Annotated in this window: 47 protein-coding genes; 21 read left to right on the plus strand and 26 right to left on the minus strand. The window is 58.9% G+C overall.

Features of this window, described 5'->3' with window-relative positions:
- Nucleotides 1-787: class II aldolase/adducin family protein (locus P7F28_RS00150; RefSeq protein WP_277182252.1), on the minus strand; the 787-nt coding region annotated here is incomplete at its 3' end.
- A gap of 231 nt (nt 788-1,018) precedes the next feature.
- Between P7F28_RS00150 and P7F28_RS00155 the strand changes: the two genes are divergently transcribed.
- Nucleotides 1,019-2,191, plus strand: a complete 1,173-nt coding sequence (locus tag P7F28_RS00155; RefSeq protein ID WP_277182316.1) for a porin — start codon at nt 1,019-1,021, stop codon at nt 2,189-2,191.
- Here the strand turns inward: P7F28_RS00155 and P7F28_RS00160 are convergent.
- Nucleotides 2,188-2,862 carry an HAD family hydrolase gene (locus P7F28_RS00160; protein ID WP_277182254.1) on the minus strand — a complete coding sequence of 225 codons (675 nt, stop codon included), beginning with the start codon at nt 2,860-2,862 and terminating at the stop codon, nt 2,188-2,190. The genes P7F28_RS00155 and P7F28_RS00160 overlap by 4 nt on opposite strands.
- A gap of 164 nt (nt 2,863-3,026) precedes the next feature.
- Between P7F28_RS00160 and P7F28_RS00165 the strand changes: the two genes are divergently transcribed.
- Together P7F28_RS00165 and P7F28_RS00170 are read left to right on the plus strand one after the other, a co-directional pair.
- A complete protein-coding gene (locus P7F28_RS00165) occupies nt 3,027-4,145 on the plus strand; it encodes a 3-deoxy-7-phosphoheptulonate synthase (protein WP_277182255.1) in 1,119 nt (372 codons plus the stop codon).
- 131 nt (nt 4,146-4,276) lie between these two features.
- Nucleotides 4,277-6,073, plus strand: coding sequence for a phosphodiesterase (locus P7F28_RS00170; RefSeq protein WP_277182256.1), 1,797 nt, complete (start codon nt 4,277-4,279; stop codon nt 6,071-6,073).
- 7 nt (nt 6,074-6,080) lie between these two features.
- Here P7F28_RS00170 and P7F28_RS00175 read toward each other — a convergent pair whose 3' ends face one another.
- The 5 genes from P7F28_RS00175 to P7F28_RS00195 form a co-directional block, all read right to left on the minus strand.
- Nucleotides 6,081-6,671, minus strand: a complete 591-nt coding sequence (locus tag P7F28_RS00175; RefSeq protein ID WP_277182257.1) for a peroxidase-related enzyme — start codon at nt 6,669-6,671, stop codon at nt 6,081-6,083.
- A 29-nt stretch (nt 6,672-6,700) separates the two neighbouring features.
- Nucleotides 6,701-9,313, minus strand: coding sequence for a PAS domain-containing protein (locus tag P7F28_RS00180; RefSeq protein WP_277182258.1), 2,613 nt, complete (start codon nt 9,311-9,313; stop codon nt 6,701-6,703).
- A 193-nt stretch (nt 9,314-9,506) separates the two neighbouring features.
- A complete protein-coding gene (locus P7F28_RS00185; RefSeq protein ID WP_277182259.1) occupies nt 9,507-9,680 on the minus strand; it encodes a hypothetical protein in 174 nt (57 codons plus the stop codon).
- 89 nt (nt 9,681-9,769) lie between these two features.
- Nucleotides 9,770-11,143 carry a gluconate:H+ symporter gene (locus P7F28_RS00190; RefSeq protein WP_370467196.1) on the minus strand — a complete coding sequence of 458 codons (1,374 nt, stop codon included), beginning with the start codon at nt 11,141-11,143 and terminating at the stop codon, nt 9,770-9,772.
- Between the two features lie 233 nt (nt 11,144-11,376).
- The gene (locus P7F28_RS00195; RefSeq protein ID WP_277182261.1) at nt 11,377-11,673 is read right to left on the minus strand and encodes a hypothetical protein; all 297 of its coding nucleotides are present in this window, start codon (nt 11,671-11,673) and stop codon (nt 11,377-11,379) included.
- A gap of 676 nt (nt 11,674-12,349) precedes the next feature.
- On the opposite strand from P7F28_RS00195, the gene treA reads away from it, so the two are divergent.
- Nucleotides 12,350-13,957 carry an alpha,alpha-trehalase TreA gene (gene treA / locus P7F28_RS00200; RefSeq protein WP_277182262.1) on the plus strand — a complete coding sequence of 536 codons (1,608 nt, stop codon included), beginning with the start codon at nt 12,350-12,352 and terminating at the stop codon, nt 13,955-13,957.
- 40 nt (nt 13,958-13,997) lie between these two features.
- Here the strand turns inward: treA and P7F28_RS00205 are convergent, their stop codons facing one another.
- A complete protein-coding gene (locus P7F28_RS00205; RefSeq protein ID WP_277182263.1) occupies nt 13,998-14,234 on the minus strand; it encodes a 4-oxalocrotonate tautomerase family protein in 237 nt (78 codons plus the stop codon).
- Between the two features lie 15 nt (nt 14,235-14,249).
- Nucleotides 14,250-14,960, minus strand: coding sequence for an SDR family NAD(P)-dependent oxidoreductase (locus P7F28_RS00210; protein WP_277182264.1), 711 nt, complete (start codon nt 14,958-14,960; stop codon nt 14,250-14,252).
- 163 nt (nt 14,961-15,123) lie between these two features.
- Between P7F28_RS00210 and P7F28_RS00215 the strand changes: the two genes are divergently transcribed.
- Complete coding sequence (locus P7F28_RS00215; RefSeq protein ID WP_277182265.1) at nt 15,124-15,846, plus strand: haloacid dehalogenase type II; 723 nt, start codon at nt 15,124-15,126, stop codon at nt 15,844-15,846.
- A gap of 41 nt (nt 15,847-15,887) precedes the next feature.
- Here P7F28_RS00215 and P7F28_RS00220 read toward each other — a convergent pair whose 3' ends face one another.
- The gene (locus P7F28_RS00220; RefSeq protein ID WP_277182266.1) at nt 15,888-16,181 is read right to left on the minus strand and encodes a DUF1330 domain-containing protein; all 294 of its coding nucleotides are present in this window, start codon (nt 16,179-16,181) and stop codon (nt 15,888-15,890) included.
- Between the two features lie 209 nt (nt 16,182-16,390).
- Here P7F28_RS00220 and P7F28_RS00225 point away from each other — a divergent pair, with 209 nt between their 5' ends.
- Entirely contained in the window at nt 16,391-17,557 is a 1,167-nt protein-coding gene (locus P7F28_RS00225; RefSeq protein WP_277182267.1) for an alpha/beta fold hydrolase, read from the plus strand.
- On the opposite strand, the gene P7F28_RS00230 is transcribed toward P7F28_RS00225, so the two are convergent.
- The 3 genes from P7F28_RS00230 to P7F28_RS00240 form a co-directional block, all read right to left on the minus strand.
- Nucleotides 17,558-18,445 carry a phytanoyl-CoA dioxygenase family protein gene (locus P7F28_RS00230; protein WP_277182268.1) on the minus strand — a complete coding sequence of 296 codons (888 nt, stop codon included), beginning with the start codon at nt 18,443-18,445 and terminating at the stop codon, nt 17,558-17,560. It lies immediately after the preceding gene.
- Nucleotides 18,446-18,787: 342 nt separating this feature from the next.
- Nucleotides 18,788-20,143: an MATE family efflux transporter gene (locus P7F28_RS00235; RefSeq protein ID WP_277182269.1), complete on the minus strand. Its 1,356-nt coding sequence runs from the start codon at nt 20,141-20,143 to the stop codon at nt 18,788-18,790.
- Nucleotides 20,144-20,476: 333 nt separating this feature from the next.
- The gene (locus tag P7F28_RS00240) at nt 20,477-21,850 is read right to left on the minus strand and encodes a sigma 54-interacting transcriptional regulator (RefSeq protein ID WP_277182270.1); all 1,374 of its coding nucleotides are present in this window, start codon (nt 21,848-21,850) and stop codon (nt 20,477-20,479) included.
- A gap of 339 nt (nt 21,851-22,189) precedes the next feature.
- Here P7F28_RS00240 and P7F28_RS00245 point away from each other — a divergent pair, with 339 nt between their 5' ends.
- Entirely contained in the window at nt 22,190-23,056 is an 867-nt protein-coding gene (locus P7F28_RS00245; protein WP_277182271.1) for a response regulator, read from the plus strand.
- Between the two features lie 28 nt (nt 23,057-23,084).
- Here the strand turns inward: P7F28_RS00245 and P7F28_RS00250 are convergent, their stop codons facing one another.
- Nucleotides 23,085-24,032: a diguanylate cyclase domain-containing protein gene (locus P7F28_RS00250; protein ID WP_277182272.1), complete on the minus strand. Its 948-nt coding sequence runs from the start codon at nt 24,030-24,032 to the stop codon at nt 23,085-23,087.
- Entirely contained in the window at nt 24,029-28,006 is a 3,978-nt protein-coding gene (locus tag P7F28_RS00255) for a response regulator (RefSeq protein ID WP_277182273.1), read from the minus strand. Before P7F28_RS00255 ends, P7F28_RS00250 begins: the two co-directional genes overlap by 4 nt.
- Before the next feature lie 464 nt (nt 28,007-28,470).
- On the opposite strand from P7F28_RS00255, the gene P7F28_RS33780 reads away from it, so the two are divergent.
- Nucleotides 28,471-28,608: a DUF3563 family protein gene (locus P7F28_RS33780; protein WP_368860312.1), complete on the plus strand. Its 138-nt coding sequence runs from the start codon at nt 28,471-28,473 to the stop codon at nt 28,606-28,608.
- 28 nt (nt 28,609-28,636) lie between these two features.
- Entirely contained in the window at nt 28,637-29,428 is a 792-nt protein-coding gene (locus P7F28_RS00260) for an alpha/beta fold hydrolase (RefSeq protein ID WP_277182274.1), read from the plus strand.
- Nucleotides 29,429-29,431: 3 nt separating this feature from the next.
- Here the strand turns inward: P7F28_RS00260 and P7F28_RS00265 are convergent, their stop codons facing one another.
- Both P7F28_RS00265 and P7F28_RS00270 read right to left on the minus strand, forming a co-directional pair.
- Nucleotides 29,432-30,079 (minus strand): VC0807 family protein, encoded by a 648-nt coding sequence (locus P7F28_RS00265; protein WP_277182275.1) that lies wholly within the window; start codon nt 30,077-30,079, stop codon nt 29,432-29,434.
- A 75-nt stretch (nt 30,080-30,154) separates the two neighbouring features.
- Nucleotides 30,155-30,466: a hypothetical protein gene (locus tag P7F28_RS00270; protein ID WP_277182276.1), complete on the minus strand. Its 312-nt coding sequence runs from the start codon at nt 30,464-30,466 to the stop codon at nt 30,155-30,157.
- Between the two features lie 216 nt (nt 30,467-30,682).
- On the opposite strand from P7F28_RS00270, the gene ppk2 reads away from it, so the two are divergent.
- Nucleotides 30,683-31,765: a polyphosphate kinase 2 gene (gene ppk2 / locus P7F28_RS00275; RefSeq protein ID WP_277182277.1), complete on the plus strand. Its 1,083-nt coding sequence runs from the start codon at nt 30,683-30,685 to the stop codon at nt 31,763-31,765.
- A 26-nt stretch (nt 31,766-31,791) separates the two neighbouring features.
- Here the strand turns inward: ppk2 and P7F28_RS00280 are convergent, their stop codons facing one another.
- Nucleotides 31,792-32,676: a LysR substrate-binding domain-containing protein gene (locus P7F28_RS00280; protein ID WP_277182278.1), complete on the minus strand. Its 885-nt coding sequence runs from the start codon at nt 32,674-32,676 to the stop codon at nt 31,792-31,794.
- Between the two features lie 82 nt (nt 32,677-32,758).
- Here P7F28_RS00280 and P7F28_RS00285 point away from each other — a divergent pair, with 82 nt between their 5' ends.
- Nucleotides 32,759-33,526 (plus strand): sulfite exporter TauE/SafE family protein, encoded by a 768-nt coding sequence (locus P7F28_RS00285; RefSeq protein ID WP_277182279.1) that lies wholly within the window; start codon nt 32,759-32,761, stop codon nt 33,524-33,526.
- Nucleotides 33,527-33,634: 108 nt separating this feature from the next.
- On the opposite strand, the gene P7F28_RS00290 is transcribed toward P7F28_RS00285, so the two are convergent.
- Complete coding sequence (locus P7F28_RS00290; protein ID WP_277182280.1) at nt 33,635-34,105, minus strand: hypothetical protein; 471 nt, start codon at nt 34,103-34,105, stop codon at nt 33,635-33,637.
- A gap of 239 nt (nt 34,106-34,344) precedes the next feature.
- Nucleotides 34,345-34,548 (minus strand): cold-shock protein, encoded by a 204-nt coding sequence (locus P7F28_RS00295; RefSeq protein WP_008347993.1) that lies wholly within the window; start codon nt 34,546-34,548, stop codon nt 34,345-34,347.
- Between the two features lie 285 nt (nt 34,549-34,833).
- On the opposite strand from P7F28_RS00295, the gene P7F28_RS00300 reads away from it, so the two are divergent.
- Entirely contained in the window at nt 34,834-35,622 is a 789-nt protein-coding gene (locus tag P7F28_RS00300; protein WP_277182288.1) for an aldolase, read from the plus strand.
- 45 nt (nt 35,623-35,667) lie between these two features.
- Nucleotides 35,668-37,062, plus strand: a complete 1,395-nt coding sequence (locus tag P7F28_RS00305) for an HdeD family acid-resistance protein (protein WP_277182289.1) — start codon at nt 35,668-35,670, stop codon at nt 37,060-37,062.
- On the opposite strand, the gene P7F28_RS00310 is transcribed toward P7F28_RS00305, so the two are convergent.
- Both P7F28_RS00310 and P7F28_RS00315 read right to left on the minus strand, forming a co-directional pair.
- Entirely contained in the window at nt 37,059-37,316 is a 258-nt protein-coding gene (locus P7F28_RS00310; protein WP_277182290.1) for a hypothetical protein, read from the minus strand. The two genes, P7F28_RS00305 and P7F28_RS00310, sit on opposite strands and share 4 nt — an antisense overlap.
- 33 nt (nt 37,317-37,349) lie before the next feature.
- The gene (locus P7F28_RS00315; RefSeq protein WP_277182291.1) at nt 37,350-38,189 is read right to left on the minus strand and encodes an NAD(P)H-binding protein; all 840 of its coding nucleotides are present in this window, start codon (nt 38,187-38,189) and stop codon (nt 37,350-37,352) included.
- Between the two features lie 95 nt (nt 38,190-38,284).
- Between P7F28_RS00315 and P7F28_RS00320 the strand changes: the two genes are divergently transcribed.
- Nucleotides 38,285-38,890, plus strand: a complete 606-nt coding sequence (locus tag P7F28_RS00320) for a TetR/AcrR family transcriptional regulator (RefSeq protein WP_277182292.1) — start codon at nt 38,285-38,287, stop codon at nt 38,888-38,890.
- 9 nt (nt 38,891-38,899) lie between these two features.
- Here the strand turns inward: P7F28_RS00320 and P7F28_RS00325 are convergent, their stop codons facing one another.
- Complete coding sequence (locus P7F28_RS00325; protein ID WP_277182293.1) at nt 38,900-40,009, minus strand: glycosyltransferase family 2 protein; 1,110 nt, start codon at nt 40,007-40,009, stop codon at nt 38,900-38,902.
- A gap of 271 nt (nt 40,010-40,280) precedes the next feature.
- Nucleotides 40,281-41,333 (minus strand): LacI family DNA-binding transcriptional regulator, encoded by a 1,053-nt coding sequence (locus tag P7F28_RS00330; RefSeq protein WP_277182294.1) that lies wholly within the window; start codon nt 41,331-41,333, stop codon nt 40,281-40,283.
- Nucleotides 41,334-41,479: 146 nt separating this feature from the next.
- Here P7F28_RS00330 and P7F28_RS00335 point away from each other — a divergent pair, with 146 nt between their 5' ends.
- The 4 genes from P7F28_RS00335 to P7F28_RS00350 are packed head-to-tail and all read left to right on the plus strand — an operon-like array spanning nt 41,480 to nt 44,942.
- On the plus strand, nt 41,480-42,556 hold the full coding sequence (locus tag P7F28_RS00335) for a fatty acid desaturase family protein (RefSeq protein ID WP_277182295.1): 1,077 nt from the start codon (nt 41,480-41,482) through the stop codon (nt 42,554-42,556).
- Nucleotides 42,557-42,580: 24 nt separating this feature from the next.
- Complete coding sequence (locus P7F28_RS00340) at nt 42,581-42,889, plus strand: non-heme iron oxygenase ferredoxin subunit (RefSeq protein ID WP_277182296.1); 309 nt, start codon at nt 42,581-42,583, stop codon at nt 42,887-42,889.
- Between the two features lie 4 nt (nt 42,890-42,893).
- On the plus strand, nt 42,894-44,120 hold the full coding sequence (locus tag P7F28_RS00345) for an NAD(P)/FAD-dependent oxidoreductase (protein WP_277182297.1): 1,227 nt from the start codon (nt 42,894-42,896) through the stop codon (nt 44,118-44,120).
- Nucleotides 44,121-44,132: 12 nt separating this feature from the next.
- Nucleotides 44,133-44,942, plus strand: a complete 810-nt coding sequence (locus P7F28_RS00350; protein ID WP_277182298.1) for an SDR family oxidoreductase — start codon at nt 44,133-44,135, stop codon at nt 44,940-44,942.
- A gap of 7 nt (nt 44,943-44,949) precedes the next feature.
- Here P7F28_RS00350 and P7F28_RS00355 read toward each other — a convergent pair whose 3' ends face one another.
- On the minus strand, nt 44,950-46,905 hold the full coding sequence (locus tag P7F28_RS00355) for a methyl-accepting chemotaxis protein (protein ID WP_277182300.1): 1,956 nt from the start codon (nt 46,903-46,905) through the stop codon (nt 44,950-44,952).
- A gap of 420 nt (nt 46,906-47,325) precedes the next feature.
- On the opposite strand from P7F28_RS00355, the gene P7F28_RS00360 reads away from it, so the two are divergent.
- Nucleotides 47,326-48,618, plus strand: coding sequence for an MFS transporter (locus P7F28_RS00360; RefSeq protein WP_277182301.1), 1,293 nt, complete (start codon nt 47,326-47,328; stop codon nt 48,616-48,618).
- A 59-nt stretch (nt 48,619-48,677) separates the two neighbouring features.
- Here P7F28_RS00360 and P7F28_RS00365 read toward each other — a convergent pair whose 3' ends face one another.
- Nucleotides 48,678-49,682: a LacI family DNA-binding transcriptional regulator gene (locus P7F28_RS00365; RefSeq protein ID WP_277182304.1), complete on the minus strand. Its 1,005-nt coding sequence runs from the start codon at nt 49,680-49,682 to the stop codon at nt 48,678-48,680.
- A 262-nt stretch (nt 49,683-49,944) separates the two neighbouring features.
- Here P7F28_RS00365 and P7F28_RS00370 point away from each other — a divergent pair, with 262 nt between their 5' ends.
- Together P7F28_RS00370 and P7F28_RS00375 are read left to right on the plus strand one after the other, a co-directional pair.
- On the plus strand, nt 49,945-50,775 hold the full coding sequence (locus tag P7F28_RS00370) for an NAD(P)-dependent oxidoreductase (protein WP_277182305.1): 831 nt from the start codon (nt 49,945-49,947) through the stop codon (nt 50,773-50,775).
- Nucleotides 50,776-51,013: 238 nt separating this feature from the next.
- Nucleotides 51,014-51,897 (plus strand): MFS transporter (locus P7F28_RS00375; protein ID WP_277182306.1); only part of this gene is annotated, 884 nt, incomplete at its 3' end.

The following is a 51,897-nucleotide window of genomic DNA, read 5'->3' on the forward strand; positions in this document are numbered from 1 at the left end:
CCTCGGCAATCTCAACCAACATGGTCTGAAAATGCAGCCATGAGATAAACGAATTGCCCAGATGCTTGTGCGAATACTCGCAGAATTCAGGGTCGATCGGCACGGGGCGCGATTCGGTCGCGTCCATCATCAACTGCATGCGGCAGCAGTGATCGAGCGCGATAAAGGTCCACACCGCATCGTCGATACTGTGGCGGCTCGCGGTCAGCAACCCGTGGTTCTGGTGAATGATGGCCTTGTGCTCGTTGAACGCGTGCGCAATCGGATTACCCGATGCACTCGCCACCGGCACCTTGCCCGCGCCGTCGCGCACCACGGTATGACTGCCGTAGAACATGCAGGCGTCCTGCGTCACGTAGTCGAGCGGCTTGCCCATCGCGGCCCAGGCATCGCCATGAACGGTATGCGCATGACACGAACCGATGATGTCGGGATTCTCCGTGTGAATGGCCGAATGCAGCACATAGCCCGCGCGATTCACCGCATATTTCCCTTCGATCACCGTGCCCGAATGATCGACCAGCACGAGTTGCGACGTCCTGGTGCGCGACCACGGCACACACATCGGATTGGTCCAGAACAGTTCCGGATGCTCGGGATCGCGCACCGTCAGATGGCCGCCGAAACCGAAGCTGAAACCGTGGCGGGCGAAAATCCGGCACGCCGCTGCAAGATGTTCCTTCCGATAGCGCCGCTCTTCGGCGGAACTGGAAAACGTGGGTTCCTGCGGGAAAATCAGACCTTCCTGCGTCGGGCTATAGACCGATTCCTTGGCGTCCATCAACATCGGTTTGTCTCCTCGTGTGGGGTGGAAGGCCCAGTATAGGAGCGGCTTTCAGCAAGATTCAGGGGTGCGTGGGAATAGGATTTATGCAGCGCTGTGGCGATTGCGCCACCCGCTAATGCCCGAATTATTTTTTCGTCGTAGGATCGAACCGCATCCGATGCAAGGAACCTCTGCCATCCTTGCACCAAGCTTGCACCAAAGCGAATCATGGAGCTTGCGACAATGAAAACAATGAAAAGAACCTTGCTGGCTGCATCCGCGATTGCGTCCTTTTTTGCAGCGGCTTCCGCGCAAGCTCAAAGCAGCGTCACGCTCTACGGCCTGATCGATGCAGGCATCACCTACACCAACAACGAAGCCGGCCACCGCAACTGGCAAATGCTCTCCAGTCCGACACAGAACACGGTATTCGGCCTGAAAGGCACGGAAGATTTGGGCGGCGGCCTCAAGGCGACCTTCAAGCTGGAACAAGGCTTCAACCTGAACAACGGCACGCAAGCCTTTTCCGGCGATGGCTTCGGTTCGCAAGCGTGGGTCGGCCTTCAGCACGATAGCTGGGGCACACTGACCTTCGGCCGTCAATACGATGCCTTCAACGACACGCTCGGGCCGCTATCTGCCGAGTTCAACACATGGGGCGGAAGCCTCGCCGCGCATCCGTTCGAAAACGACAATCTCGCGGCGGATTCCGTCGTCGTGAACAATTCGGTCAAGTACGTCACGCCGAATTTCCACGGCCTGACGGGCGAGGCGATGTACTCATTCAGCAACCGCGCAGGCGGTTTCAACGATAACCGCTCGTACAGTTTCGGTGCATCGTATGCGCAGGGACCGTTCACGTTCGCGGGCGGCTATCTGCAATTCAACAACGCGGGCGGCGGGGTGTCGGGGACGAATCCGTCGGGCGCTGTGTCATTGAACGATGGCAGCGCCAACTTCGCGGCACAGCGTCAGCGCATCTGGGGCGCGGGGGCGAGCGCCGCGTTCGGTCCGGCGACGGTCGGTCTCGTATGGAGTCACACACAGCTCGACAATATGGCGAGCGTGCTGTCGCTCGGACTCGGCAGCTATCTTCCGCTCGATGGCACACTGCGCCTCGATAACTACGAAGCCAACGTGAAATACGCGCTGACGCCTGCATGGAGCGTGTCGGCGGCGTACACCTTCACGGATGGCGCGTACGGCAACAACACGTCGATCGCGTATCCGTCGTGGAATACGGTGATGCTGCAAACCGACTACGGTTTATCGAAGCGCACGGACGTGTATGTCGAAGGCATCTACCAGCATGTACGCGGCGCGCCGCCCGGCAGCGCGCTCGGTCAGGCGATGATCAATACGCAATCGCCTTCGTCGAATGGATCGCAGACTTCGGTGACCGTGGGCTTACGGCACGCGTTTTAAGGACGCGCGGCGACTTCGTCGAGATGCAGCAGCAAATCGGCCGGGTCTTCGTAGACGCGCAACGCGCCCGAGCGCTCCAGTTCGTCGCTGCCGTATCCGCCCGATAACAGACCGACGCCGAGCGAGCGGCATCGGCGCGCGGCCAGCATGTCCCAGATGCTGTCGCCGACCACCACGGTATGTTCGATCGGCACGTTCAGCTTGGCCGCCGCCGCGAGGAACAGATCGGGATCGGGCTTGGCGTACTTCACCATGTCGCGCGTAATCACCACTTGCTTCGACGGATCGACGCCCAGCGCTTCGAGATTCACCGCCGCCGTTTCCATCCGTCCGCTGGTCGCAATGGCCCAGCGCACGCCCGAATCCGTGAGCGCGGCGAGCAATTCACGCGCGCCCGGCAGCGGACACACTTGTGCCCGCAAGCGCGTATAAGCTTCCGCATGCAGCTTACGCAAGCGCTCAACGCGATCCGGACTGATTTCGCCATGCGTTTCGCGCAAAAGCTGATTGGTGAACAGCCCGCCACTCATTCCGATCTTGCGATGAATCCGCCATACGGACAGCGCGATACCTTCTGCATCGAGCGCTTCCTTCCAGGCCAGCACATGCTGATAAACGCTATCGACGAGCGTGCCGTCGAGATCAAACAGAAACGATGTTTCGATACGCATGATTCGCTCCTTTGAATTGCATTTTGCATTCATGATACCGGCGCTTCACGATTTCCGACCGCAACAGATGCGATAATCGATGTCTGCGCCGCAGTGCGCCTGCCGTGCGAAATCCCCGCATATACATTTTGAATTTTGCATTAAAAATGCATGATGGAGTTTCAATGAGCCGCATCGACAATCCTTCCCGCGATCAGGAAGCGGGCGTAGTGGACGCCACGCAAGACACCACGCGTATCGACGACACGCGCATTGGCGCGGTGCGTCCGCTGATTTCGCCTGCGCTGCTGCTCGACGAACTGCCGGTCACGCCCGGTGTGCAAACGCTCGTGGAAGACAGCCGCGCGGCAATCGCCAATGTGCTGCATGGGCGTGACGATCGACTGGTGATCGTGGTCGGTCCGTGTTCCATTCACGACCACGATCAGGCGATGGACTACGCGCGCCGCCTGAAGACCGTGGCCGATCGCCTGCATGACGATTTGCTGATCGTCATGCGCGTGTACTTCGAAAAGCCGCGTACGACGGTGGGCTGGAAAGGCTATATCAACGATCCGCGTCTGGACGGCAGCTTCCGTATCAACGAAGGCCTGCGCCGCGCGCGCGGGCTTCTGCTCGACATCAGCGAACTCGGCCTGCCGACCGGCACGGAGTTTCTCGACTTGCTCAGTCCGCAATACATCGCTGACCTGATCGCGTGGGGCGCGATCGGCGCGCGTACCACGGAGAGCCAGAGTCATCGGCAACTTGCATCGGGTCTGAGCTGCCCGATCGGTTTCAAAAATGGCACGGACGGCGGCGTGCAAGTCGCGACGGATGCCATCGTCGCGGCGGGCGCGAGCCATGCGTTCATGGGCATGACGAAGATGGGCATGGCCGCGATCTTCGAAACGCGCGGCAACGCCGACTGCCATGTGATTCTGCGCGGCGGCAAAAAAGGCCCGAATTACAATGCGGAAAGCGTCGCGGCAAGCTGCGCGGCATTGGCTGCGCTCGGTCAGCGCGAACAGGTGATGATCGATTGCTCGCATGCGAACTCGAACAAATCACATCAGCGTCAGATCGATGTCGCGCAGGATATCGCGCGGCAATTGCAGGCGCGCGAGCAGCGCATCACGGGCGTGATGATCGAAAGCCATCTCGAAGAAGGACGTCAGGACCTGAAGCCGGGCGTGCCGCTGAAGCACGGTGTATCGATTACGGATGCTTGTCTTGGCTGGACGCAGACCGAACCGGTACTGGAACTGCTGGCTGAAGCGGTCCGTCAACGCCGCAGGGGCTGAAGTCACCGACGCGCACTTTAAAGGTGCGCGCGTTCACGAAAGCTTCACTCAAGAGGTGAGCGAGCGGGCCGTTAATTCAGACGACAACCAGTAACAGTCCGCTCTACCGATCGATCGCCACGATGGGCCTCATGCAAGTCAGCCTCGTCTCCGAAACACAGCATCGCAGCATTGAACAGCTCATCGCGGCCGACGCGCTGACGGCTGTGTTTCAGCCTATCGTGCGCTTTGCCGATGGCGAGATCATCGGTTATGAAGGGCTGATTCGCGGGCCGGTGGGCAGCGCGCAGGAATCGCCGGCGATGCTGTTTGCGCAGGCTGCCAGCGAACGATGCGGCATAGTGCTCGAGCAGGCGGCGGCGCGCGTGTGTATCGCCGAGTTTGCGAAGCTGGCTTGCACGGGGCTGTTGTTCGTCAACTTCAGCGCGGCGGCGATCGAAGTTGGTTTGAGCGCGCGGCAATCGCCGGGCGATCTGGCTCGCGAGCATGGTTTCGATGCGAAGCGCCTGGTCGTCGAACTGACCGAACAAAGCGTCATTACCGATGCCGAACGCTTCGCCGCGAGCGTGCGCGCCATGCGTGCATCCGGTTCGCAATTCGCACTCGACGATTACGGCAGCGCAAATGCTTCGATGAACTTATGGGTTCGCCTTGCGCCGCATTACGTGAAGATCGACCGTTTCTTCGTCTCCGATATCGCGCGCGATCCGCTCAAGTTCGAAGCCGTCAAAGCGATGGTTTCGTTCGCCAATGCAAGCGGCGCGCTGCTGATTGCCGAGGGTATCGAAAGCGAAGCGGACCTGGAAATCGTGCGTGATCTTGGCATTGCGTGCGCACAGGGTTTCTTGCTGGGACGACCGGCCAAATCACCCGCGGCGCGTTTGCCGGATGCAGTGGGACGCGCGCTGCGCTCGGGCCAGATCGCGGTTTATCCCGCGCACACGCGCACGGGCGCGACCGAGGACATGAATGCGGTGATGCTCGACCGCATGCTCGTCGAAGCGCCGACGCTCACCATCAAATCGCGTAACGACGACGTCGTGCGCCTCTTCAATCAGAATCCCTCGCTGCACGCCGTCGCCATACTCGACGAAGGCAAGCCCGTCGCGCTGATCAATCGTCGCTCGTTTATGGATCAGTACGCGTTGCCATATCACCGTGAAGTGTTCGGCAAGCGGCCCTGCATGCAGTTCGCCAATCTGACGCCGCTGATCGTCGAACGCGGCTCGACGCTGGAGCAAATCGCCAGGCTTTTCACGCATGACGATCATCACTTGTCGGATGGTTTTATCGTGACGGAAGAAGGGCGTTATGCGGGACTCGCGACCGGCGCGAGCATGGTGCGCGCGGTTACCGAAGTGCGCGTGGAAGCGGCGCGTTATGCGAATCCGCTGACGTTCTTGCCGGGTAACGTGCCCTTGAATTCGCATATCGATCGATTGATCGCGAATGGCTCGGCTTTCGTTGCGTGTTACTTCGACCTCGATCACTTCAAGCCCTTCAACGATCGATACGGTTATTGGCAAGGCGATGAGGTGCTGAAGACCGCAGCGAACACGCTGGCTTCCGTATGCGAGCCGACGCGCGATTTTCTGGGGCATATCGGCGGCGATGATTTCTTGCTGCTGTTCCAGAGCGAGGACTGGCGTTCACGCGCGAGCCTTGCAATCGAGGCGTTCAACGAGTTGGTGAAGCGGTTTTACTCAGCGGAAGAACGGCTTGCCGGCGGGATTCCGGGTGAGGACCGGCTCGGGCGTCCGACGTTTTTCGGCTTCGTGCGTTTGTCGGTGGGCGCGGTGTGCGTCGGACCGAACGAAGCGCGCGGCAGTGCGCATGTGAGCGCGGCCGCCGCGGTGGCGAAGCGGATGGCGAAGGAGGAGCAGGGCGGGGTGGCGGTAATGTCGATCGGGCAATTCCACTCGGTTTGATAGCGGATTAACGCGGTTCCCTCGGCACTCTCCCCATCAAATAAAACTCGTCGTTCGGCCGCATGGAAATCACATTCGCCATGCGGTTCGATAATCCAAAAAACGCGGTAATCGCCGCGATATCCCAGATATCTTCATCGCTGAAACCGTGGGCGAGAAGTGCTTCGAAATCCGAACTATCGACACGTCCCGCTTCGACGCAAACCTTCAGCGCAAAATCGAGCATCGCTTTCTGGCGCGGCGTGATATCCGCCTTGCGATGATTCACCGCGACCTGATCCGCCACCAAGGCGTTCTTCTCGTAGATGCGCAGAATAGCGCCGTGCGCGACTACGCAGTACAGACAGCCGTTCACCGCGCTCGTCGCCACCACGATCATCTCGCGCTCGCCCTTGCTCAGACCGCCTTCCTTCAGCATCAACGCATCGTGATACGCGAAAAAAGCACGGAATTCGTCGGGCCGATGCGCAAGCGTCAGAAACACGTTCGGCACGAAGCCCGCTTTTTCCTGCACGTCGAGAATGCGCGCGCGGATATCGGCGGGCCAGTCTTGCGGATCGGGTACGGGATAGCGGCTGATCGGCGGCGTCGTCGTCATAAAGTCTCCTGATTTGAAGACTCAGAATATCATCGAGTCAAGGTCAGCGACGACAGCAGCTTGAGCAAACTCTCCACGTTGACCGGCTTCACGAAGTGATAATCGAAGCCCGCGGATTGCGCACGCAAGCGGTCTTCGGCCTGACCATAGCCGGTGATCGCAATCAGCAAAGGCGTGCGATCGCCTTTGCGTCGCAGGCGGCGCGCAAGCTCGTATCCGTCGATATCCGGCAGACCGATATCGAGCAGCGCCACATCGGGTAAAAAGGGCGGCGCGGCATCCAGCGCTTCCGCCGATGAATACGCCACGCGCGCCACATGTCCCTCGGATTCGCACAGCATGGCAAGCGAATCGGCGGCATCGCGATTGTCATCGACCACGAGAATGCGCAATGCCTGGCGCGTCTCGGGCGAGGGGGTATCGGACAAGGCGCGCGCGGAATGCCGCTCATGATGATGCAAACGCGGCAGCCGCACCGTCACCGTGGTGCCGAGTCCCGGCCCCGGACTCTGCACCGCGATGCTTCCCTTGTGCATCTCAACCAGTTTCTTGACCAGTGACAAGCCGATTCCCAACCCTCCGTTCGATCGGTCCAGCGTGCGTTCGCCCTGCGAAAACAGCTCGAAAACCTTCGGCAGCAGATCGGCTGAAATGCCGGTGCCCGTGTCGGCGATGATGACGGCGACCCAGCTATCGTCCGAGTTCACGCTCACGGTAATGCGTCCCTGCTCGGGCGTGTACTTGCTTGCGTTATTGAGCACGTTGACGAGAATCTGCGAGAGGCGCGTGACATCGCCACAGACGTAGGCGGTGGCATCGGTCACATCGACGGCGATATGCTGCGCGCGCGATTCGACCATGCCCGCAATGGCTTCCACCGCGTGATACACGGCAGTGCCAACTAAAATGGGTTCCAGTTGCAGCGCGATACGTCCCTGCGTAATGCGCGACACTTCGAGCAAATCATCGACGATACGCGTCATATGTTCCACCTGCCGGCTCATCAGGCTGATGAGTTCGCGGGTATGCGTGTGCATCTCGTCGTCTTTCTGCAAGAGCGCAATGGCCGTGCGCAGCGGTGCGAGCGGATTGCGCAACTCATGCGCGAGCATTGCAAGAAACTCGTCCTTGCGGCGGCCTGCTTCGCGCAGCATCAACTCCATTGATTTGCGGTCCGTAATATCGATCAGGCATCCGATGATACGCAAGGGCTGGCCGTCCTTGCTGCGTTGAAGCAGCGCGCTGCCTTGCATCCACTGTTCGCCGTGCAGATTCTGCACGCGGAATTCGAACGGGCCGCCGGGTCCCTCGCCTGCCGCGAGACTGCGCATATAGCGGTCGAGCGTCGGACTGTCGTCGGGATGCACGCGAGCGAGCGCGGCATCGTAAGTGATGGTTTCGGTGATCTGCGGCTCGCCGCCCGTTTCGAACAACAGCGTCCAACTCGGCAATTCGAGCGAGAGAATGTGGATTTTCGCGGCCTGCATCGCGACAGTCAAACGCAGACTGCGTGCTTCGATCGCGGCCTGCGCTTCGTATTGCAGCGTGACGTCGGTAGTCGTGCCGAACCATTCCTGAAGGTTGCCGTGTTCATCGTAGAGCGGCGCAGCATGCGCCTGCACAATGCGATAGTCCTCGTCGCGCCGCTGCATGCGAAAGTTCAGCGTGATCGGCACGCCTTGCTCGATGGCGTCCAGCCATGCGCGATGAATGCGCTCGCGGTCATCGGGATGAATGAAGTCGAGCCAGCCCCAGCCCGACAGACGTTCGCGCGGCGTGCCCGTAAAGCGCTCCCATTCGCCACCCGAGGGACGAATCTCGCCGGTGGCATCCGCCGCCCACACGAGCGCTTCCGTCGATTCCACCAACGCGCGATAACGCCTTTCAGAAAGGCTCAAACGCTCTTCGTCGGCGCGCTGCGTGCTGATGTCGAAGCTCACGCCATAGACGCGCGTGAGCACGCCATGACGATCGAACTCGGGATGGCCGCGCATGCGCAGCCAGCGCCGCGGCCCCTGATCGCCGTCGAGCAGCATGAAGTCGAATTCGAACGGACCGCCTTCGCGCAGCGCTTCGGTCAGCTTGCGCTGAAACGGCTCGCGATATTCGGGTGCAACGCGATCCCATAGTTCGGACAACATCACAGCTTCCGTGCCGGGCGGAAACGAATAAAGCGCCGCGAGTTGCGCGGTCATGCGCACCACGCGCGTCTTCATATCCCATTCCCACGCGCCCATACGCGCGCCCGCGAACGCAGCTTTCAGACGGCGCTCGCCGGCTTCGTACATCGCCCAGGCATGGCGGCATTCGTGTATGTCGATGGCGACGCCGACTGTATCGCTGATCTGGCCTTCTTCGTCGCGGCGGGCCTGCAAATGCAGCGTATGCCAGCGAAACGCGCCATCGGCACGCAGGAGGCGCACATCGACATTGCGCAGCAGCGTGCCGTCGCGCATCTGCCGCAAGGCTTCGAGCACGGGCTGAGTATCGTCGGGATAGATGAAGTCTTTCCAGTGCCGCCCGACGAGTTCCGGAAAGGGAATGCCGAGGTAACGGCAGGCCCACGGATTGCCGTACTGGATAACGCCGTCGCGCGCGGCGCGCCATACGAACGACGGCAGAAAATGAGCGGGATCGTGCATGAGCGATTGTTGATGCGCTTGCCGCGTGTTGACCAGGATCACGAATAGCTTAGGGATACCGTACAACAAAAGTTATCAGGCGAAACTATGTTCTACGACATTTCCGCCGTGGCAGCGGAAAGACTTGCCGATGATTGTGGATCATCGGCATAAAAACGAACGCGCGGTCGAAATATCTTTTCACGTGTCGCACTTAGCCTGCTTCACCTACATCCTTTGGGTTTGGAAGCTTTTCGCCCTTGTTTTCAGGGGTTTTCGGCTCGTTCGTCAGCGATTGTTTCTGTTCTTCAGTCAGCCGGCGATCCGCCATATTCAGGTCATCGGGCGTTTGCTTCGGCGGCGTGGGACGATCGTTTTGCTCGGCCATGTCGGCGCTCCTCGGTGTTGTCGATTTCGATAAAGACGCACGACATGTGCCACTGCTTAGCGGGGCGCGATCACATCAACTCAGCATGTTCAACTCAGTACGTTCCATAGCACGAGCGTGAGCACCAGTCCCACCACCGACACGATGGTCTGCAATACCGACCACACCGCGACCGTTTGCTTGAGCTTGAGGCCGAAGTATTCGCGCACCATCCAGAAACCCGCGTCGTTGACGTGGCAGAAGAACACCGAACCTGCGCCGATAGCCAGCGCCATCAGCGAGTTATGCGACGCCGACAAGCCGCCTACCACCGGCGCGACGATGCCCGCCGTGGTGGTCGTCGCGACCGTGGCCGAGCCGGTCGCCTGACGCAATGCGACCGCTATCAGCCATGCAAGCAGGATCAGCGGCATATGCGACCCGACCGCGATTTTGCCGATCGTCGCGCTGATGCCTGCATTCACGAGCATCTGCTTGAGTCCGCCGCCCGCGCCGATGGTCAGCAGCAGCGCCGCGATCGGCGGCAGGCTCTTGCGCAAAATGCCGCCCACGCGATCACGCGCCATACCGCGCGACCAGCCGAGCATGACGATGGCGAACAGCACCGTCAGCGCCAGTGCAATCAGCGGTTCGCCGACGAAATCGAGCACGTCGTACGCGAGCGATTCTTTGTTCAGCGCGAGCTTGGCGACCGTGCGGCCAAGCATCATCACGACGGGCAAGAGAATAGTGATGAGCGAGATCGCGAAACCCGGCTGCGAAGTGCTGTCCCCATGCTCGCTGAAGAGCTTGCCCATTTCCTCCGGCTCTTCCACATGCAGGCGCTTCGAAATGAACGCGCCGTAGATCGGGCCGGCCAGCACGACGGCCGGCAATGCGACGATCAGGCCGAGGCCGAGCGTGAGACCTAGATCGGCATGCAGCGCGCTGACGGCAATCAGCGGTCCCGGATGCGGCGGCAGCAGCGCATGCAGCGTCGTCATCCCAGCCAGCGCAGGGATTGCTATACGCAGAATCGGCTGCTTCGAGCGGCGCGCCATCACGAAGATGATCGGCACCATCATGACGAGGCCGACTTCGAAGAACAGCGGCAGGCCGACGATGATCGCGACCAGCGCCATCATCCACGGCAGACGTTTGGGCGTGGAGTGGTCGAGTAGGGTGGTGACGAGCCGGTCGGCCGCGCCGGATTCGGCCATCAGCGCACCGAGCATCGCCCCCAGCGCAATGATGATGCCGACATCGCCGAGTAATGCGCCCGCGCCCTTGCTGAAGGCCTGCGCGATCGCGTCCAACGGCTGATGCGCGGCGAAACCCGCCGCAAAGGTGCCGACGAGGATGGAGAGAAACGGCGCAAGCTTGAGCACGCCAATCGCAATGATGATGACGGCGAGACCGAGTGCGCAGGCGATCAAAAGCTGAGTGTCGTGGCCGGACCACGGGACGAGCGTTGCTGAATTCACGTTGGGATTCACGTTGACCTTGTGCTGATGCGATTACGGATTACTTTCGTTTTGCATGCGTGCTTTGCGTGTCGCTGCGACAGGCGTGGCGAGGCATGCCGGGCGTGAAGCCCCGTCGTAATAGCAGATTTTCAGGATACGCGCAAAGAACGCGAGGACTGACGCGTACGCAAGGCATGGCATTTTGCTTGTCGCATGCCGCGTGCAGACGCGAATGGAGCGAAAGGAGGGGATCAGGCGGCGGCTTGAGTCGAAGCGGTTGGTTTGCTCGCGTCGCTTCGGTCCAGCAGATCGAGCAGGCGCAGCACGCGCGCGCGTTGCGTGGCGACGAGATCGCTTTCATCGGCGAGTGCGCCCAAACGCCTGCGCCAGTACGACTGATCGAGACAGCCGAGCGGCGCGGGATCATTCGATTTGGCGAATGCCGTGATCATGTGCTCGAGATGGTCGAGTTGTGCGTCGGCGGCGCGCGCAGGCTTGAGCGATGCCCGTGCTGCCGCCGAGGCTTGTAAGGATTTCGGCTTTCTCATGTCTGCTTGCCCCGATGCATCGAACTGTCTGGTCTGGTGTTTTTCCTTGTCCGGCCGCGTGCTTTCTTGCGCGGGGAAGGCAAGGAGTCGGCCTGACCGGGGCGCGTTGGCAGGAATCGCCGACCTGACAACGCGCCCCGGAACATGCCGCTCCTTACCCTAAACAATAACGTCGCCGATTCGCGCGACTTGACCGTGCGTCTCAGATTTTTAAGCTTCAGGCTTTGGTGGCGCAGGACGAGTCGAGCGCACGAAAGCGTTTGGTGCGCGTCACGCTATACCGTTGTTTACGGTCTGCTGGCGGAGAACTTGACGCGGTTTTAATTTCAAATTGCTTACGCATTATTCGATTCGGACGCCCGCGGCCAGGAAAATCAGCACGGCCAGCCACACGCGGACTCGGGCAGCAAGGCGATCAGCAAAACGGTCAATACGATCGGATCGAGACCGCCGGTGACTAAAACACTTTGCTATCCGAAATGAGGAATAAATCACGCCGCGCAAAGCTCGCCAATCGACAAGCGCATAAAGCGCTGGCCATCGAGTGATTTTCCTTTAGCGTTTTCAAGGGTTGCCATTTCGCTAAACCTCGTGCCATGCTTCGCCCAGCTTAAAAAATAAAACAATGAAGCTCGAGCGAGACCAGTCCGGTTCTTCACCCTTGGAAGGAGTGAGCATGATCGAACTGTCAGGGCATCGTGCAGCGCGGCACGTTCTAAGCGCGTGGCTGTTGATCGCCACCAGCAGCGTGGCTTTAGCCGATTCGCAAACCACAAATAAACTGCTTGCGCCGCCTAGCATTTTATATGGAGACTTATTCGTCGCAGTTCAGACCGCGCAGATCTATCCCGATCAAAAGACCTTTGTCGATGCAACGCCTAAGATGGACCCCGCGCAGATCGTGGCGCTTTACGATCAGGCCAAGCTGAATCCCGGCTTCTCGCTGTCCAACTTTGTCGCGACTTACTTTACGCCGCCGACCGATCAGGTCATCACGCCGCCGCCGAATCAAAGCCTGCGCGATCATATCGACTGGTTATGGCCCGAACTGACTCGTAACAGCACACCGGGCACGGTGCCGCAATACAGCTCGCTTATTGCCATGCCCAAGCCGTATGTCGTACCGGGCGGGCGCTTTCGCGAAGGCTACTACTGGGATACGTATTTCACCATGCTCGGTCTGCAAGAGGCCGGCCGCGAAGATCTCGTTGACGATATGCTCGATAACTTCGCTTACCTGATCGATACCATCGGTCATATTCCGAACGGCAATCGAACTTACTATGTCAGCCGTTCGCAGCCGCCGTTCTTTTCTTATATGGTGGAACTGGCCGCCCAGAAAGAGGGTGGGCGCGTGTATCAAAAGTATCTGCCGCAATTGCGCCGCGAATATCGCTATTGGATGAAAGGCGCGGACAGGCTGCAAGCAGGCGATGCCGCGCGCAATGTCGTGAAATTGCCCGATGGCACGGTGCTTAATCGCTATTGGGACGAGCGTGATGCGCCGCGCGACGAGTCGTATCTGGAAGATGTGCAAACGGCCGCGTCGGTCAAGGATCGGCCTGCTAACGAGGTGTATCGCGATCTTCGTGCTGCGGCTGAAAGCGGCTGGGATTTCAGTTCGCGCTGGTTCGGTGACAATCAAACGCTTGCGACCATTCGCACGACCGCGATCGTTCCCGTTGATCTGAACAGTCTGATGTTCCATCTGGAAACCACCATTGCAATCGGCTGCGGACAAGCACGTGATTTCGGCTGCGTGACGGACTTTATTCAAAAGGCGGCTAAGCGCGCAATCGGTATCAACAAATATCTTTGGAATAAAAACGGCTATTACGGCGACTACGACTGGAAGCTCGCGCAGCCGCGAAATAATCCTTCTGCAGCGATGCTTTATCCATTGTTCGCCGGAGCCGCGTGGCCCGATCGCGCTCTGACGACGGCGCGAACGGTAGAGTCGTTATTGCTCAAGCCCGGCGGTCTGACGACTACCACGGTCAACACGACTCAGCAGTGGGATGCGCCCAACGGCTGGGCACCGCTGCACTGGATCGCTGTGCAAAGTCTGCGGCGCTATGGCCGCGCCGATCTCGCGCAAAAGATCGGTACGCGGTTTCTTAGCGACGTGAATCACGTTTATGCGACCGAGCAAAAGCTCGTGGAGAAATACGTGGTGGAAGGGTCGGGCACGGGCGGCGGAGGCGGTGGGGAATATCCGTTGCAGGACGGCTTTGGATGGACAAATGGCGTGACGCTTCGCTTGCTGGATTTATACGGGCAATAAGATGGAGCGGGCCGCGGTTTACCGCGGCCCGTCATTTTTCTTAGGCTTTATTCGCTAAACGTTGCTTGCGATACTCCTTAACCGGTAAGCCACCCCAGCCCCAGTTTTCCAAGTCAACTTCTTCGATCACGACGAAAGTAGCGTCAAGCGGTTTGTTGAGCACGTCGAGCAGAACACGACTCACACCTTCGATGAGTCGCGCCTTTTCATCGGGCGTGATGGCGCTCGTTCCCGGTTGGGTTCCTTCGCGCGTCACTTGAATCGTTACGATAGGCATGGTGATCTCCGTGGCTTAGTGTCCCGCAATCTGACCACCATCGACATGTAGAATCTCGCCCGTCACAAAAGGCGCGGAATCGAGATACAGCACCGCATTAACGATATCGCTCATGTCGCCCATATGACCGACAGGATGCAGTGTGCCAAGCGCTTCGTGCGTTTCTGGTGCGTGCATCGGCGACTTGATGATGCCCGGCGATACTGCGTTCGCGCGAATACCCGCTTTGGCGTATTCGATTGCAAGCGAACGCGTTGCGGCATTCAAGCCGCCCTTGCTAAGCGAGGCAAGCACGGAAGGCACACCGCTGACGGCACGATCGGCCAGTGTCGTCGTGATGCTGACGATATGGCCGCTCTTGTTCTTCTCCATCTCCGCAATGGCAAGCTGCGTGATATGAAAGAAGCCGTTCACATTGACATTCAGGATGGCTTGATAATCTTCCTGTGAATACTGCGTAAAAGGCTTGGCGATAAAAATGCCCGCATTATTGACCAACGTATCGATACGGCCGAAGCGCGAGATAGCTTGTTCGACTACGCGTTGTGCCGTGGCGCGATCACCGATATCGCCAGCGATCGCGAGCACGTTGGGATCATCGGCTTGCGTAATCGAGCGTGCCGTTGCGACGACACGATAGTCCTTTGCGCGAAACCCTTTGACGATTTCCGCGCCAATGCCTTGCGAAGCGCCGGTGACGATGACGACTTTTTGTGCGTTGCTCATGATGAACCTCGATAAATGGGTGTTGACTGGCGCTCAATGTAGGCGCATCGAGGCTGCTTGCGTACACCCGCCGTGGACTATCAGTTTTGCGTCGCAGGAACAAATGAAAGCGTTAGTCGCTAAACTGCGGCATGGCTTAGGCTTAACGAACGGGAGACGCGTCATGGCATTGCCGCAGGTCAAAGCATTCGTATTCGATGTATTCGGCACAGTAGTGGATTGGCGCGGCGGCGTGACGCGCGAGGCCAAGCCGTTTTTAGCGCGATATGGAAAAGCGGACGCCACACCGGAAGCGTTAGCGGATACATGGCGCAGCGGCTACGTGCCCGCGATGCTGAAAGTACGCAATGGCGAGCGCGCATTTGCGAAGCTTGACGTCTTGCATCGCGAGAATCTTGATGCGTTATTGCCGCAATTCGTGGCCGATCCTCAAGCGGTTCCGCTTGACGTTCTGGATGAGTTGAATCTCGCCTGGCATAAGCTCGATCCGTGGCCTGATTCCGTTTCTGGGCTAACGCGTCTCAAAGCGCGCCATATCATCGCACCGCTATCGAACGGCAATATTCGCTTGATGGTCGATATGGCCAAGCGCGGCGGCTTGCCTTGGGACGCTATTCTTGGTGCGGAGATCGCGCAGACGTATAAGCCCACGCCCGACGTGTATTTGCGCGCCGTGGATGCCTTGATGCTCAGGCCCGAGGAAGTGTGTATGGTCGCCGCACATAACGACGACTTAGCGAGCGCCAGACGATGCGGCTTAAAGACCGCGTTCGTCGCACGTCCCTATGAACGCGGTCCGAAACAGACCATCGATCTCAAGGCCGAAAGCGATTGGGACGTGATCGTCAATGACATGAACGAACTGGCGGATGCGGTCGGCGCTTGAATTTCAACCGTTCAAGCGCCGTCAAGCCCGATGAAAATTCCTTAAGCCACGCCTTCGACAATACGGAAATCACGCTCGCACGCATCGCCCAAAATTTCGAGTGCTTTCTTGTACGTTTCGCTGTTAAACGCAGCGGTGGCCTGTTCGAGTGAATCGAACTCGACCACCACTGTGCGTTCCTTGCGGCCGTCACCTTGCGTCAAGGCAGCAACGCCGCGCACCAGCGGACGGCCGCCGCCTTCCTGAATAGCGGCGGTTGCCAGCTTCGAATATTCGACAACCTGATCGGGCTTGTTGATTTGTCGATACACGCTGACCCAATAACCCTTTGCCATCTTCATCTCCAATGTTTGATCGACCGGCGTATGCCGTCGAGGGCGAGCATAGCAAATAAATCGTTTGAGCTTTAGCTTGGGTCTTTAGTCCGCAGTGAAGATTCGCCTTGCAGTGCAGCATTGGCATCAAGAACGAGACTAATGCCTTACTATGCAGCCAAGCCGCGCTCGGGTGGACAATAGCAACATTATCAAACGGAGAACGCCGCATGAACGAACCGTTGAACGATTTGCCCTTGCCCGATGGCATTCGCTCGCGCATCGTCGAGAACGGTAATGGCTTGGCCATGCATGTGCTCGAAGCCGGTTTCGAAACACCTGGCCGGCGTTGCATCGTACTGTTGCACGGCTTTCCCGAACTTGCCTATAGCTGGCGCAAGATCATGCTGCCGCTTGCAAACGCGGGCTATCACGTCATTGCGCCGGATCAGCGCGGCTATGGGCGCACCACGGGCGCAGATATCACGTATGAAGCGGATTTGGATGCCTACAGCATGCCCAATCTCGTGCGCGATGTGCTGGGCTTGCTCTATGCGCTTGGCTATCGTCAGGCGGCGGCGGTTATCGGACACGACTTCGGTTCGCCAGTCGCCGCATGGTGCGCGTTGATGCGACCTGACGTATTTGGATCTGTCGTGTTGATGAGTGCGCCCTTTGGCGGACCGCCTTCTTTTGCGTTTGGCACAGCGACGGACCACGCACCACTGGAACCGGCTGATACATCGTCATCGGCAATGGCGAAAGCGGTAGCTGAGCTTGCCTTGCTCGATCCACCGCGCAAGCATTATCAATGGTATTACTCGGGCGATCAGGCTAACCAAGACATGTGGCACGCGCCCCAAGGTCTTAGTGATTTCTTGCGCGCTTACTTTCACATGAAGAGCGCGGATTGGGCCGGCAATCAGCCGCATCCGCTTAAGGAAATATCCGCGGAATCTTTAGCGAGCTTGCCGGATTATTACGTCATGCAGGCGGATCAAACCATGCCGCAAACCGTCGCCGATCATATGCCTATGTCAAACGTATGGCTAAGCGATGAAGACATGAATGTCTACGCGAGCGAATATGCGCGCACGGGCTTTCAGGGCGGTCTGAACTGGTATCGATGTGCGACGAACGTACGCTATGGCGAGTCCATGCGCTTGTGGGCCGGACGCACGATCGACGTGCCTGCATGCTTTATTTCAGGCGCTAGCGATTGGGGCTGCTTCCAGCGTCCGGGCGACTACGAAGCCATGCGCATGCTCGTCTGCACGAATTTCCGTGCAGCGCATTTGATCGAAGGCGCGGGACATTGGGTGCAACAGGAGCAAGCGCAGACGGTCGCGAGCCGCATCCTGCGCTTTCTGCGGCAGGATGCGCCCGGCATCATTTGATCAGCGCTGTTTGATAAGACGCGCGACGCGCTTAGCGCCCAGACGCCATTCGTACGGATTGGCGTAGTCGAATTCGCGCACCTTGCGGTAAAGATATGGCCAAAAACTGCCGCTGGCGCGCGATTCCTGTACGCGATCTTCACGCGAAAGACGACGATTATCGTTCCATGGGAAGGTGCGTACTTCGCGTGATGCGCGACGCGGCAAGCCGAATACGAGCGAATACGCATATCGCGAGGCGTCCGAATGATTTGGACCCGCGAAATGCAGGGTTCGGCCGTAGTGAATCGTGCAGTCGCCGAGTTCGAGCGGGCAGACTACGGCCTCTTCCGCTTCGAAGCCCGAAGCGCATTCAAGACCATGCGTCGTGGGATCGCCGCCAATGGGACCATGCGGCAGCACCGGCCCAAGATGCGAGCCTGCGATGAACTGCATGCATCCGTTTTCGAGCGACACCGGTTGCAAAGGAAACCAGAAATTGACTTCGCGATGCTCGATGCGCGGGTCGGTGAACGCTTCATCCTGATGCCAGGGCGTCACGGCCTCGGTATGCGCGGGCTTGTGAAAGAAGCTGTCACTGACAAAGCGCGCCTTGGGACCGAGCAATTGCATCGCGATGCGCTGCGCGCGTCGTGCAAGCGCCGACTCCATCAGGCTACGTTCGAAATGTGAAGGCTGATGCAACTGTGCGAGCTTGGGCTTCTCTGCGTCGGCGCTTTCAGGATAAAAGTCGAATAGCAGGCCCTGCGCATAGCCCGCCTTGTTGCGCAGCAATCGATCACCGATCGTACGCAGATCTTTCGTTTCCGAAACCGTCGCCACCTTTTCCAGACGGATAAAACCATCTTTCCAGAAGCGTTCACATTGCTGCTGGGATAACGTCGTCATCTCCCTTTTCGCTCGCTTAAAAGGTCATGCAATTACACTGACAAAACAGACCCGACAGTGAAACAGCCCACTAATGATCGCTCTGTGCGATTGCGCACAAAGCGCGTCCTTTGGCCTTGAACTAAAGGCTTAGCCCACAGGATTGTTGTATTTGAATCTGAGGTGCGAAGATGTCCGCGAAAGCCTGTTTATAAGGCTTTTGATGTGACACGACTTGGACGATTACGCTTGCTACCTGCATGAGGCTTTCATCATAACGGTTCCTTTAATGTGCCGCCGAGCGCTTGAGCGATATCGATCATCGTTATGGCGGAATCGATCGGCACATTTGTCGGATGACAGCTAGAGCGAGCGCGCGTTCATGTGTGTCAGAGGAAGACTCAAGCGCCGCCCGCGCAAGCGATAGAGCGTGATACTGACTGCAAGCGTCAGGATCTCAGTGACCGCTACAGTCATCCAAAGACCGCGCGGGCCAAGCCATTCGCTCAAGAGCCAAAGCGTGATCAGAAGCAACAGCCAGCTTCTCAACAACGCCACAATCATCGATGCAAGCGGCGCTTCAATAGCAGTGAGATAGCCCGCGATCGAAAGATTCAAGGCCGCTGGCACGAACGCCAGCGCAATCCATGGCATGGCGTCGCGCAAGAGCGCTTGTGCAGAGGCGCTATCGGGCACGAACAAGGTGCCCAGCGGTTGCGCAAAGCTCAATAGGGCGATTGCCGCTAACAGCGCAAACGCAGCGGTGGTCACAATGCCGATGACGAACGCTTGCGACACCGCGCGCACATTGCCCGCACCACGCTCATAACTCACGATAGGCTGCATGCTTTGCACCAGCGCAACCATGGTCACGGCGGCGATCATCGTCGTGTATTCGATGACGGCGAAGGCAACGAGACCGTCGTCGCCAAGCCAGCGCAGCACGGCATGATTGAAGGCAAACAAGGTGACGCTTGGCGCGATTTCGCCAAGAAATTCCGATGCGCCGTTATAAGCCATGCGCCATGCATGATTACCGCGTGCAAAGGCACGTGCAACGACGCGCACATGCCGCGTCCTAAAGACAAAATAAAGGAACATCGGCACGCAGGAAAGCATTTGGCTGATGCCCATTGAAAGCGCTGCGCCGCGCATGCCCCAATCGAGATGGCCCACCATCCACGCTGTCAAGGCGACATCGACGATACCGCCTGCAATCAGGCAGACCAGGCCGAACTTGGCCGCGCCCTCGATGCGCAAGAATAATTCGAGCGCATAGCAAGCGGTCGGGAACAGCACGAAGGGCGCGTAAGCGTGCAGGAAGTCCTTGGCGAAAACGGCAAGCGGGCCGGTCGCGCCGGTCAGACGCACGAACGTGTCCGCGCCAAAATAAATGGCGAGCGCGAACGCGCCGCCGCTCAGCACGAGAAGCCATAGCGATTGCGTAAAGGCTGCGGCGGCATCGTGTTCGCGGCGTTCGCCAAGCAGGCGTGACACCAGCGTCGAGCCGCCCACGCCGATCATGACGCTGAACGCATAGGGCAGATAGAGCAGGGGCACGAGCAGATTCAACGCGGCAAGCGCGTCCGCGCCGATATATCGACCGATAAAGATGCCGCTGATAACCGAGTGCAGGCAATAAACCCAGGCCGCTAAAACAGTGGGCACAGCAAGGCCTGAAAACTGGCGCACGAGCGCCGAAGTGTGAAGGTAACGCATGACTGACAACCAAGAATGACTCGCTAAGTGCAAAGCAAATGCTTAGCCCTGCAGTCGAACCGACAAAGCGAGGGCACGCGTGAATACACGGCCTGACGCTAAGAATTGGCATAGCACGCGTATCTGGCGGCGCGAGACAACGCCAGCGGGCTATGAGAGAAATGCTTGCCGGGCTTTAAGACCCGATAAGAAAATGCGCGGCTTGAATAAGCCCAAAGCTAAAACAACTAAAGCTAAAGCGCGCGTCGATTCGATTGAGGTGGTTGGAGCCGTCTAAAGCGCTAAGAGTTCCCTTAGCGCGTTAGAGCGGCCCGTCTAGGCGATGTTTAACGATCAGCCGCCCGATACTTCCAAAGGCCGGTCGGCCTTGGTCCGCAAGCCGTAAGCCGTCAACATGCGATAGAGCGTGACGCGCGAAATGCCGAGTTCATCCGCCGCTTCACCCAGGCGGCCGCGATGACGCAGCAGCGCGACTTCGATCGCCTGACGCTCGGCCTGTTCGCGCGCCTGAGCCAGCGTCATCGGCGCGGCTTCCGCGTATTCGCCGAGTTCGAGATCGCTGGCGAGAATCTGCCGTCCTTCCGACATGACGATGGCGCGCCGCACGCGGTTGATCAACTCACGCACATTGCCGGGCCAGCCATAGTTATGCAGCGCTGCAATCGCGCACGGAGAAAAGCCGCGCAAGCGCCGGCTCGCGTCCTTGCGAAAGCGTTCGAGCATGTGATTGGCCAGCAACTCGATATCCTTGCCACGTACGCGCAAAGGCGGTTCGTCGATCTGAAGCACGCAAAGGCGGTGGTACAAGTCCGCGCGAAAACGTCCTTCGATCATCGCCGTTTGCATATCGACGTGCGTTGCCGAAATAATGCGTACATCCACTTCGGTCGATGTCTGTCCGCCTAAGCGCTCGATCTTGCGTTCCTGCAAAAAGCGCAGCAGGCTCGCTTGACTTTCCAAAGGCAAATCACCGATTTCGTCTAAGAAAAGCGTGCCGCCGTTAGCCGCTTCAACGCGTCCGATCTTGCGCTGATTAGCGCCCGTAAATGCGCCGCGCTCATAGCCGAACAACTCGGATTGCAAGAGATGGGGCGGAATCGCGCCACAATTGATCGCCACAAACGGTTGTTCGCGACGCACCGAGCGCTCGTGAATGGCGACTGCCGTCAATTCCTTGCCCGTGCCCGATTCGCCGGAAATAAACACGGGTGCGTCGGTCATGGCGACTTTGCGAATGGAGCGATACAAGGCCTGCATGGCGTCGCATGAGCCGACCATTGCGCCTTCGCGGCAATCGGCTTTTTGCGGGTCGTTGCTCGCCGTGTCGTGCAACGCGATCATGCCGTAAGCGTGGCCGACTGCATCGACAATGCGGTCCGCGCCTGAAGGCAGCGTCACGTAGTCGAAGCAGAAATCGCGGATCAGCCGGCAAATGTCCGGGTTATCGACATGCTCGGCATCGACGGTGGCGACCCAGCCGATTTGATAAGCGGCCAGCAATTCGAGCAACGCGCCGGGTTCTTTAGCAAAGCCACGGCTAGTCAGATCGACAATGCCCGCAGCGGCGCGCTTGCCGCCCTTGCCGGCTTTAGGCGGCTTGGCCGGATCGACATGTTCGATGCTCCACCCACGGGCATGCAGACGCTCGGAGAGATCTTCCGATGCCACTCGCCCCGCGAAATAAAGCGTTCTCGGTTCCCCGTACATGGCTTTTCTCAGCTTTTTTGATGTAACCCAAAGTATGCGCTTCGACCACTCAAGTCATGAAGCCGCGCAAACGATTGGCGTTGTTTAAATGTTTGAATGGCTCGCTAAGAACCGATTAAAAAACATACAGCACTTTTTTCGATACGCTCGTTCGTTATTCGCATTTGCCTGCTGTTTACAAGGGTTTTGCCAAGCAAAACAGTGTCGCTCCTCATTTGCCCGTATAGGCGTAAGAGGAATTCTCGGTAAAGTAATACCTTCTTACCGAATAAATTTGCTGCCGCACTTATGACGGCGTAAAGTTCATTCATTCTTCCATCTGACGATAACAATCGAAACATGGACACGACTTACCAGCCACGATTGCTGCTAGTGGACGATGACCCCGGCATGATTCGCATCATCGGAGAGATGCTGGCGGAGTTTCCGGATCAGCGTTTTGCGACATCGGGTGAAGCCGCTTTGTCGCTCGCTCGCGAATCCACGCCCGACCTTATTCTGCTCGACGCCAATCTGCCCAATATGACCGGCTTCGACGTATGCGAGCTGCTCAAGAAAGACGCGAGGCTCGCGCGTGTGCCCGTGATCTTCGTGACCAGTCACGATGCTCCGGCGCTCGAAGTCGATGCCTTTCGCATGGGCGCGGCCGATTACGTCATCAAGCCCCTCGTTGCCGCGCGCCTGCAAGCACGTGTGCGCGCGCAATTGCGTCCGCGCAAGCGTTTGATGGAAGCGGCGCGATCCAATTCGCAAGCCTTGCCTCAGCCATCCAGTACGCGCGTGCTCGCCATTCTTTCTTCCGACACTGCCGACGCGCAGCGCGACGCGCTCGAAGCCATCGGCGCGCTTGAAATCGTGCGCGATTGCGAGAGTGCATTGCAAGCCGCGAAGCGTAACGCGCCAGGTGCGATCGTACTAGACGCGAGTCAAGCCAATTCCACCGATCAAGCGCTTAAAGCCTTGCTCGAAGCGTATCCGCATGTCCCGGTCATCGTGCTTGCAGATAGCGCCGATGTGCAAACCGAACAGCGCACGCTGGACGACGGCGCGGCCGATGTCATCGCCAAGCCGGCGCGGCCCGCAATTTTGCAGGCGCGCGTGCGTGCTGCGCTGGCTACGGCGCTCAAAGCGGAAGAGGACGCGCGCGCCATGCTCGAAGCATCGAACCGCGCAAGCGTGCATCCTTTTCCGGGTAATACGCACTAAGCGCACTAAGCCTACTAAAGCCACTAAGCTAAGCCGAAGGCGCGCAAGCCACGCGCGCGCGTCCTGCGCGCTTGGCTTCGTAAAGCGCGTCATCGGCTGCTTTCAAAAGCGTTGCCGTCGATGCACCTTCTCGCGACGCAAGCATCGACGCCACACCGACCGATATCGTCACGTTTGCATCGATGCACGACGGCAGATGCTCGATGCCAAGCGCACGCACTTGTTCGAGCATGCGCTGCGCAATAAGATGCGCGCCCGCCAAATCTGTCTTAGGCAATAAACAAGCGAATTCTTCTCCGCCGTAACGCGCGACTTTGTCGTAAGGGCGGCGCAAAGACTCCACTAAAGCCTTAGCGACCGACTTCAGGCACGCATCGCCGGCTTGATGCCCGTATTGGTCGTTATAGCGTTTGAAGTAATCCACATCGACCATCAGCAGCGCGAGCGGAGCGGCTTCGCGCGCGCAATGCCGCCAGTCAGCCAACAGGTCTTCGTCGAATTTGCGGCGGTTGGCAACGCCCGTCAAGCCATCGAGCAAAGCATTGGCGCGCAGTAAATCGCCTTGAAGCTTGAGCGTCAAATGCGTGCGCACGCGCGCCTTAGTGACGACAGGGTTGATCGGCTTGCTAAGAAAATCGACCGCGCCTAAGCCGAAGGCCTTGACCTCATCGTCTTCACGGTCTTGCGCGGTAATGAAAATGACCGGCACATCGGCCGTTAGCGGATCGGACTTGAGCAGGCGGCAGACTTCGTGGCCGTCGAGATCGTCCATGACGACGTCGAGCAGAATCAGATCGGGTAATTCGGTTTGCGCAACCTGAACCGCTTGCGCGCCGCTGGTCGCCATGAACACATCGCATTCGTGGCGGAACAACTCATAGAGCACGCGGATATTGACCGGTTGGTCATCGGCGATCAGCAGCTTGGGCCGCCGGTTCGCATGCATCAGCCATTTTTGCAGGAGTTCTTCCATCATGCCTGTTCCAGCATTTCGCGCGCAATCTTCGACGCGCGCGTGAAATCGAGCGCTCGAACGCGTGCGAGAAAGTGCTCGAAATCCACACGATGCACATTCGGTGCATGCGGCGAGAGACTTTCCGACAACGCAATTGCCTGAAGATTCGACGCGTCCAGCAACGCGACGATCGTATTGAGCCGGTCGCGCCACGCTTCGTCTTCGATCGGCTCGCCTTGCAATTTATTCGATTGCGCGGCCTTCGTGTTGATAAAAGCGTGCGTCAGGCGTTCGACGCTCGTTGCCAATAAACGCTGCATACGTGGCACATTTTCTTCGACCGAGGCGAGCGTGCGCGCGCTGTCGTCGCTATCCAACAGGTCGCGTTCGAGCTTGCCCGCGAGCTTGCCGAGCACGATCGCACCGATGGTGCTCGCGCTGCCCTTGATCGCATGCAGCACCGAGGCCGCGCCATTCACATCGTGTCCCGCGACCTTGGCGACGAGCTGCGCGAATTGCTTGTCCATCTGCGGTTCGAAGCCGTCGAGCGTGTCACGGATCAGCGCGAGATTGCCGCCAAAGCGCGTGACGATGGAGTCGTACGGCTCGGTGACGTCGGCATCTTCGCCACCGTTCGATACGTCATGCTGAGCCTGCGCTTCGAGCGTTTCAAGCGTATCGAGACCGACCTGAGCACGCAGTACCGCAACGAGCCGCTCGACATCGATCGGCTTGCCGACGTGATCGTTCATGCCCGCTTCGATGCAGGTATCGCGATCCGCGTTGGATGCGTTCGCCGTCATCGCGACGATCGGCAATGTGTCGAAACGGCCGTCGGCGCGAATCAGACGCGTGGCTTCCAGACCATCGAGGTCGGGCATTTGCACATCCATCAACACTGCATGAAAGCGCGTGTCGCCCATCAGGACCGCTTCGATCCCTTCACGGCCGCTTTCCGCCAGCGTCACACGTGCGCCTTCGGCGCGCAATAATCCTTCGGCCACCTGACGATTGAGCGCATTGTCTTCGACGACCAGCAGATCGAGTCCACGCAGGCGCTGTGCTTTCGATACCTGCAAATCAGGGACTTCCGCCTCGATTTCCACTTCACGCGCGGATGCTGCGCGGATGGCGGAGACGAGTTGCTTGGGCGTGACCGGTTTGGTCAGAAAGCCCGCGAACGGCGCATCGCCCGTTTCCTGCGATTCGCGCAGCACTTCGCGGCCGAACGCAGTGACGAGCAGCACCATCGGCGGCTCGGTGTGGCCTCGCATCGTGTTGATAAGCTTCGCGGCGTTGAGGCCGTCGAGGTCGGGCATGCGCCAGTCGAGCAGGGCGATATCGTATGGCGTATCGCCGCGCGCGGCATCGCCGATACGTTCCACTGCATCGATACCGCACGTCACGAGATCCGCCTGCCAGCCGAGCGAACGCACCGTGCGCGAGAGAATTTCGCCGGCCATCGCGTTGTCGTCGGCGATCAGAATACGCACCGGGCGATCGAGAATATCGCTTGTATCAGGCACTTCGCGCGGTTCGTGCTGCACGCCCAGCGAGATATCGAACCAGAAGCGGCTGCCTTCGTCTACACGGCTTTGCACTTCGAGCTTGCCGCCCATCATCGAGACGAGCCGCTGGCAGATCACAAGGCCCAGACCTGAACCGCCAAAGCGTCGCGTGGTGGATGCTTCGGCCTGCGTAAAGCCCTCGAAGATACGTTCCAATTGCGCGGCGCTGATACCAATGCCGCTGTCGCTCACCGCCACGCGCACGCGCACGGCTTCGTCCATTGCCTGCAAGACATGCACGCTGACGACGATCTGTCCCGCCGACGTGAACTTGAGCGCATTGCCCGCGAGATTGATCAGCACCTGCTGCAAGCGGAAGCCATCGCCAACGAGCACGGCGGGAAGGTCGGGGTCGAGGTCGAATAATACTTCGACATCCTTCGTACCCTGATTGCCCGACAGCACTACGCCGAGTTCTTCCATCAGCTTTTCAGGCTCGAACGGATGGCTGTCGAGTTGCAGCTTGCCGGCTTCGATCTTCGAGTAATCGAGAATGTCGTTCAGCAGATTGAGCAGCGATTTCGCCGCCGTTTCGGCCTTGCTCACATAGTCTTGCTGACGGCGATTCAAATTCGTCAGTTGTACGAGATGAAGCATGCCGAGCACCGCGTTCATCGGCGTGCGAATTTCATGGCTCATATTGGCGAGGAACGAGGACTTCGCGGCGCTCGCGGCATCCGCCTGTTCCTTTGCATCGCGCAGGGCGGCTTCGAGTTCGTACTGATCGGTGATGTCGTAATTTACGCCGGTCATGGTGACCGCTTCGCCGTTGGCGTCGCGCTGGATACGCAAGCCGCTTTGAATACGGCGCACGGAACCGTCCGGCAGCATCACGCGGAACGGCGGCAGTTCCTTGAGCTTGCCTTCGAAGGCGGCCTGAAGACGTGTTTGTACGATATCGCGATCTTCCGGATGCAGACGCTGACGCCAGTGCTCGATATCCAGTCCGTTATTCTGGAGTGCTTCGGGATACTGATAGATCTGAAACATGCGTGCATTCCAGTGCAGCTTGCCCGATGCAATGTCCCACGACCAGATGCCGATTTCGGCGATATCGGCGGCGAGCAGCAGCTGATCGCGCGCATCGGCGAGTTCGCTGCGTTCTTTCTTTTGACGCGAAATGTCCGTAATAACGGATACAAAATGCAAGGCACCATCGATTCGCATCGCGCCCGTGGAAACATGCGCTGGGAACGACGTGCCGTCCTTGCGCTGGCCGGCCAGCTCGCACTCGGCGGTCGGCATATCCACGCCCGAGACGAATTGTCGAATGTATTCGTTATACGCGTCGAGATGCGCGGGCGGCACCAGAAAGCGGATATTCTGACCAATCACTTCGCTCGCGGTGTAGCCGAACACGCGCTCGCCTGCGGTATTGAACGAGCGGATCGCACCGCGTTCGTCCACGGTAATGATCGGATTGATGGCTGTGTCGAGCACTGTGCGCGTGGTCAGGAGGCTGCGCGTAAGCGCCTGTTCGACCTTGTTTCGCGAGGTCATTTGACGGACAAGCGTCGCGCCGAACCAGCCCATGACGAGTGCGAGCAGACCGGTTACCGCAGCGTGCCAAAGGGTGTCGCGCCACCAGGGAAAAAGGATTTCGTCGCGAGCCAGCGCAGCCGCCACGAACAGCGGATAGTCCTGCAAGCTGCGATAACTGTTCAGCCGCTCGATACCGTCCTGCGACGAGTACGTGGTGAACGTTCCCGCGGCGACATCGGCGAGATGGGCGCGGAACAGCATGGTATCGACCATGCTCTTGCCGACGAAACGATGCTCGAAAGGACGGCGCACGATCATCGTGCCGTTGTTGCTCACGAGCGCGGCGGCGCCTGCCTGTCCGAGATCGAGACTGTCGTAGAAGTGCGAAAAGAAAGCGACGTCGATGGTCGCAAGCGCCACGCCCGCAAAGCTGCCATCGGGCGCGTTGATGCGGCGCGAAACCGGGATGATCCACTTGCCCGTCGAACGGCTCTTGACCGGCATGCCGATATGCGGGCCGCGATCGGCGTGCGCTTCGTGATACTGGAAATACTCGCGATCCGCGTTATTGAAGCGCGTTTCCAGCGTCGGCTGAGAATTGACAATCCAGTTGCCGTTCTTATCGTAGATAAAGAGTCCGTTGAGTTGCGGCAATTGCGCCACGCGCGCCATCAACGAGCGGTGAATACGATCGATATCGTTCGAGGCGATGCCGTCCTGCTCGACGCGCTCGACCATGCCGATCAGCGTGGTATCGGCTTCCTTGAAGGTGTCGTTGGCGTGCTGCGCCATCGCGCGCGCCAGGTTCGACGCGGCAATGGTCATCTCGTCGATCTGCACACGGCGCGCGGCGATACTGCGCCACACGTCGGTGCCGATCAACAACACACAGACGACGATGATGAAGCTCGTCATCCGGAAGGTGAGCGAGTGGCGGTTGAGCACGCCGGTATCTCCAATAGGGCACTGCTGATTGCACGAACCGAGCACCGCCGGAATGCAACGCGGACCGCAGCGTATCTTAGCGCGTCGTCCGTAGAGATCGTTTGCGAGCCGGCGCGGGCTAAAACCCTGTGTTTGCGCGGTAGTCAAGCTCGTTTACGGCTATGGTGCGCGGTTTCTTGATAGCAGCGGGGCGGGAATTTTTTCGCCTTAAGCAGCGTTTTCCCTTAAACGGCTGCTTTTCGTAGTTTGTTCGGCACAAACTTTCAGCGATGAAAGCGTTTGTGCGCGTCCGACACTTTAGCTTGTCTTTAGCAATGGTCGTCGGGCGCTAAGCCTTATAGAACCTCGTCTTAGCCTATGTTGGCACGGCTGGTGCATAAGAAAGCCACTCGCCGTTTAAGCATTTGCCTCGACCGATGTGTCGCGTGTTGCTGCTTTATCGGCACTTTCGGACGGAGGCTGAAATGTTGGGATACCTGATCGATTGGTTTGGGCGCGTATTGGATCGCGCTGAATATGTTCGTCGCGATGCTTATCTCGCGGATTGCGCAGACATCAGCGAACTAGAACGGCGCATGCGCTGCTATGAAATCGACGCCTAAAGCGTCAAGAACTAAACGAGATCATCGAATGAAGAAAGAACAGAACGAGCGCATTCCCGTCATTGCCTTGCATTGCTCGGGTGCGGGCGCGAATCAATGGCGACAACTCGGCGAAGCGCTCGATACGCATTACACGCTGATCGCGCCTGAGCACTATGGTTGCGAGAGCGTGGGACCGTGGAGCGGTGAGCGCGCCTTTACGCTTGCGGATGAAGCGGCGCGCACGATCGAACTGATCGATCGGCAGCGCAGCCGCGTGCATCTCGTCGGGCATTCGTACGGCGGCGGCGTGGCCTTGCGCGCGGCGCTGGAACGTCCGCATGGCATCGCCAGCATCACGTTATACGAGCCTTCCGCGTTTCATATACTCAAAGGCATGGGCGCACATGGCGCGGCCGCCTACGCCGAAATTCTCGCGATTGCGCAGCGTACCGCGCAAGGTGTCGTGACCGGCGATCTGCGTGGTGCAGCAAGTTCGTTTGTCGATTATTGGAGCGGAGCAGGCGCGTGGTCGGCATTGCGACCCTCCGTGCAAGCGATGCTTACACGCTGGGTCTATAAGGCGCCGCTCGATTTCGGCGCGCTGATTCATGAGCCGACACCGGCCAGCGCTTATGCGAGCCTCGACATTCCCACGCTATTAATGCGCGGTGAACACGGACCCACGCCGACGAAATTGATCGCGGAGAGCCTGTTATCGCTGATGCCCGATGCGAAGCTGATCGTCGTGCCGGAAGCGGGGCATATGGGGCCTTTTACGCATGCGCAGATGGTGAACGGGAAGATTGCCGAGCATATCGGCGCGCTGGAGATGTGCTAAGGCTTAGCCAAGCAAACCATCGCTTGAGGGATCGCGGGTGCTTTGTCTTTGCACAAGGCGTCCGCGAAACCAGAAGGTCCACGCGAGCAATCCACCGTAAATCGTATAGCCGATAATCGGCGAGACCACGAGATAACGCTCGATCGGCCAGGTCCACGCGAAATAAAAGCGCAGCGTCGTTTCAAGCGTCAGGCCGATACCCCAGACGAGTGTCATCAGCCTAAGCGACGCACGTAAAGACGCGTTGTCGCGCCAGAAAGTTTCGAAGCGTTGCGCGCCGTCTTCGTGTTCGCGTGCGACCGTGGCGCGCGCCAGATAAAAGATCAGCGGCTTCTCGAACACAAGCGAGCCCAGAAATACGATGCCTGTCGCACCCGCCGCCAGCGATTCACGCACCAGCAAAATGCGCGCGCTGCCGCCAAGCGCAAACGTGATGATCGATAGCGCGATGCCAAAGATCACTAAGGCGGACAGCGCATCGACACGTCTTGATCTTAAGAACTCGACCACGCTCCAAACAAGCGGCGGCGCAGCCGATGCATACAGCGCCCCGACTTCGCCCCAGTGCGGCAGCGCAAGCCGATAAGCAAGCCAAGGCAGCAGCAGATTGGCGACAAGTTCAAGGACTAAGCCGGGCTTGATCTTTTTCATGGACTCACGGTTAAGCGCGGCAAGCGCGGAACGTGAGCCAAGTATAAGAGAATCCCGTTAGCGCTTTGTTCGTTCTTATTTGTTCGCCGCGCCATTCGCAGCCGCACCCGCGCGTGCCGCTTCGACGCCGTTCACGGTGCCATTGTTAGGGTTGATCGTGCGCGGTCCATACGTCGAGTTGCTGTTTTGGTTGGGCTGCGCCGAATAACCTGGCGAAGAATGCGGCGGCTTAGGTTGAAACGTCTGATTAACAATGCCCATTTGCCCGAGCTTTTGCGCGGCGCGGCCATCTGCGTGAGCATGCGTGGCGAAGCACATGCCCGCGAGTGTTGCGAGCAGCGTGCAGCTTAATGAGCGCCATTGCGCGGCATGACGAGTTTTTTTCATGATGTCCTCCTTGACGGTTGCTAAAGCTGAGCAATAAAAAGCGCTTGCATGATTGTCCGCAAGGACAGTGCCCGTGAACAACCGGGTTTAGCCGGATTCATATTGAGATATCGCATTTGGCACACGTTTTCCGGTCGGTAAGATGTACTTCGACATACTGACTTCCGTCTGTTTGTGGAAGCCGGTTTTTCCCCGCCGACAAAAGGAAAGCGACAAATGGCAAACCCTCATCACGCTTCACAGAAAGCTTCCGGTACTCACAAAGCGTCCACATCCGACGCACGCACTGATACCGATGGCGATACCAGCATTGCAGAATCGCCCGGGCATGAGTTGATCCACAACAGCATGTCCGACATCATCAAGAGCATCGGCGCAAATAGCGGCAACGAGCGTCTCGATACCTTCAAGACGCTCGTAGGCGGCATGTCGCCCGACGAAATCACATCGCTGCGTTCCTATCTGCTTGACGGCGAACATGCTTTGATCGGGCGCGGCACGCAGAAACCTCATCAGGATGACGAACTTGCGCCCGATTGGCGGCGCGGCGGCTATCCGTATAAACATCTGCTGTCGCGCAACAACTACGAGAAACAGAAGTATCGATTGCAGGTCGAACTGCTCAAATTGCAGGCCTGGGTCAAGGAGACCGGTCAACGTGTGGTGATTGTGTTCGAAGGTCGTGACGCGGCTGGCAAAGGCGGCGCGATCAAACGCTTCATGGAGCATCTGAATCCGCGTGGCGCGCGCGTGGTGGCCCTCGAAAAGCCGACCGAAGTCGAACGCGGCCAATGGTATTTTCAGCGCTATGTCGAGCACTTGCCGACGGCGGGCGAGATCGTGATGTTCGATCGCTCGTGGTACAACCGCGCGGGCGTCGAGCGCGTGATGGGCTTCTGCTCCGACGAAGAGTACGACGCATTCATGCAGCAGGTGCCGTCGTTCGAGCGGCATCTTGCGCAAAGCGGCATTCATATCGTCAAGTTCTGGTTTTCTGTGAGCCGCGCGGAGCAGCGCCGCCGCTTCAAAGAGCGTCAGGTGCATCCGCTGAAACAATGGAAGCTGAGTCCGGTCGATATCGCTTCACTCGACAAATGGGACGACTACACGCGCGCGAAGGAAGTCATGTTCGCCCAGACCGATACCGCCGATACACCCTGGACCGTGGTGCGTTCCGATTGCAAGAAGCGCGCGCGAATCAACGCCATGCGTTACGTGCTGCATCGCTTGCCGTATGCGAAGCGTGAGATCGAAGCGATCGGGCCGGTCGATCCGCTGATCGTCGGCCGTGCGTTCTGATCGAACTTTGCGCGATGTTTGATGCGTTACGCCACCGCATCGGTCAATGCTCGGACGAGCAAGCCCGCATGCGGTGTGAGCGTCTCGAAGGCGCGCGCGCACAAATAGAGGCGGCGCGTCGCCCACGGCTCGGATAGCGTGACGACGGCAAGCCCCGGCCGGCGAATCATGTCGGCCGAAACTTCCGACATCACCGCGATGCCGATTCCCGCTTCCACCAGCATGCCCACATTGTCGATCCCGCGCATATGAATGCGGTATTCAATCTGCCGGCCGAGCCGCGACGCGCGCTCGGCGAGGTGCATTTCGAGCGCCGCATCCGCCAGTCCGACGAACGGCTCGCCGACCACATCCACGAACGCCACCGACGCTTCCCGCGCGACCCGATGCGCGCTGCTCGCCACCACCACCAGCCGGTCCTGTGCGACCAGATGCGTCTGCAGCCGCGCCAGGTCCGTGATATCCGCGACGAGACCGAGATCCGCGCGGCCTTCAGCAATGGCCGGGACGATCTCGAAGCTCGAACGCTCTTCCAGATCGATCGATAAATCCGGGTGCGCCGCCAAAAATCGCGCGATGCGAGGCGGCAGATAAGACGCCAGCGCCGCCGTGTTCGACAGCAGGCGGATGCGTCCTTTCAGACCGGTCGCATAAGTCCGCAACTCGCCGCGCATCTGCTCCACCTGATGCAGGATTTCGCGCGCATGCCGCACGAACGCTTCGCCAGCGGGGGTCGCCTGCACGCCGCGCCGGTTTCGTTCGAGCAGCGGTGCGCCGAGCGCGCTTTCCATCCCGGCAATGCGTTCGCTCGCGGATGCCAGCGCGAGGTGCATGGCCTGCGCGCCTTTCGTGATGCTGCCGCGTTCCAGCACGGTCAGAAACAGCCGCATGTCGGTCAGATCGAAACGCATGATCGTGCCTTCGGTTTGGCCGAAGTCTCACATTGGAATTGCCAGATTGTAAGTGCCGGGGCCGCCGATTAGGATTGTCTGCATGAATGCAATATTTATCGTGATCGGAGCAGGGTTTCTGGCAGGCGCAATGAACGCGCTGGCCGGCGGTGGCTCGTTCGTGAGTTTGCCTGCGCTGCTTGCAGCGGGTTTGCCACCGGTTCAGGCGAATGCTTCATCGACGGTGGCGCTGTTTCCGGGCGGTGTGGTGAGTGCGTGGGCGTATCGCGATGGCTTGACACCCGTGGGGCCCGTATCGATCAGAACGATGCTCGTGGTCACGCTGATCGGCGGTTTCGCGGGCGCGGTGCTGTTGCTCTCGACGTCCGCCGCGACCTTCCGCGTCGTGCTGCCGTGGCTGCTGTTGTGCGCGAGTCTGGCGCTCGCATTCGGACGCAGCCTTGGCGAAGCGTTGCGCCGCCGCTGGCGTATCGGCGCGACAACGGTGCTGCTGATTCAGTTTGCGCTTGGCGTGTACGGCGGTTATTTCGGCGGCGCAGTCGGATTGATGATGCTGGCCGTTTGGGGGCTGCTCGATTCGCGCGATCTCAAGAGCCTGAATGCGCCGCGCACGCTGTTGGTCAGCGCGGCCAATTCGGTGGCGGTGCTGACGTTTGCATTCGCCAACGCGGTGCGCTGGCCTGAAACGCTCGCCATGCTGGTGGCGGCCGTCGTGGGCGGATACGGCGGCGCGCAGTTGGGCCGCCGCACGCCGCCGAAAGTGATCCGCGCCGGGACGCTGATCATCAGCGCGGGTATCACGCTCGCGTTCTTTGTGAAGACTTATGGGCCGATGTTCGCCCGCCATTGAGAAACATCATGATCGATGCCTTGCTTGAAACGCTCGGTGCTTTATCCCTGCTGGCGAGTGTTGCGGCCAAACTCGCTTTGCATCGGCAAGAGCGCGATGCCGAAAATGCTAACGCCCGTTCGCTCCGATCGTTGGCAACCCTAGCGCCGGTCGCGCGGCTTCATAGGCAGTTACGAAGCGCGGATCGTCGTCGGCTTCGCGAGCCATCCAAAGCGATAACTCGTTTTGACACGCATCATTCACCATGCCCGAGAAGCACGGCGAATTCGCGGGCATCATGCTTGCCGCCCAATAGAAACCGAACAAGGCCTGCTTTTCGGGCGGCTCCATTGCGATAGCGCGTGCATCGGTGCCGGAAAACCAGCGGGCGAGCTTTACGGTAAGCGTGTCGTCGGTTTCCTGGCGGTCATAGGAGAAGACGTAGCCGCCGCCAGCTTGCGCAGTGTGGAAGTCGTCCAGAACGATATCGGTTACGAAGCGTACGGCGCGCGGATTAACCTGCCACGACGGCGAAGGCGGCTGAGCGAGCGCGCGTTCGGCGCGGTCGGTTAGCGTGCAAATCACAAGCAGTGAAAGCAACGCGACGCGCGCTATTCGAGTGCAATGCGGGTTCAAGCAAGTAAGCGGAAGAAAGTGGATCGAAACTGACTAAGACGCGCGCCGATTCTACAGTTTAATTTTTTATCTTTCGACGGATTATTGCAGCTAAAGAAACAAGCGCAATTGGTATACCAAATCAAGGCTTAGCGAACGAGTGCATGCACCAAAAACAAACGGCCCCGAAGGGCCGTTTGTTCATCCAGAGCGACGTGAATCGCTTAGAGCGGCTGGATAGTCGAAGCTTGCTTGCCCTTAGGGCCTTGCTTGACTTCGAAGCTCACCTTCTGGTTTTCCTGAAGCGACTTGAAGCCCTTCGACTGGATCTCGGAGAAATGAGCGAACAGATCCTCACCACCATCATCCGGCGTGATGAAACCGAAACCCTTTGCATCGTTGAACCACTTAACAGTACCTGTTGCCATTTGTCCAAATCCCATTGAGACGAATTACGTTGAAAATGCGCTTCGAATTTCGAGCGGCATAGACTTTTACCATGCCATAACTCACAAGTCCAATAAGCGTTTTTGCTAAGAGGACCGACATACCGCCGTAACACTTGGCGAAATTACATGTCGCGCGCAAGCGATCGGTTCAATTTTCCGGGAGCGTTTCATTGTCCGACCATTCACGCAGTGTTTATTTTGCCGTCCCGACGGACGGTTTATTCTCTTAGCCACGTTATCTTCAAGGAATAAACGGAACTCGTCATGGCTCATACGCTTGCCAACACCGCTTCGCTGATCGCATCCCGCACCCTTCGGCTGGATTCTCAGGCCGTAGCGGACGCACGTTCCGAACTTGCCGCCTGCTTTCGTCTGGCTGCCTTGCTTGGATTGGAGGAGGGCGTCTGCAATCATTTTTCGGCTATGGTGCCGGGTCACGACGATCTCTTCTTCGTCAATCCCTTTGGCTACGCATTTGATGAGATTACCGCTTCACGTTTGCTTATTTGTGATTTCGATGGCCGCGTCATAGACGGCGAGGGCCAGCCCGAAGCGACGGCGTTTTATATCCATGCGCGCCTGCACAAGCTTTCGCCGCGTATCAAGGCAGCCTTTCATACGCATATGCCGAATGCGACCGCGCTGTGCATGCTCGAAGGCGCGCCGCTTGTGTGGGCCGGGCAAACGGCATTGAAGTTTTATGGCCGCACTGCGGTGGACGAAGACTACAACGGCCTTGCCCTCGACAATTCCGAAGGCGATCGCATTGCGCAGGCTATGGGCGATGCGGATATTCTCTTCCTCAAGAATCACGGTGTGATGGTGGCGGGTGCGAGCATCGCGCAAGCGTGGGACGATCTCTACTATCTCGAACGCGCGGCCGAAGTTCAATTGCGCGCGCTAAGCAGCAATCGTCCGCTCAAGTCCGTGCCGCATGACATTGCGCAACACACCTACGAACAAATGCGCGCCGGTGACGCGGAAAGCGCGCGGGCGCATTTGACCAGTGGCATGCGTCGTCTGCGCGACAGAGGAATCGAATTCGATAAATAATCTCGGCGGCAAGCGCGATTGTGATGTCGTAAGGACTCTCAAACGATGGTCAAGCTGATCTTGCTTCTTCTGGGCGTCGATTATCTGCGTAATCGTTGGCGTAGTCTGATGGTCACGGGCTGGCTGCTGCTCATCGTGGGTATCGGCGTTTTTATCGATGCACTCGATGGCGCGCTCGGCTTTCCTATCGCATTCGTGGGATGGCTGTTGATCATCGAAGGCATGGCGACTTTGTCGGTTGCGTGGGCGGGTGTCGGCGGGCAACGCAGATTGCGCTATGCGAAGGGCGTGACGTTTATCGTCGCGGCTGTGCTGATTCTCGAAGGCTCTCATCATGGCCACTTCATTCTGTCGATTCTGATTGGCGCTGTTTTTCTTAGCGATGGCGCTTTGCAGGCCGCGTCGGCTTTAGTCGTGCGCTACAGGCGATGGCGCGTGGCGCTTGCATTGGCATGCTTCGAAATCGCCTTGGCGGTGTTTATGTTTCAGCCGTATCCCACGCATTATGTGGGGACGGTGCCGTATTGCATCGGCCTGATGTTCATGTTCGCGGGACTCAATCTCATCCTGATCGCCACGCGTGTGCGCAAACTGTCGAGCAACCCGGCCGTGTGGGGCGATCCGAGCGCCGAGGCCGCGAGCGCAAGTGATCGTCACGAGCCTCGTGCAAGTGAATGGGACGGTCCGCCTGGCGACGACGAGCCTGCGCTTACGGTGCATGTGTGGACGCCGGTCGGCTCTTCGAAGAACGAAGTGCAGCGACGCCTGATTGTCGATCGTTATATTGCGGCGGTGGATCGAAACGGCGTGATTTCGACGGGCCATGCCGCGCTGGAAACGCCGGAAGGCATCTACGTAAGCCTCTATCCTGCGATAGAAATAGATCGGTCTCCAGACGATTTCGCGCATCTCCTGCGCGCCACGCGTGAAAACGATGTACCCGGTGTGTTTCAGCCGAGCTATGCGTTCGAATCGAAAGCATGGTGCCCCTCGACGATACGCGTGCGCATTCGCAATTACGACCCGATTCGCCTTGCCAATTTCTGGCGCTCGTATCGCGACGATACGACGTATAACCTGACGCATCGCAATTGTTCGAGCAGTGTGTCGCGCGCGCTCGAAGCGGCGCTGGAAGGTGCGGCAGGACGTTTGTACGGCACGCGCGCGGGCTGGGGCGCCTTGTTCAGAATGATTCTGACACCTGAGCTTTGGGTCGCAGCGCAAATCCGCAAGCGCGCGGTCACGATGGCATGGACGCCGGGGCTGACGCTGGATTATGCGCGTGCGCTAAGCATGGTCGCCGATCCACGTCCTTATGGATGGCTCAAAGTGGCGCGTATGGCGCTGGCAAAAATGCGTGATTCGCGGCGTCGATGGCGGGCGGAAGCAAGTAGCAACGGCCAATTTGCATCGCAGACCGAACCACCTTCCCGGATTTAGAGGTCGAGATCGTCGGCCGCTTTTTTGGCTCGCCGTTCCTCGTTGGCGCGGCGTGCGCGAAGACGCTGCCGGGAAAGACTGGCGATGACTTCGCCCGTGCTTGCGCCCGCCGGGATTTCGTTGCGAATGACCTTGGGCACCATCGGCAGGCCCATGCGCTGACGCCGCAGCGCACGAGCGATGGCGGTTCGGCAGGTTTGACCGTGACAGTCCCATTCGTCACGGATTCGGTCGCAGTAAGGACATTGTTCCATCCGGCTAGTTTACCGCGAAAATGTGACTGCTTTTCAAGGCGTCCAGACGCCGTCCGCCACGCAACGCGCGACGTAGTCTTCGAATGTGCGCGGCTCGCGCTGCAAGGCGTCGCGAACGCCGTTCATAGGTTGCGCATTGCGACCGTCGAGAACGGTGGTGAAAAGATACATGATCAGCGATACCTCGGGCGCAGGCACGCCTGCTTCCAAAAGACCCGCGCGAAATGCATCGGGTGGCACGGATTCGAATCTGATCTCTCGTTGCGTGGCGCGCGCCATGCATTCCGCTGCCTCTGCAAATGAAAGCGCGCGCGGTCCGGTGAGTTCATAAAGCCGATTGGTATGGCCCGCTTGCGTCAGTGCGGCAACGGCGACGTCAGCGATATCTTCGGCATCGACGAAGGGTTCTTTGATATTGCTCGCAGGCAACGCGAGTGCGCCGTCGAGCACCGGATCGCGCAGAAAGCTCTCGCTGAAGTTCTGCATGAACCAACTGCAACGCAGAATGGTCCATTGCGCGCCGCTGGCTTGCAAAGCCTGTTCGGCGGCCTGCGCCTCTTCTTCTCCGCGTCCCGATAGCAGCACGATATGCTTTGCGCCGCTCGTCAGCGCCTGATCGAAAAACGCGCTGACGGAGTCCACCGCGCCCGGAACTGCGAGGTCGGGTTGATACGTAACGTAGACGCGTTGAATGCCATCGAGCGCGGCCTGCCAGGTCGTGCGGTCGTTCCAGTCGAAACGCGGTTCGGTCGAACGCGAACATGCGCGAACATCGAGCGACATGGCGCGCAGCCGTTGCACGACGCGTGCGCCTGTCTTGCCATTGCCGCCGAGTACGAGGATAGGTGCTGCATCGAGTTGAGAAATCGACATTGCCGGCTCCTTGGTTTTAAACATGAGAGTTGCTCATATTTAAAACATGATAGATACTCACGTTTATTCGTCAAGCATTTTTTGCGAGGAAGAAGATGCAGGAGAAACCACAACGCAAGCCGACCCAGCAGCGCAGCCGGGAGCGCCTCGAACGCATACTCGACGTCGCGGAAGGATTGATCGAAGAGAAGGGCAGCGAGCACGTGAAGATGAGCGAGATTGCCGATCTCGCGGAGATTTCCATCGGCTCGCTTTATCAGTACTTTCCGGACAAGCGCGCAATCATTCGCTCACTCGCCGAAGCGTATGCGACCGAGAGCCGGGAATGCGTGCGCTTGGCGTTGGAGGCGGTGCGCAATCAGAAGGAGTTGGTGGCTGCGTTTTCCGAGCTTGTCGATTTGTATTATCGAATCGTGCTGGAAAAGCCGGTGATGCGCGATATCTCGTCGGCGCTGCGCGCGGACAAGGAATTAATGAGTATCGAGTTGAGTGAAAGCCGCGCGTGCGGTGCAATGCTCGCAGCGGCGATCATGCGCGTGCGTCCGCGCGCGGATGCGAAGCGTATTGGCGCGCTCGCGTTCCTGATCTGGCAGCTTGGCGAGGAAACGATGCGCCTCGCGATTGCGCACAAGCGCAGCGAAGGCGCGCTGCTGGTAGATGTCTATAAGCGGATGAGCCTGCGCGCGATCGAGGAAGGCTAAACCGACGGCTTATTGTCCGCGCGCCGAACCGCTTAGTTGAGCCGAGACGCGCGGTCGCCTTGCGCGTTGTTGATGATCGACACTGCGTCGCAAGACTTTCTTGACGAGGCCTTTAAGGAAATAGATGGAACGGTCGGCGCGAAGATCGAAATCGGATTGCTTGAGTTCGACCATGTCCGGTCCACCGCGCTTAGCGAGTGTCGAGCGTGCGTGACGGTGATCGCTTCCCATAGCAACGAGAATGTCAGAGGCTTGCTTAAACGAGCCATGTTCGACGCGGGCACACACAAAGCGTGCGCGCTTGAAGAGCTTATCGAACACGGTAAGCCAAAATTCATCGAGCTTGCTGCCATTGCAACGCGCAAGCACTTCCTGTCCATTGGTGCGAAGGTCCTGCATATCGCGCAAGGCCGCTTTCTGCGTGATGCTGCCAAAGCGGCGTCGATAGCCGATCAAAGGCGACGCCACGCGATAGACACTGCCCGCCTTGAGATAAAGCGAAGGCGACACAGCCATATCCTCGTAATGCCGTCCAACCGGAAACGAAACGCCATCGAATAAGGACGTGCGATAAACACGCGCCCACACGAAAGCGTGAAACGCATCGACGAACTGCATGCGGTCCTGATGCTGCATGGAATGGCCACCGCGTGCATCGGGCGTGACGAGTTCGATTTCGTCGAGGCGGCGTCCTTCATCGTCGATGATCTTGACGTTGTATTCGATGATGTCCCACGCGTTTTCGCTCAAAGCGGGAATCACCACGCCCGTAAAGCTTTCGAGAAAGATATCGTCGCCATCCAGAAAGCCGACGTAGGGCGTGCGTACGGCAGCCAGTCCCGTGTTTCGCGCGGCGCTAAGGCCTGCATTGTCCTGCCGCAGCAATTGAACGTGCACGCCGCCGTCGCGATCCGCGATTGCCTTTGCGGCCGCAAAGGTGTCGTCAGTCGAGCCATCATCGACGACGATGATTCTCAACTTGTCGAGATGCGGCTGAGACAGCAGAGATTCCAGCGCTTCCTCGATATAACCCTCGATGTTGTAGGCCGCGACTACGATGCTGAGCAACGGCTGGCTATCGGGGCTCACGCTTTGCGCTGAGTCACGCTCAAACGGCATATTGAAGGCTCCTTTCAGACGGGTAAGTCGAGTGCAATCGAAGTAGATCGCCGTGAATGACGGCGCGCACTCTTGCAGCAATGCAGATGCCACGTCTGAAAAATAGATAGGCGAAGCTGAATAGCCTTTGGAAGCAGGCGTTACAGCGCTTTGCGCGCGAACGAGGCTAACGGTCAACGCTCGTCAATGGTGCATAAGACGCATCAAGCCGGGCATAAGACGCCATCCTGGGCGACGCAAGCGCGAAGTCTTAGGAAGACCTTAACGCGCTTTACACGTTTTCCGGCGTATAAAGCTGGGCCGGCAAAGGATATTGGCTAGCTTGCGCTGCTTCACCCGGCAAAGCTTGCAAGGCACGCAACATCGCTTGCACGGCGGTTTCGGCGATACGTTGCAATGGGGTATCGATAACCAGATCGATCACGCCATCGACCAACGCTTCATAGCGGTCGGGCATCAAATCCGAACACACCGTGACGATACGGCGACCAAGCGCTTCCTCACGCAGCGCACGAATGACGCCGCCTACGCCGCCGCCGGGAACGTATATTCCGGCGAGATCGTCGTGCCGAGCAAGCATGGCAAGTGTGGCTTCGTAAGCGAGTTGTTTGTCTTCGAGATTGATTTGCGTGTCGAGCACACGCAGTCCGGGCGCATGCTCGCGCAAATACGAGCGAAAACTGATCTCACAACTTTCTTGCCCAAGATAGCGTGGCGTGCCCACGAACACGCCTACCGTGCCGGTTTTCCGTTGGTTGAGCCTGCTGACCGCCCACGCTGCCGTGCGTCCGCTCTTGCGCGGATCGACACCGATATAACCCGCACGCAGCGGCGCGCTCAGATCAGATAACAGCGTGACTGTCGGCTTGCCTTGCGCATGAAGCGACTCGATTGCCGCCGTCACGTGCGGGTGATCCACGGCGACTACGCCAAGCGCATCGACTTGCTCGCCTAAGGAAACCAAGGTACGCGCGATAGATGCCGGATCGAGTTCGTCCATATATTCGATCACGGCAGAGCAGCGCTCCGGTTCATGACGTGACGCCGTCTCCGTCAGGATGCGGGCAAAGGTTTGATAAAACGGATCAGCCCTTTTCTGCAGACAAAATCCCAATGTATAGCGTTCGTTTCGTTCACCTAGCTTAGCGCGCAAGCGATCGCGCATCAGCCCCGCACCGTGATAGCCGATGCGCTCGGCCGCTTCGATCACTCGCAAAGCCGTTGCTTCCCGCACTAATAGCCGGCCATTGAATACGCGATCCACCGTAGCGGGACTGACGCCCGCTGCGTCTGCTACGGATTGAAGCGTCGGGCGCTTAGTCATTTTTGATGTAAATGATGGGTTTTTAATTGGCGCAATGATGCTTAAAGATAGCAAATGCAAAGCCTTATTGCATGGGAACCTAAGCGCTCATATCATCGATACAACAAGAAATAGATGATGCAAATCCAATCATCGGATGAGGCGACATGATGGAATCTGAGCAGACGCAAGGCGCGAGCGCGCAGGAACTACATCGCGCATATCGCTTAGTGGGCGGTGCAGGTGAGCGTGCGAAATCAGCCGGTTTAGTGAATGCCAAATGGTACAAGTGCGCCGTTCCGCGTCCGGTGATGAAAAGCCTGATGCAGCGAAGCGATGCCCGCGCCATACGCGACACTGTCATTTGGTACCTAAGCATTATCGCGAGCGGCGTGCTTGCCTATTTCGCATGGCGCGCGCATTCGCTGTGGGCCATTCCCGCCTTGATGCTTTACGGCACGCTTTATTGCGGTCCGGCGGATTCGCGCTGGCACGAGAGTGGTCACGGCACCGCATTCAAGACAAGTTGGATGAACAAAGCGCTATACCAAGCCGCGTCGTTTCAGGTCTTCCGCCGTCCGACAATCTGGCGATGGAGCCACGCTCGCCACCATACGGATACGCTGGTCGTAGGCCGCGATCCCGAAATCGGCGCACAAGTACCAACGGATTGGCTTGGTCTCGCGCTGAATGTCTTCGCGCTCAAGCATGTTGCAAATGAATTGCCTAAGGTGATTGGCGCGGCGTTCGGTCGTATCGGTGAGGAAGAAAAGACCTTTGTTCCCGAGTCGGAATGGTCAAAGGTGATGCTGGAAGCGCGCATCTGGCTGGTGATTTACGCGGTGGTGATTGCGGCATGCTTTGTATTTCATAGCGTGTTGCCCTTGCTTTATATCGGCTTACCCAGTCTTTACGGTGCCTGGCTTTATCTTTACTTTGGCTTGACGCAACACGCAGGCATGCCGGAAAACGTGCTCGATCATCGCAAGAATTGCCGCACCATCGAGATGAATCCGGTGTTTCGATTTCTTTATCTCAACATGAATTACCACGTCGAACATCACATGTTCCCGATGGTGCCTTACCACGCGCTGCCGCGTCTGCATGAGACGGTTAAACACGATATGCCGCCGCCTTATTCGAGCACGATCGCCGCCTATGCCGAAATCTTCCCGACGCTTCTGCGCCAGACGCGCGATCCGTCATATCACGTAGAACGGCCGGTGCCGGCCACAGCCGCATAAAAACATCGAACGGAGACACGCATCATGACGCAATGGATCGACGCAGCCGCGCTTGACGATATCGAAGATGAAGACGTGATGCGCTTCGATCACGACGGCCGCACTTTCGCGATTTATCGCGTAAATGAAGGGGTTTTCGCAAGCGATGGTCTGTGCACGCACGAGCACGTTCATCTTAGCGACGGCTTTGTGATGGACTATGTCATCGAATGCCCCAAGCACAATGGACGCTTCGATATTCGCGATGGCCGGCCACTTTGCGCGCCTGTTTGCGAAAAGCTGAAGACGTACCCCGCGAAAGTCGAAGCAGGGCGCATTCTGATCGAGGTCTGAGATCATGGTGCGCGTGATGGCGATTGTCGGTGCGGGGCATGTCGGCGGGCGCGCGGCTCAGGCGTTGCGCGAGTTCGGCTGGACTGGCGATATCGCGATGTTCGGCATGGAATCGCATTTGCCTTATGAACGTCCACCGCTGTCGAAGCAATTGCTGACGGGTGAGCGCGAGGCATCGCACTGTCAATTGCGCACACGCGATGACTGGGCGAACGACCGCATCAAGCACGTCGTGAGCAAGGTGGCGCGTATCGTTCGCGAAGCGCGCACCGTGCAACTCGACGATGGTCAAAGCATCGAATATGAAGCGCTGTTGCTTGCGACTGGCGGTCACGTACGGCGCTTGAACATTCCCGGCGCTGATCTCGACGGCGTGCTGACGCTGCGTACACTCGACGATGCCGCACGCATTGCATCGCGCCTTGCATCCAACGCTCGCGTGTTGATCGTGGGCGGCGGATTCATCGGCCTGGAGGTCGCAGCGTCTGCACGAAAGCGCGGCTGCAATGTGTGCGTGATCGAAGGCGCATCGCGCTTGCTTGGGCGCGCGGTGCCGGAAGCCGTAGCCGAACAGGTGCAACGCCTTCATGAACGCAATGGCGTCTCCATTCGTTTGAATGTCACGCCAGAAGCCATCGAACGGCTTAGCGACAGAACGCTTGCTATTTCACTTAAGGATAAAAGCGTTATTCATGCCGATATCGTCTTGGTGGGAATTGGTATCGACCCTGCGGATGAGCTTGCGCGTGATGCGGGGCTGGCGGTCAATCGCGGCGTGATCGTCAATGCAGAGCTTGAGACGTCAGCTTCTGGAATATTCGCGGCGGGCGACGTCGCTATATTTCCTAGCCGCATTTCAGGGCAGCCCATTCGTCAGGAAACATGGCATAACGCCGAGACGCAGGCGCGCGTTGCCGCACGCAATATGCTCGGCGCGAAAACGCGATACGACGACACGCCGTGGTTCTGGTCGGATCAATACGATCATCAATTGCAAGTGGCGGGCGAACCTGCGCTCGGCGTGAAATGCATTAAACGCACGCTAAGCGATGCCGGTTCCATCGACTTCTATTTCGATGCAAACGAACGTCTTGTCGGCACGAGCGGCTTTGGTCTTGCTAGCGGTTTTGCCAAAGAAATGAAACTCGCGCGGATGCTGGTGGAGCGCGCTAAATCGCCTTTAGCAGAAATGCTTAGCGATCCGTCCGTCAAACTCAAAAGCCTGCTCTAAAAGGAACACACGATGAGTCGATTCGATGGCAAGGTGGCCGTGATTACCGGCGGCGTGCAAGGACTGGGTGCGGCGGTCGCGGCGTTAATGGCGGAACGTGGCGCGCATGGCATCGTGATTTGCGCGAGATCGAAGGAGAAGGGTGAAGCAAAGGCGCGCGAACTGGCTGACGCGAGCGGCGTGCAAGTCAAGTTCGTCGCGGCGGATCTGTCTCGCGTGGAAGATTGCCGCGCCGTCATTCAGGCAGCCGATGCGCAGTTCGGCCGTATCGATGTGCTCGTGAATGCTGCGGCCAGCACCGATCGCGGCACGATCCTCGATACGGATCCCGAACTGTTCGACCGCATCTTCGCCACCAATGTGCGCGCGCCTTTCTTTCTGATGCAGGAAGCCATCGGCGTGATGAAGCGGGAGCGTATCGAAGGCGCGATCGTCAATATCTGCTCGATGTCGGCAATGGCCGGTCAGCCATTTATCGCGGCTTATTGCGCGTCCAAAGGCGCACTCGCCACGCTGACGCAAAACACCGCGTATGGACTGCTGCGCAATCGCATCCGCGTAAATGGGTTGAATCTGGGCTGGATGGCGAGCGATGGCGAGGACCGCATTCAACGCGCGTATCACGGTGCGGACGATGCCTGGCTTGCTCATGCCGCCGAAAAACAACCATTCGGAAGACTAATTGATCCGAAAGAGGCGGCGCGTGCCGTAGCATTTCTCGCCAGCAACGAGTCCGGCATGATGACCGGTTCGATGGTGAACTATGACCAGTCGATCTGGGGCGCCTATGACGACGCCCCGCATCCCGAAGCGCCGCTTTAAAAGCGCTTTAAACGCGGAATACGCTGACAGTGCGCGCGAGTCGCTCGGCCTGATCGCGCAGTTCCGTGGTCGAGTGCTCGGCTTCGCCCACGAGCGCCGCGTTTTGCTGGGTCGCTTCGCCGATCAGCATGACCGCGGAATTGACCTGCTCGATTCCCGATGCCTGCTCGCGTGACGCCAGGCTGATTTCATCGACGATGGCATGCACGCGCGCCACGCGTTCGACAATACCGTGCATCGTGCTGCTCGCTTCCTCGGCGATCTTGTAGCCATGCGAAACTTTCTGCGCGGACTCGCTAATCAGGGACTCGATCTCTTTCACCGCGCTCGCGCTGCGTTGCGCGAGCGCGCGCACTTCGGCGGCCACCACCGCGAAGCCGCGTCCGTGTTCGCCTGCACGCGCGGCTTCGACTGCTGCATTGAGCGCGAGAATATTAGTTTGGAATGCGATGCTTTCGATCGTCGCGGTGATGTCGGCGATACGGCGGGCGGAGGAATCGATCTCGCCCATCGTCGTCACGACGCGGCTGACCGCATCGCCACCCGCACGCGCAGCGTCCGATGCTGATGCGACGAGCGTGCCCGCCTGCGCCGTGTTCGCGGCGTTCTGCTGCACGGTGGACGTGATTTCTTCCATGCTGGCCGCAGTTTCCTCGACGCTCGCTGCCTGCGTCGCAATGCGCGATGCAATGTCCGTGCTGCCCGATGCGAGCCGCGCCGTGCCATCATTCATATCGCTCGATGCATGGCGCACTTGTTCGACGATCTGCGCAAGACCGCGCGCGATGCCATCGATGGCGCGCATAAGGCGGCCGATATCGTCTTCACGCGCGGTATCGATACGCACGGTCAGATCGCCTGCCGCAATGCGCTCCGATGCGCGCGTGACCTCATCGAGCGGTCGGCCGATAAGCTTGTTCACCGCAAAAAGCAGCACGCCGACAAGCGCGCCCACGACCAAAAGGCCCAGTAACAAGAAGCGATTGCGGCTTGCGTGCACATCGGCGAGCAGTTCGTCACGATACGCGACGCCACCGATCATCCAGTTCCACTGCGGCACCGTCATGTAGAGAATTTCCTTGGTGCCGCCATGCACGCGCGCGTCCGCGCCCGCGATATTCTCGCCATCGAACGTAATGCGGCCTTCGTGCGTATCGAGCATTTGTTTGAAGGGCGCAACGCGTTCGTCCGCGACCTGGCCGATGCCGTCAGGATGCACAAGCAATTTGCCGCGATTCGCACCGGCCGAGGCATCGACGACGAAGTGATAGCCGGTCGCACCGATCGCGAGCTTGGCGATATCGTCCTGCAACGCAGCGATTTCCGACGTCACGTCCACGCCCACGAAAAGCGCGCCGATCACGCGGCCCGTGGCATCGGTCACGGGCTTGTACTCGGTGATGTACTGCTTGCCGAACAGCGCCGCAATGCCGACGTACGGCTTGCCGCTCATGATAGGCGCGTAGGCCGGTCCTTTGCGATCGAGCAGCGTGCCGATCGCGCGCGTGCCGTCCTGCTTCTTGAGCGATGTCGTGATGCGCACGAAGTCGTCGCCCGTGCGGGCAAAGACCGTCGCGATGGCGTTGCTTTCGGCGAGGAAGGCATCGGGGATGGCGAAGTCGCCGTTGAGCGGCTTGTCGCCCGCGCTCAGGGTCGGCGTGGCTACGCCGCCGATATCGACGGTATGCGCTGTATCGAGCGTGAAGCTGGAGGGCAGTCGATGCGCGAAAAGCGTCATGAAACGCGAGACTTCGGCGTTCACGGCGGTGTCGTAGAGCGCAATCATGGTGGCGATCGAGCGATTCTCGCTTTCGACGCGCGCGAGCGCGTGCGTGTCGATCTGTTCACCCGCCGAGCGGGTGACGGCGAGCGTGAAGGCCGCGACCACGAGGGCCGCGAGGGCGCAGGCGAAGACGGCAAATTGGGTCCCGATATTCAATCGGGCCAGACGATGACGAAGCATGGGTAGTGCGGGGCCGTGAAAGAGTTCTTAAGTGACCCTTATCGGCACTTTCTAAGTGCATCTTTAATTTTGCATGCCATTTCGATGGCCGATTCAGTGCCGCTGAGCTTCAGCATCATGGCGAGCGCCTTGCGCGCTCAGGAAACACGGTTAGGAAACAAGAGGAAATCGATTAACTTTCCATTGTCGTATCGTCTAAATCTTCTGAAGGCCCTTGTATTTAGGCGTTAGACGCCGACACTAGGGCAAACACGGGGCTTCAATTTATGCCCGATCTCATTATTATCCATAAAACGTTTTCCAGAACCGGGTCGGGATTCGGCTGATTGCATGCCGAATGCGAAAGACCCACGGCGCTCGTCGCCATCAACGCAACACGAAACGCGGCACGACGAGCGCAGCCGCGCCCCGGAGACATTCATGAACACAGCCGTTGCAGGCGTCGTACGTACGGCCAGCCGATATCGCTGGGCCGTATGCGCGCTGCTCTTCTTCGCCACCGTCATCAACTACATGGACCGGCAGATTCTCGGTCTGCTCGCGCCGGTGTTGCAGCACGATATCGGCTGGACGCAGGTGCAGTACGGCCGAATCGTGATCGCGTTCTCGGCGTTTTATGCAATCGGCTTGCTGTGCTTCGGACGGATCGTCGATTGGCTCGGCACGCGCATTTCGTATGCGCTCGCCATGTTCGTGTGGAGTATCGCGGCCATGCTGCACGCGGCGGTCGGCTCGGTGATGGGCTTCGCGATGGTGCGCGCGCTGCTCGGCATCGGCGAGGGCGGCAACTTCCCGGCGGCGATCAAGACCACGGCCGAATGGTTCCCGCGCCGCGAACGCGCGCTGGCAACCGGCATTTTCAATTCAGGCGCGAATATCGGCGCGGTGTTCGCACCGGCGATCATCCCGGCGCTGGCCGTCGCGTTCGGCTGGCGCTCGGCGTTCGTGATGGTCGGCGCGATCGGTCTGATCTGGCTCGCCGTGTGGTTCGTGATGTATCGCGAGCCGGATGGCAGCGCGCAGGAAGACGACATCGCCAATGAAGGCGACGAAGCCAAAGCCGCCGATGCCGCCAACGCGAAAGCAGGCGCGCCGGGTTTCAAGGTGCTGATCAAGCAGCGCGAAACGTGGGCGTTTATCGTCGGCAAGTTCCTGACGGACCCGGTGTGGTGGTTCTACCTGTTCTGGCTGCCGAAGTGGCTGAACGAATCGCGCGGCATGGATATGCAGCATATCGGCCTGCCGCTCGTCGTGATCTATGCGATCACCACGGTGGGCAGTATCGGCGGCGGCTGGATTTCGTCGGCGCTGCTGCGCGCGGGATGGACGGTGAATGCCGCGCGCAAAACCGCGATGCTGATCTGCGCCTGCGCCGTGCTGCCGATTGCATTCGTGTCTCAGGCTGAAAATCTGTGGGTGGCGGTGGCTATCGTCGGGCTGGCTGCGGCGGCGCATCAGGGGTGGTCGGCGAACCTGTTCACCACGGCGTCCGATCTGTTCCCGCGTCGTGCAGTGGGTGCGGTGGTCGGTATCGGCGGTATGGCCGGTTCGATCGGCGGCGTGCTGTTTTCGGAAGTGATCGGTCAGGTTCTGCAGCGCACGGGTCACTACTGGGTGCTGTTCGCGATCGGTGCATCGGCGTATCTGATTGCGTTCTTCATCATGCATCTTCTGTCGCCGAAGATGACGCCGGCGAAGCTTCCGGCTGCTTGAATGGCTTGAATGGCCGCGCCTTCGGCAACGAGGCGCGGCGCGCGTTTCAGGCATAAGCGTCAGGCTTGAACCGTAGTCGTACACGCAGTCGTCGAGTCGCGCACGATCAGGCGCGGTTCGAACATGGAATTGACAGGGTCGGCATTGCCGGCGAGGGCATCGATGAGCTTCTGCATGGCAAGCTCGCCCATTTTCTCGCTCTGGATGTCAACGGTAGTGAGGCCCGGCGCGGCGTATGCGCCGTAAGGCACGTTGTCGATGCCGGTCACGGAAACATCGTGCGGCACGCGAATGCCGAGCGACGCGGCTTCCTTCATGAAGCCGAGCGCGATCAGGTCGTTGTAGCAGATGACCGCTTGCGGACGCTTCGGCCCGAGCATGACGCGGGAACAGGCGTGCTCGCCGGCCACGGAAGTCGGCGCATGCGCTTCGTAGACATCGAGTTCGAGTCCGGCTTCGGCAAGACACTCGCGTGCGCCGCGAATACGTTCATCGTTGATGCGCGCATGTTCGAAACCGAGGTACGCGATACGCCGATGCCCGAGGTCGAGCAAGTGCCGCGCAAGCATGTAAGTGGCAAGACGGCTGTTGATGCCGACGCTCGGAATGGGCAGCGCGGCGTTACGCAGCAGTACGACGGGTTTGTCGAGATCGAGCATCCATTGCGCTTCTTCGTCGGGGAGGCGCGAACTGACGAGCAGGCCGTCCACGCGTTGCGCGAGCGCCTCGATCAGCGGACGTTCGCGGGCCTGATTTTCGTCGATATCGACAAGCAGCAAGGTGTAGTCGTGACGCAGCGCAATGCGATTCGCGCCCTTCACGACGTTGGTGAAGTGGGGATTGCTGATGTCGAGAATGGTCAGGCCGATGGTTCGCGTGCGCCCGGTAATCATCGAGCGCGCGAGCGGATTGGAGCGGTAGCCGAGCGTTTCGATGGCCGCTTTGAGCCGCGCCTCGACGGGCGCGGAAAAACGCTGCGCGCCGTTGATGTATTTGGACACGGTCGCCACCGACACACCGGCGGCGGCCGCGACATCACGAATGGTCGGGGAAATTTTTTTCATACAGAGGGTAACGTTTTCTCAGTGTTTCCGATGTTATCGGATTGCCGCAAAAAGTCGAGTCCGCACACGCGTGCATGAATTGCGCGATTGCATGTTGCGCGATGAATTCAGCATGCGGTAGGCTCGACGCATCGGCGGACATGCAGCCTGATATCACGCTAGTCACGCTAAAAAACGTTTTCTTCTAATTTGCTTTCAATCACGCATTCAGCGCTTTCGATACGAAAGGCGCTTCGATGATTCAACGTTTCAAGGAGTTTCGATGAACCAGTCAAACGCAACGGCCAAGCCTTTCAAGCGTCTGCTTCTGACCGGCGCGGCCGGCAACCTTGGTCGTCAGCTGCGCGCGGCGCTGGGCGATTGGGCGGATGTCGTGCGGCTCACCGATATCTCGCCGCTCGACGACGCCGCAGCGGACGAAGAAGTAAGCGCGGCGGACCTCGCCGACCGTGACGCGGTGATGCGTCTCGTCGATGGCGTGGACGCGATCGTGCACCTCGGCGGCATTTCCATCGATGCGCCGTTCGACGATCTGATCGAAGCGAATATCCGTGGCACGTACAACCTCTACGAAGCGGCGCGCCGTTATGGCGTGAAACGCGTAGTGTTCGCCAGTTCGAATCACGCGATCGGCTTTCATCCGGTCACCGAAGTGCTGGATGCCGACTCGCCACAACGCCCGGACAGTCTCTACGGCGTGACGAAATGCTTCGGCGAATCCTTGTCGCGCTATTACTTCGACCGCTTCGGCATCGAGACCGTGTGTCTGCGTATCGGTTCGTCGTTCGAGGAACCGAAGAATCCGCGCATGCTGGTTACCTTCCTCAGCTACCGCGATTTCATCGAATTGGTGCGTTGCTCGCTGTTCACGAATCGCGTGGGGCACGCTGTGGTTTATGGTGCATCGGATAATCCGGTGAAGTGGTGGGACAACGCGAAGGCAGGCTTCCTTGGCTTCAATCCGAAGGACAGCTCGGCGCAGTTCGACGGCTTGTTCCCGACGCGCGCCCCGACCGACGAACGCGACGATCCCGCGCAACGCTTTCAAGGCGGTCCTTTCGTACTCGGCGAGCCGATGGAGAAAAAGGGCTGATAATCGTCGAGACCGTTACCGGTCACATCTGCATCACCGAAACACCAAAAAAGGAGCGATTCGTCGCTCCTTTTGTCTTTTTCATGCATTGCGCAAATCTTGGGATGCACCGATACGGCGCGCACATCGGTTCGGGCTAAACACCACTTCTGTAGTTTCTCCGTAAAGAGTAGGCTCCGCTGGTAGCTCGAAAACTCATATCAGCGATCTGCAGACTTCCTACCCGGAGGAGACATAGATGGACCTAGAAGCCCGCACCATGAGGCGCGTGATGGTTCGCCTCGTACCGTTCCTGATCCTGTGCTATTTCATTGCCTATCTCGACCGCGTCAACGTTGGTTTTGCGGCGTTGCAAATGAACAAGGCGCTCGGTTTTTCCGCGAGCATGTTCGGCTTCGGCGCCGGGATTTTCTTTATCGCCTATTTCTTTTTCGAAGTTCCGTCCAACCTCCTGCTCGAACGATTCGGCGCGCGCCGCTGGATTGCGCGGATCATGTTCACGTGGGGCATTCTCGCGGCCGCGATGGCGTGGATTCCGCATATCGCGCAAGCGACGGGATTGTCGAATGCGTACGTTTTCTATGGACTGCGCATTTTGCTTGGCATCGCGGAAGCGGGCTTTTTTCCGGGCATCATCTTTTTGCTGACGCTGTGGTTCCCGGCTAAATATCGGGGTCGCGTGGTCGGTTACTTTATGGCGGCGATTCCGTTGTCCACCGTGATCGGCGGACCCATCTCCGGCGCGCTGCTTCAGATGGACGGTCTCAAGGGCATGCAGGGCTGGCAGTGGCTTTATCTGATCGAAGCCTTGCCCGCGCTGTTGCTTGCCTTCGTGGTCTATTTCTATCTGACCGACAAGCCGAGCGATGCTCACTGGCTGTCCGATGAAGAGCGCCAATGGCTTGTCGATCGGCAGGCGAAAGAGCGCGCGCATCGTGAATCCAAGCATGCGTTCAGCGTGAAGGAGGCCATTCTCAACCCGCGTGTGCTGGCCATCGCACTGATCTATTTCGGCGCGAATGCGACCAACTATGGCTTGAGCTTCTTCCTGCCGCAGATTGTGAAATCGTTCGGACTCACGAATTTGCAGACGGGCTTTGTTACTTCACTGCCGTATGCGGT

This window comes from Caballeronia sp. BR00000012568055 (genome assembly GCF_029439455.1).
Lineage (GTDB): Bacteria > Pseudomonadota > Gammaproteobacteria > Burkholderiales > Burkholderiaceae > Caballeronia.

Excerpts from the sequence above, each read along its gene's own strand:
- P7F28_RS00155 (WP_277182316.1), top strand. The coding sequence starts at position 1,019 with ATGAAAAGAACCTTGCTGGCTGCATCCGCGATTGCGTCCTTTTTTGCA.
- P7F28_RS00160 (WP_277182254.1), bottom strand. The coding sequence starts at position 2,862 with ATGCGTATCGAAACATCGTTTCTGTTTGATCTCGACGGCACGCTCGTC.
- P7F28_RS00165 (WP_277182255.1), top strand. The coding sequence starts at position 3,027 with ATGAGCCGCATCGACAATCCTTCCCGCGATCAGGAAGCGGGCGTAGTG.
- P7F28_RS00170 (WP_277182256.1), top strand. The coding sequence starts at position 4,277 with ATGCAAGTCAGCCTCGTCTCCGAAACACAGCATCGCAGCATTGAACAG.
- P7F28_RS00175 (WP_277182257.1), bottom strand. The coding sequence starts at position 6,671 with ATGACGACGACGCCGCCGATCAGCCGCTATCCCGTACCCGATCCGCAA.
- P7F28_RS00180 (WP_277182258.1), bottom strand. The coding sequence starts at position 9,313 with ATGCACGATCCCGCTCATTTTCTGCCGTCGTTCGTATGGCGCGCCGCG.
- P7F28_RS00185 (WP_277182259.1), bottom strand. The coding sequence starts at position 9,680 with ATGGCCGAGCAAAACGATCGTCCCACGCCGCCGAAGCAAACGCCCGAT.
- P7F28_RS00195 (WP_277182261.1), bottom strand. The coding sequence starts at position 11,673 with ATGAGAAAGCCGAAATCCTTACAAGCCTCGGCGGCAGCACGGGCATCG.
- treA (WP_277182262.1), top strand. The coding sequence starts at position 12,350 with ATGATCGAACTGTCAGGGCATCGTGCAGCGCGGCACGTTCTAAGCGCG.
- P7F28_RS00205 (WP_277182263.1), bottom strand. The coding sequence starts at position 14,234 with ATGCCTATCGTAACGATTCAAGTGACGCGCGAAGGAACCCAACCGGGA.
- P7F28_RS00210 (WP_277182264.1), bottom strand. The coding sequence starts at position 14,960 with ATGAGCAACGCACAAAAAGTCGTCATCGTCACCGGCGCTTCGCAAGGC.
- P7F28_RS00215 (WP_277182265.1), top strand. The coding sequence starts at position 15,124 with ATGGCATTGCCGCAGGTCAAAGCATTCGTATTCGATGTATTCGGCACA.
- P7F28_RS00220 (WP_277182266.1), bottom strand. The coding sequence starts at position 16,181 with ATGGCAAAGGGTTATTGGGTCAGCGTGTATCGACAAATCAACAAGCCC.
- P7F28_RS00225 (WP_277182267.1), top strand. The coding sequence starts at position 16,391 with ATGAACGAACCGTTGAACGATTTGCCCTTGCCCGATGGCATTCGCTCG.
- P7F28_RS00230 (WP_277182268.1), bottom strand. The coding sequence starts at position 18,445 with ATGACGACGTTATCCCAGCAGCAATGTGAACGCTTCTGGAAAGATGGT.
- P7F28_RS00235 (WP_277182269.1), bottom strand. The coding sequence starts at position 20,143 with ATGCGTTACCTTCACACTTCGGCGCTCGTGCGCCAGTTTTCAGGCCTT.
- P7F28_RS00240 (WP_277182270.1), bottom strand. The coding sequence starts at position 21,850 with ATGTACGGGGAACCGAGAACGCTTTATTTCGCGGGGCGAGTGGCATCG.
- P7F28_RS00245 (WP_277182271.1), top strand. The coding sequence starts at position 22,190 with ATGGACACGACTTACCAGCCACGATTGCTGCTAGTGGACGATGACCCC.
- P7F28_RS00250 (WP_277182272.1), bottom strand. The coding sequence starts at position 24,032 with ATGATGGAAGAACTCCTGCAAAAATGGCTGATGCATGCGAACCGGCGG.
- P7F28_RS33780 (WP_368860312.1), top strand. The coding sequence starts at position 28,471 with ATGTTGGGATACCTGATCGATTGGTTTGGGCGCGTATTGGATCGCGCT.
- P7F28_RS00260 (WP_277182274.1), top strand. The coding sequence starts at position 28,637 with ATGAAGAAAGAACAGAACGAGCGCATTCCCGTCATTGCCTTGCATTGC.
- P7F28_RS00265 (WP_277182275.1), bottom strand. The coding sequence starts at position 30,079 with ATGAAAAAGATCAAGCCCGGCTTAGTCCTTGAACTTGTCGCCAATCTG.
- P7F28_RS00270 (WP_277182276.1), bottom strand. The coding sequence starts at position 30,466 with ATGAAAAAAACTCGTCATGCCGCGCAATGGCGCTCATTAAGCTGCACG.
- ppk2 (WP_277182277.1), top strand. The coding sequence starts at position 30,683 with ATGGCAAACCCTCATCACGCTTCACAGAAAGCTTCCGGTACTCACAAA.
- P7F28_RS00280 (WP_277182278.1), bottom strand. The coding sequence starts at position 32,676 with ATGCGTTTCGATCTGACCGACATGCGGCTGTTTCTGACCGTGCTGGAA.
- P7F28_RS00285 (WP_277182279.1), top strand. The coding sequence starts at position 32,759 with ATGAATGCAATATTTATCGTGATCGGAGCAGGGTTTCTGGCAGGCGCA.
- P7F28_RS00295 (WP_008347993.1), bottom strand. The coding sequence starts at position 34,548 with ATGGCAACAGGTACTGTTAAGTGGTTCAACGATGCAAAGGGTTTCGGT.
- P7F28_RS00300 (WP_277182288.1), top strand. The coding sequence starts at position 34,834 with ATGGCTCATACGCTTGCCAACACCGCTTCGCTGATCGCATCCCGCACC.
- P7F28_RS00305 (WP_277182289.1), top strand. The coding sequence starts at position 35,668 with ATGGTCAAGCTGATCTTGCTTCTTCTGGGCGTCGATTATCTGCGTAAT.
- P7F28_RS00310 (WP_277182290.1), bottom strand. The coding sequence starts at position 37,316 with ATGGAACAATGTCCTTACTGCGACCGAATCCGTGACGAATGGGACTGT.
- P7F28_RS00315 (WP_277182291.1), bottom strand. The coding sequence starts at position 38,189 with ATGTCGATTTCTCAACTCGATGCAGCACCTATCCTCGTACTCGGCGGC.
- P7F28_RS00320 (WP_277182292.1), top strand. The coding sequence starts at position 38,285 with ATGCAGGAGAAACCACAACGCAAGCCGACCCAGCAGCGCAGCCGGGAG.
- P7F28_RS00325 (WP_277182293.1), bottom strand. The coding sequence starts at position 40,009 with ATGCCGTTTGAGCGTGACTCAGCGCAAAGCGTGAGCCCCGATAGCCAG.
- P7F28_RS00330 (WP_277182294.1), bottom strand. The coding sequence starts at position 41,333 with ATGACTAAGCGCCCGACGCTTCAATCCGTAGCAGACGCAGCGGGCGTC.
- P7F28_RS00335 (WP_277182295.1), top strand. The coding sequence starts at position 41,480 with ATGATGGAATCTGAGCAGACGCAAGGCGCGAGCGCGCAGGAACTACAT.
- P7F28_RS00340 (WP_277182296.1), top strand. The coding sequence starts at position 42,581 with ATGACGCAATGGATCGACGCAGCCGCGCTTGACGATATCGAAGATGAA.
- P7F28_RS00345 (WP_277182297.1), top strand. The coding sequence starts at position 42,894 with ATGGTGCGCGTGATGGCGATTGTCGGTGCGGGGCATGTCGGCGGGCGC.
- P7F28_RS00350 (WP_277182298.1), top strand. The coding sequence starts at position 44,133 with ATGAGTCGATTCGATGGCAAGGTGGCCGTGATTACCGGCGGCGTGCAA.
- P7F28_RS00355 (WP_277182300.1), bottom strand. The coding sequence starts at position 46,905 with ATGCTTCGTCATCGTCTGGCCCGATTGAATATCGGGACCCAATTTGCC.
- P7F28_RS00360 (WP_277182301.1), top strand. The coding sequence starts at position 47,326 with ATGAACACAGCCGTTGCAGGCGTCGTACGTACGGCCAGCCGATATCGC.
- P7F28_RS00365 (WP_277182304.1), bottom strand. The coding sequence starts at position 49,682 with ATGAAAAAAATTTCCCCGACCATTCGTGATGTCGCGGCCGCCGCCGGT.
- P7F28_RS00370 (WP_277182305.1), top strand. The coding sequence starts at position 49,945 with ATGAACCAGTCAAACGCAACGGCCAAGCCTTTCAAGCGTCTGCTTCTG.